Raw genomic sequence first — 57,671 nt, 5'->3', positions numbered from 1 at the left:
ATCAATTTATGTTAATAATTTTCTTCATGTACTTCAAAGTAACTCTGTGGGTGATTGCATACCGGACATACTTCCGGAGCCTTTGTTCCTACTACAATATGTCCACAGTTACGACATTCCCATACCTTAACTTCACTCTTTTCAAATACCTGCGCAGTTTCAATATTCTTAAGGAGTGCACGATACCTTTCTTCGTGATGCTTCTCAATCTCGCCTACTGCCCTGAATTTTGCTGCAAGCTCTGGGAAGCCTTCTTCCTCAGCTGTTTTAGCAAAATCTTCATACATATCTGTCCACTCATAATTCTCGCCTTCTGCAGCTGCCGCCAGGTTTTCTTTTGTATCACCAATTCCTGCTAACTCCCTGAACCACATCTTTGCATGTTCTTTCTCATTATCTGCAGTCTTTAAAAATAATGCTGACATCTGCTCATAGCCTTCCTTCTTTGCCACCGATGCAAAATAAGTGTATTTATTTCTTGCCTGTGATTCTCCCGCAAATGCCTCCTGTAAATTTTTCTCTGTTTGTGTTCCTGCATATTTGTTTTCTACCATTTCTTTTACCTCCGTTTTGTTTACTATTTTTTCAAAATCTGATGCCGGATGCTTACATAAAGGACATATAAAATCATCCGGTAATTCTTCTCCTACATATTCATATCCACAAATCCTACATCGCCATATTGTCTGATCATCATCTGTTTTTCCAACTGCCTGTGGCTTAGGCTTAATATTATTCTGATAGTACTCGTATGTTGCCGACGGAATATCACTTAACACTTCCATATCAGTTATCTCACCAATAAACATTGTATGCGAACCTAAATCTTCTGTTCTGTTAACTGTTACAGAAATGTATGCATTTGTGCCTTCTGTAATATAATAAATACCATTTTCACCTCTTGTACACTTTCTAAATGATTCAAACTTATTTGTATCCCTTCCTGATTGAAAGCCAAAATGTTTGAATAATTCGAACTGTGCATTCTGACTTAGAACTGATACTGTAAATTTTCCTGTTCTTTCAATCATATCATGAGTGTAATTTGCTTTGTTAACACAGATGCTTAACTGATTCGGTTCCGAAGCTGCCTGAATTGCAGTGTTAATTATACATCCGTTGTCCTTTTCTGATTCCCTTGCCGTCAGTACAAACAAACCATAACTTAGTTTATACATTGCTTTTTTATCCATGTTATTCCTCCTTTAGATTCTTTCTGCATTTTTGGCAAATACCTTTAAATGAAATATCATAATTTAGAAATTCAATTCCATGAGTGTCATGAATTCTTTCCAGCAAATTTGGTATTTCGTCCATATCCACATCTGACACATCACCACATTTTACACACCTGACGTGATAGTGATTTGTCAAAGTAAAATCAAATCTATTAGGTCCATCCGGCACTTCAACTTTTCTCAAAGTTCCTTCTTCTGCCAATATATCAAGGTTTCTATATACCGTTCCCTTTCCAATTGTAGGATATGTTTCTTTTAAAAAATCATACACTTCATTTGCTGTAACATGTCTTTTCATATCATATACAGCATTTCGTATTAACTCTTTTTGAATAGTATTTCTTCTGGTTATCATCGCTTCTCCTTATTAGGATTTATTCTTAATAGAGAGTATATCTTATTATTGAATTTAAGTCAAGCAAAAATAGTAATCATTCCTATTATTAAATAAAGATGCCTAAAAAGACATCTTTACACAATATAAATATTCTGTTTTTCCTAAAATGCCAAATCCTCCGGCTGAATTTTATCATCTTCTCTTACTTCACGAATCACTCTGCATGGATTTCCAGCAGCTACTACCATTGGTGGTATATCTTTTGTTACAACACTTCCTGCACCAATTACACTACCTTCTCCTATTGTAACACCACCACAAATCACTGCGTTGGCACCTATCCACACATCTTTTCCGATAGTAATTGGTTTTGATGTGCTGATTCCGTTTGCTCTTTGTTCAGGATTAATAGAATGTCCTGCACAGGCAATGCATACACCCGGTGCTATAAAAGCGTTAGCCCCAATATGTACAGGTGATGTGTCTAAAATTACACAGTTGTAATTAATAACTGCCAGTCCATCTACAAAAATATTGAATCCGTAATCACAGTGAAATGATGGTTCTATAAATGTTAAATCAGAACATTTTCCAAGTAAGTTTTTAAGAATATCTCTACGCTTTTCAGCCTCGTCCGGTCCTGTCTGATTGTATTCAAAACATAGTTTCTGTGCTGTAGCTTTTAATGACTTTGGCACGTTTAAGTTGTTGCTATTGTAGCCTTGATTTTTTTGAATTATATCTTTTATCTCCATGTTTTTCCTCCAAAATAAAATTTAGAAATTCATCCAAATTTCATTTTATAATTTAATAGCTTTTTTATTTCACAATATTCTAAAATCCTTTGATTTATCAAAAAAGTATTTACGATTTTAAATCTGTTCTATATTATAGCATATTCTCAATTTTCAGTAATACTTATAAAATAAAAAACACATTCATAACTACTATGATTGTTTGCAATGGGATTACTTTAATTTTAAAATCCATTGTTTTCAAATATCACAATATTATTTGAATGTGTTTTTTACTTTTAGCTTAAACTTTCAACGTCTTTATTTACAATTCTCTTCAAAAATACATATCCCACTAAACAGGCTACTGCCTCTGTTATTGGAAATGCCCACCATATTAGAGAGACACCTACCTGCCCATTTCTTACAATAACAGAAAAGATTCCTGCAAGTGGTAATATGAGAACCAACTGTCTAATCAGCGAAATTATAAGTGATTGGATTCCTCCATCTAATGCCTGATAAATTCCCTGATATGCCACGTTGATTCCTGCAAAAATAAAACTTATTGAAATAATTCTCATTGCACCGATAAAATATTCTCTTGATTGTCCTGCATTAAATAATGTTGCAAATGCTCCCGGGAATATTTCTGTAATGGCAATGCCTAAAATCATTAATACACCTGTGTATATTAGACCATATTTTATGCCGTCTTTTATTCGCTTCTTACTACCCATACCGTAAGCAAAAGCAATAATCGGTGTGATTGCATCTCTTAGTCCAAATGCAAGGAACAGTACAAACTGTTGCACTTTGTAGAACAAGCCATATGCCGTCTGGGCTGATGGGCTAAATTTCAAAATAAGATTCATAACATAAACCATTATTGACATAAGAGCCTGTGCAATAATGGCAGGAAGTCCGATTGAATATATTTCCTTAATAATCCTACCCTTTGGTTTCATATATTTTATGCCATGATCAAATTCTTTATTTAATTTTATATGGAAAATAAATAACAATACTGCTGATGCAATCTGACCGATTACAGTTGCATAGGCAGCCCCTTCTACTCCCATTTGTGGAACAGGTCCAAGACCATATATCATAATTGGGTCAAGGATAATATTTACTACTGCCCCAACTACCTGACCAATTGTTGAATAAAGGGATCGTCCTGTTGCCTGTAACAATTTTTCAAATAATGAAAAGAATACAATTCCAAAAGACAATACACAGCATATTCTTAAATAAGATGTCCCCATTGAAATAACCTGTGAATCAACTGTCTGTGATACAATGTAGACTCTTACTCCAAATATTCCAAAGAACAAACATACTACATAAATAATTACTCCTAAAAACAAACTGTTTCCTGCAACTTTTGCAGCCTTTTTGTTATTTCCCTGTCCCAGCGTTCTTGCAAGAAGGGCGTTTGTTCCTACACCTGTGCCAATTCCAATTGCCACCATTAGCATTTGTACAGGAAATACCAGTGTCAATGCGTTCAGTGCTGCCTCGCTTCCCTCTTTCATATTTCCAACAAAAGCACTATCTACAATATTGTAAACTGCCTGCAATGCCATAGATAAAATCATCGGTATTCCCATTTGAACCATCAGTTTATTAACCGGCATTTTTCTCATTTTGTTGTTTTCAGCCATTTTTATTTTCTCCTCCCTTTCTACGCAAAAAAAGTGTGCGCTTATTTATAAGTTGGACTTACGCATAAAGCAACACACTTTTTAATGGCATTATAAAATTGAAAAACGAGTAGCAAAAACTGGATTTACGCTATTGCTACTCGTTTCAATAAGTTATTATATTTTTAATTTTTAAAAATGTCAAAGGGGGTTCGTTGAATTTTCGTGTGCGAAATTTATTCTTCTGACAGTGCCAAATAAGACCATTCATCGCCTTCATCTAAGTTGTTCTCTATAAGCCACTGATCCTCTACAGATATAATCTTCTCTTCATTATCTTCATTTATTAATGTAACCGATACTTTGGGTGCTTCATTGGGATTTCGTTCCTCACAGCCATAGTCGCCATCAAATATATGTTTAATTTTCCACATTTGCAATTTCTCCTAACTTGATATTCATATACATTTCGCCTACACATATATTTTCAATATATTAATATTCATAATATTTTAAGCATCTATACTGCTTAACTTATGGGCGATAACCTGTTTTGTCGTCCTCAGTTATTTCACGTATGACCTTGCATGGCACACCTGCTGCAACTACATTTGCAGGAATGTCTTTTGTGATTACACTGCCTGAACCTATAATTGTGTTGTCTCCAATAGTTACGCCCTGGTTTATGTGGACTCCGGCTCCGATCCAAACGTTATTACCGATTTTTACTGGTTTGGCATAGCATGCACCATGAGTACGCTCCCAGGAATCTGCTGCGTGATTTGAAGTATATATTCCAACTCTTGGTCCAAACAGCACATTATCGCCAATCTCAATTCCACCACCGTCTAACATAATGCAGTCAAAGTTGGCATAAAAATTATTTCCAATAGAAATGTTGTAGCCAAACTCACATCTGAAATTTGGTTCAAAATGAACACCTTTACCTATTGATTTCAACAACTTCTTAAGAATTACTTCTCTCACTTCAGCCGGTTGTCCGAAACTTGCGTTGTACTCATTTGTCAAAAACACTGTGTTTTCACGTGCCTTAACCAATTCATCGGTTAAATCATTGTACATTTTTCCACTTAAAACATATTGCTTTTGTTCTCCTAAATTCATTTTGATTTTTCTCCTTAAACCTTTTTAACTTCTAATTTATCCAATAACTTAACACAATAATAAAACATATTATACTTGGAATAAAAAATAAAAATCCCCAATATTTTTCTTTAAACGTTATAAATATAAAACTTAAAATATTTATAGCTAACAATGGAATAAAACTTAATGTTAATATCATTCCTGCCCTGTCCCAGGCCTCAAAAGGTATCATGGCATTGGGGTTTAATATTGTAGTGTTGTATGTAATGTATGGAATTGCCAAATGAACCAACAACACAATTCCTATAATATTTAATACGATTAATAAAATTTCCAACGCTTTTCTTTTTGTCATAACGTTCACCCTGATTCATAAATTTATATTGTTATTTTGGTTTAAGTATACTGACAAATTATTATACATTCAATACATAATCAGCGATTTTTTACATTATGCTTTTTAAGCAATCTCACCTTTTAGATTATAAATACAAGTTATAAAAAAAGACAGATTTTTTAATCTGCCTTTTCAATATTATTCTATTTTACTAATAGTCCATAAAATAAAATGTCTCCTTGAGGGACATTTAGGGACATCTTGGGGGATAATTTATTCTTTAACTTTAATATCCCCTTTAACAATATCACTATCTATTGAATTACAAACAACATTGCCTTCAACCTTGTCACATTTTATCGAGTTACAAACAAGGTTGCCCTTTATTTTATCTGCCTTAACATTTCCATTTACCTGAACCGTTTCTCCACAATTGATGTCACCTGATAAATCACCACCAACTGTTATATTTTCACCTGCATTACACCCTCCTGAGAAATGTCCCCCAACCGTAACATTTCCATTTGAGTTACAACCACCACTTAAATGCCCGGTAATATTCACTTCTCCATTTGCATTGCATCCACCTGAAACACAACCTTCAACATATATATTGCACTGGCTTTGAACACTTTTTGCATCACCAATTATTTCAAAAGTAAACTTTTCAGTTATGTTGTCTGTTTTTTGTAAAATTTTTCTACCTTTGCAAACCACACCACGAATAACGCCATCGTCCTCCCATGGCAATTCTGTACAATATTCATTATTGACATTTGGTTCTGATTTCCTTGAGAAAAGTTCGTCTATGTTGCAGTTAAACAGGTCTGCTAAAACCGGCAAAAATAAAATATCCGGCAATGACTTTGCATTTTCCCACTTTGAAACTGCCTGAAAAGAAACTCCCAACTTATTTGCAAGTTCCTCCTGTGTCATTCCGGATTTTTTACGATATGTTTGTATATTAGTTGCCAAAATATTGCATGTATTTTCCATGTAATCACCTCCGATAATGAAATTATATATAATATGGAGATGGCTTTCAATCAATTAAAAGTCGATATTTTTCAACCGGGGGTTGAGTGACCGATTGTTAATTATAATTCATATACAAACAAAAAAGCCCTGAACATCAGAGCTTTTTACTACAACTATTTAGAATATCCTATTGCCTCAGCAAACTTTTCTGCCATTTTTCCAGGCCAGCACCCCAGAATATAATTAACTACATCCTGTTGTTTTTCCTTTATAAATTCTTGTGTATAAGCCTCCATATAACCAATTTGTCTATCGTTAAACTTGGCCTTTTCTGCCTCATCAGAAAGTATACTTTGATGATATTCATATTGCTTTTGCATCTGCTCTTTTAATTCTTCAAAATATTTCGCTGCATTTTCAAATCTGCCTAAAATAACCTCTGCATTAATTAGATATTTATAAATATCTCTTAAGAAACCTCTGCAATATGATTTCAAATATTTATTTTCACCGAATACCTCTATTAGTCTAATTGCCCACTGACCAAATTCCACTGCACGCAAAGGTTTCTGCCATGAAAAAGTCTCCATTGCGTACAAATTTTCCTTGTTAATTGCACGAACAAAATTTTGAAGATTTTTAGTTACTGCTTCATCCATTGCATCAATGCCATTCTCAAAAGCTTCCAACTGTGCCAAGATACTTTCCTGAAGTCTGTTAGAAGATACTGATGGCAGTTGTTCAATATGTTCTCTGGCATACGCATAATTTCTATCATGTATGTAAATCCACGCCAACGCAAAATGTGCACGTTCAATCCATTCCTTATTGTTTGCAAATCTTATGGCATTGGAACCGTACTTTATAGCCAATTCCCTGTACTCAGCCCACTTGTCCTCGGCATATTTTTCCAAATCTACAAATCTGCTTAAGTTTGCAACCTGCTCTACAAAAAAGACTGAATAAATATAATTATCTGGTGCTTCATAAACTTTCTTTAACATAAACTGACATGATAAAAGTGCTGCTTCTGCCTTTCTCCCTGATTCCGTTTCTATTTTTTCTATATGTCTTTTTAGTTCTACATAAACATTGTCATCAATTTCATTTTTCTCTAATCCAAAGAGATAATCCGTTGAAACATTAAGTGTTTTTGCCAATGGCACTACCATAGAAATATCAGGCATCCCTGTTCCGTTTTCCCATCTACTTACAGCCTGTGGTGTTACACCAATATGTAATGCCAATTCTTCCTGTGTCAAACCAATCTGCTTTCTAATTATTTTTATATTGTTTCCTATTAAATTCATATTTTATCACTACTGTCTGACAGCTTTCTCCTCATAATTTTTCGGTACCGTGACTAAAATATAACACTGAAAATTTATAATATCAAACAATACGATATTTATGGAAAACAATTGAGCATTGAGTTTAACATATGAAATGATTTGCTGTTATAAATTTTCCAAATAAAGATTTGCTTCTTCTCTTGATTTAAAAATCACAACTTCTTTGTCTTTGTATTTTTCAAGAAGCTGATATATTTCAGGAAGACTTTTATCTGAAAATTCCTGAATCCATTGTTTGAATTCTCCCTCAAATGTTTCCTCCGTTTCAACCCAAGGCATATCTTCTCTTTTTGTTCCTATTCTTGATTTTACTCCCTCTAAACATACCTGTGTCGGCAAATCGAATAGTATTATCAGGTCACATTCTTTCATTCTGGCTTCCAATGTTCTTTGATAGTTTCCATCAATTATCCATTGTTTTTTAACAAGTATTTCCTTTAATTTTTTGTCAAATTCTTCTGATGAAATTGTAGTTCTGTCCGGTTTATGTTTTATCATATCTAAGTAAAACAATGGCAAACCTGTTTTGTCTCGTAATTTTCTTGCAAAGGTGCTTTTCCCTGAACCGGGACTGCCAATTATCATTATTTTGGTGTGCATTTTGAATCTCCCTAAAATCTAATTTATTTTTTATATATTATTTTTCTCAGTGCCGGTCCACAATACTGATGTGGCACAAGTTTGAATCCCTGCTTTATGTAAAATTGTTCTTTACCTGCCTCTGCTAACAATTGTACGCTCACTCTACTTCCATCGTACATATTTCTTTCAATATACTTTAAAATAGAGTTTATTATTGCCGTTCCTATTTTCTTGCCCTGATATTCAGGTCTCACCACAATATCTACAATGGTGAAATATATGCCATCGCCCACAACTCTTCCCATACCAATTGCATTTTCATTATCATAAATCACAATTGAGTAATAAGATTTTTTGAGTGCTTTCTGTGCCTGTACCTTGCTCCAGTTATTCCATCCAACTGATTCTCTAAGGTTGTAATATGTTTCATAATCCAATTGATTTTCTTTTATTGTATATTTCATAAATGCTCCAATTTTTCTATTTACCAGCTAAAATATCTGCAAATTTATTTTCAAGGAAAAATCTATAATCCGGTGCCAACAAACTATTAGCAAACTCATCTCGAATAGTTTTCTGTAACCATTCTTTTCTCTTTTTTATAAATTCATCATATCGGCAAATTGTTATTAAGCCTTCCTGTTCAGCCTTTATTACTTCATAATATGCATCTGAAACATATTCGCAATGTTCCACTTTTGTTGGTCGATCTGAAATATATGCATTAGGAATGTGAATATTTAACTCTTTGTATGTTGATATATTGTCGCATGAATATATATATCCTTCCACTCCACTATACGTTTCTTTCAATGCATTTGGATAATATTCTTCCAGGCACAACTTACCATCTTTATCAAATCCATACGGTCCCCATTTATGCCAGAAGCCCTCAAACTTAAAATGCTTTTCCTTACAAAATTTTTCAATAGCATTGCTTAAATACACCAATACATTCTCTCTTTTGTCTGAAAAGTAAATTAAAGGAATATCGTGATTTGATATATTTGGTTTTAAAATTTTTATATTTTTCGTCTGTGATGCATGAAAAAAAGTCATTGTTCCTCCTCTAACTAAAGTCGTATTTTCTATTTTATTAAATTTTTTATCATATGCATCCCATAATTCGGTCATAATAATCTCCTTACACAATACATCTTATCTCTGCACATGTTTCCATATATTTGATGTTCTAACAAAATATAATCTATATATATTCAATTGGCAAAGCTATCAGATTTTCTCTTAAATATGTTTTTTTATCTATCAGACAAAGAATAATTCCCATACCTCTTTTTTTATCAGGTATCTTGTCAAGGACCTGATTTGTGGCTCCCATAATGGCCTTTGGATTACCTGACATTTTTATTTCAACAGGATATAATACTCCATTCTCTTCGATAATTAAATCTATTTCATTTTCTCCTGTTTTTCTTTTGTCCTTACCTCTATAGTAATAAATATTGAAACGATAATCTTTACCTTCATTAGAATACGTTTTTAAAATTTCAGAAATAACAAATGTTTCAAACATGTTTCCGGCTACTGCCGAATTCTTTAGTGCATCAGCTGTCAACCATCTTGTCAGGTAACAGGCAAGTCCTGTGTCCCTAAAATATATTTTTGGTGTTTTTATAGCTCTGTTTAATGCACTTGCACTATATGGCTGTAACAAATAAACTATCCCTGTTCTTTCTAAAATTGATATCCATTTTTTTACAGTCATTTCACTTATACCTATGTCACTTGCAATATTTGCATAATTAAGTAGCTCACCTGTTCTTGCTGCAACAGCCGTTAAAAATTTTGTAAATGTAATACTGTCAGTAGCAATCAACTCATTTATGTCTCTTTCTAAATATGTTGATACATAAGATGAATAAAACTCCTGCCAATCTCGATCTATATCGTATAATTCAGGATATGAACCCTTATGAATAATTTCCCATACGTTATCATATTTCTTTAATTCTTTTTCACGCTCTTTCAAATAATCCTCTGTAGGCACAAAATGTTTATTAAATTTTATCTTTTTAATTTCACGCATGGACAAACCTGAAAGTTCAAAAATTGATACTCTGCCAGCCAGTGATTCGCTAATTCCCTTCATAAGTTCTAATTTTTGAGCCCCCGACAATATGAATTGCCCTCTTTCATCAGATTCATCTACTATTTGTTTAATCTCTTCCAGAATTGCGCCCTCTTTCTGTACTTCATCAATAAAGAGAGGACATGGGTTATTCAAAAAGAATAATTTAGGTTCTTCTTTAGCTTGTATTCTAGTTAATCTATCGTCAAAATTAGTTCTATTGTATTCTGAAAATTCATGTTTAATTAATGTTGATTTTCCAACCTGTCTTGCACCAACGACTAAAGTACATTTACTTTTTTGTACTCTATCTTTAAGAATTGGTGAAATATTTCTTTCAATATATGACATTTTGCTCCTCCATATAGACAATATTTAAGATTATTATAAATATTCTTCAAATAATATTCAAGCGACTAATCCATAATTGGAATATGGATTAGTCGCTTTTGTAATAATAATGTATATTTTCGATTAATATAAATTAATTTTCTTTTACCCATTCCTTATATTCATCTTATATTTCAATTTATTTATAAGAACTGTCTTTCCTACACCTCTTAATCCACTAAATATAACTGATTGAATAGGTATATTCATATTTACATTATATCAAATTTTTATTATTTATTTTTCTTTTTTTCCGTCAACCCAAACAAAATTTGTATTTAAACACTACTACTATTCTTCCCATTGCACAAATGGTCCAATTTCCCTCAATAATCTGTTTTGACGAAATAAACAAAAAATCTCTTCCCTTGTTCTATTTTTAATTTAGGTAGGCATTTAAAAATTTTTAGAATTATCTGTAATTACATTTTCCCTATGTGTAAAATGTAAATCACTCGAGGAAATACTTTTTATGTACATAAAATTCATTATGGGAGGTACTGAATATGCCATTGCAAACTCACAGAAACAAGGAGGATAAAAAAATGTATAAAGTATTATTGGAAACAGGAGAATTAAAGGAATTTAGGACTTTGAAAGCAGCTATCAGAAAAAGTGTTGTAATTAACGGCAAAAAACAGATTTTGTATATCTCTGAAAATGTCGGGTTTGGACCGGATACTAACACACTTATTTTTGATAACGAGTATGAATACGGCAACCTTACTTCAGCTAGAATAAAGTATCTTATGAACAAATTAGCATTTGCACATTTCTACAAGCGATGCGCAGCTACACTGAATTGGCTGACGGGAGCTTGCTCACAGTCAGACACATTCAAGTGTTGATGCATAGCGCGACAGCGCGACATGAGCATGAAGCAAAGCGAAATGCGAATGCATCGCGTAGATAAACTGGAAGTTTCTGTTGCTTATCTTGATTTTTATATAAAGCCTCTTTTTTTTGCTTCTTCAATCAATATAGGTTGAATTAAAGGATATGTCCAATTATCAACTAACTTATCTGAAATCAATATTTTCTCAATCTCACAATGTAATTCCACGAATGAGCTAATGTCTGCAATAAATAACATTCCAAAAGTTTCATCATCAATATTTTCATTTACTCGTGTCTTTCCTTTAACAGAATACACACATATTGGTTCAATTTTAAAATCAATTGCCCCTGTTTCTTCTTGTAATTCTCTTTTGGCTGTTTCAAAAATACTTTCTCCAGGTTCTCTGTGACCGCCTGGCACTTCATAAGTCTCTCTTTCTTTGTGTTTACAGAATACCCACTTGTTGTCTGTTTTTGATATTATTACTGCAAACTTCAAAAGTTCATCTGCGACATTGTCATAAAATTTAACTTCTACCATTCTACCAATACCTCGTCAAATTCTAATTGTTATTCTAATCATTCAATCTTAACCTGCTTATCACGGCTCCATCATCATCTTTTCCTACCACTTCGAATCCATTACCAAGACAAAGCTTTTCTGATGCTTTATTATCTGGATGCCATGAAGCATAAATGTGATTAGCTTCTCCATATGGAAAAGTTTTAATATACTCAATTAACATTTTAATTACTTCTTTTCCATATCCGTTCTGCTGATATTTTTTATCAATCATCAATCTATAGATTTCATATCCTGGATTTTCATCATAATCACACTCTTTTTCATATGTAATCATTACAAATCCCATCATTTCATTATCTTTATAAATTGCCTTAGGAATACATCTATAATAATTATCAGCATCTTCTTTATTAGCATCTGAGTGAGCAAACGCTTCTGCCAAACTAAAAATATTAGGATTTACAAATGACTTCTGCCAATCATACACATCTAGTTCAATACATTGTTGCCAATTGTAATGCCTAACTTCCTTTAACTCTATCATTATTTTCTCTCCTTCTTATAAACTAACATTCCATTTCCATATGGATCATCCTCTGCGCCCATTTCCTTTTCAACAAAAGTATATCCGCCTTTTTCAAGTACTCGCGCTGATGCTACATTACCAAATACGACACGTCCCCAGACAACCGCTGAATCAAGGTTATCAAATGAGAACTGTGTCATCGCATTTAGCAATTCTGTAGCATATCCGTTTCCTTTGTACTTTTCAGTTATCTGGTATCCAATCTCTACTTCATTCTCTTTTACTTCAGTTTCACTTACTCCTGTATCACCTATAAGTTCTCCTGTCCTTTTTAATTCAACAGCCAAAACATATGGCATTCGATTATTGTTTGCGCAGTCCAGATAAAAATCTATTGCTCCTATAGCCTCATTTATGTCTATATAGCTTTCGTTTGGGAACCATTTTTTTACTGCTTCTTCCCGATGATTTAGATACAGTTGTTCTGCATCTTCTTTTTTAAACTTTCTAATTATCAAATGTTCTGTTTCAAAAATAATATCCATATAATCTCCTCGGTTTTCCACTCTCGTACTCTTTACTTTTCTCTAATCCACTCTAATATATGCTCTGCCACTTCTCTCGGACTTTTGTTTGTAATATCAAATGTATCAAACTTTGTACCATTAAACTCATTGTGAGTTCTAAAGTACTCGTTATAATTAATTGAACCATTAATCCAATCTTCATCTGTAATATGACGTCCTTCTGTCATATGTTGTCTTATTACATCTGGATCAGCTGTAAGTGCTAATACCTTTATTTCAGAAAAATATCTTGCACCATATCCTTTACCAAGTTTATCAACATTTCCTGCACTAGTCCAAATAGTCGGTTTGTTGGCCTGATTGTTATTTCTAGATATCTGATATATCTGTTCTAACATATAATAATTGTCATCATCCGTCTGTGGATGCATCAAATTATTAAACTGATCTACCTCTTGAACAATAATTTCATCTGTCATCTTTTGTAACTCCTGTGCTGCAGTGGTTTTCCCAATCCCACTACAACCAGTCAAAATATATAAAGGTAATTTTTTAAATTCCCATATATAGCCACACTTTGGACATTTTATTTTATTTCCAGTTACTTCTTTATCCCACTCATGATTTCCACAATTAGAACATATACTTATCATTTTATTATCTCCTTCAATTTTTCAAAATCTTCTGTACCTGTTGCCCAAATAATAGCTGGTATTTTAGTGCTACCTATTTGTCTATATAATTCAAGTCTATGTCTACCATCGCACACATAAAAAGTCCCATCACTTCTATACTCTATTATTAGTGGTGGGGGATTCCATCTTTCCATATCATTTTTCATAGAATCTACTCTATAGAAAAAATAATCTATATCATTACTTTGTGATAGATATTCAGGTGCACCAGATTTTATATTTTCCAACAGTTCAATATCAAAATCGATTATTTCTGTATACAACCTTGTTTCTTTTAATAATCCATCTGCTAGTGCAATGTTATTGCCATCATTTCGTAAAAACAACTGTATCCATTGTTCAATTTTTCCTTTTTTGCAATATTCTATTGCAACATCCATAACACCGTATTTCATAATCTCCTCATTTACATTTGGCTATCATCACTATAAACTGGAATTTGCGCATGTTCAACAAATTAGAGTGTCTTGGCCTATTTATCCAATTGAGCAAAGTTTCCCGCGAAGAATGTAACCAATCTTCTCATAGCAAGCATTCGATGCGGCGTAGTCCGCATCTGTGTAAAGCATCGGAAGGCATCCTTCCGCTTCAGCCATCTTGGAAACCTGATAAACAAGATTATCTGCATAATGTTTTCTTCGGTGTTCAGGTCGTGTAAAAACCAATCCAACACTTGCCAGTTCACCTTTCGGATTGTAAGAGCAAGACGCCACATGATTTCCTTGCGAATCCTTCCAAAAGAATGTTTTTCCTTCTTTTATTTTTATTTCCGCATACTCCAAACAGCCTTTTCGGTCCATCTTATCTACGCCTGTTTCTTCATGAAACATTTCAGCAAAATAGGCAAGTTCTTCCTTATCATTCATCTCGCACCTACAGATTTCGCCCTCTGCAATTTCATCCGGTTTTATTGGATTTGGACAGTCATAAGCAAACATATTTGTCTTTACCGATAAATTTATTCCATCCTTCAACGCTCTTTTAATAAAATAATCTGAAAGTTCATATTTAAGATTAAAAGTATGTTCCTTGTTCATCAGATTATTTTCAAACAAAAGCCTGTACGCTTTTTCCATTTCCTCTTCCGTTGCATCATCTGCCGTCCATATCCAAGCCGGAAACGGCTCTGTTGAAAAGCAAATGATTAATCGTTCATGGTCAGATAACAGTAACTTGCACGGTCCGTCAATAATACGTCTCAATACAAAAAATGTATATTTATCACCTTCTAATAATTTATAATCTCTTTCATCTACATAATTGTCCATATCTAATTTTTATTCTCCTACAAATTCAAATTTATCTCTCTAATTGTCTTACATTATATCACAAAAGCATCAACAAAAAATCCCTAGTTACACCTAAATGTAACTAGGAATATATTATTAGTTTTCGCGATTATTACTTTTTTGCAATAGCTGCCTGTATGATGGCACCGAAGGATATACACTATCAAAAGTATATAGACGTATTTCATCAATTATTTTTGTTTAAGATTATATCATTTTACAGATTATTTATATAAAATACTTCGAATTGTATCATTAGATAGTCCATATTCCTCCGCAAGTTTGCAAATTGTTTTTAATGTACTTCTTAACAACCAAAACTCTATCTACAATGTTTATATTTTACATCATTATATTTTCAATTTTTTTATTATTTCTGTATCTCGATACTTTCTATATATATTTTTTGCACTAGTAATTGTATTTACAGAATCGTGTAAATAATCAGGTAAAGCAATTTCTAACGCCCCAATTTTTTCTCCTATTTTCATAAGTTTTTCATAATTCATTGGCAAGCCTAGTTCAATCACTCCACTATCTAATATAATTCTCTTGTCCGACATGTTATAATACTCTTTGTATTCTGTACTTTTCTGTACAATATGAGGCAAGGCTAAAAGCATATCTCCCTCATCTGAAAATGTTGTTAAACAATTTACAGGAGACATGATACATAACTTAATTGACATATTATTCTCCACTATTTTCTAAACAATCATTTCTATTATTCGATAACTCTTGTACAAATATTTTTCATAACATAATAAACTATAACTACATTAATAGATATTTCTTTGCTTTTCTCGAATAAATAAGACCAATATTTGTTATTCTCCAAAATTTGTCGCTTTTTTTTCCCCTATATAATTCTAATGTTATGATTTCATCTTCTAACCCTATCTCTTTAATTTGATTAATTTCGTCTATATAATAAATATTGTTATTTTTTATATTTTTTAAAATGCATATATCTGAATTAATTTCTATAAATTGAAACCATGAACTAACAATTTCACACTCTTGTTGAATTTCTTCCTCCGGCTCCAACCATATGCTTCTCTTTCCCATCACTTTAGGTCTATCAATTTTTGTTTTTATTAATGCTACTTTTGATGATTTTTTTTGTATCTTTAATAATTCCGCTTCAAGAACATTAAAATTAATATTTTTGATATCATCATTATTAGTTTTATCCAAACACCACTCAATGTATATCCTAGTATTTCTAACAATTTCTTGAATCTCTTTAGTTGTATAATCCAAATAGACTCTTGGGAACCAATACACAATAAATTTTTCTATATGATCCTTTGTAATTTCTATCAATTGATAAATTTGCTCATGTAGAAACAAATATTTATACAATACATGAATATAATCTATATTTATCAAAGGCTTTGACTTATTATTTTGAGTTATTAACATATATTTCATAAACTCCTTCTAATATTATCGTTTATGTACTTATTTATATAATTACGATTCAATTCTTCCAATTGTCTACTCATACCTTTCACCAAATTGTAATCGTTCATTTCTTCATATGTAACCCATTCATAATCGCTATGTTCTTTTGAAAGCATCACATTATCTCCATTTGCTGTACATATATAAGTTAATCCTATTATCTCTGTGCATTCATCTTTAAAAGAATTCCATGCATTTAATAGTATTAACTTTTCAACTTCAAGACCTGTTTCCTCATTTATTTCTCTTTTTAAGGCTTGCATCGGAGATTCTCCAAATTCTAATCTACCTCCTGGGAATTCCCAATGATAATAATCTCCTCTTGCCTCTGTAGTACGTTTAATCAACAAAAACTTTCTTCCATAACATACTAATGCTTTAACAGCTACATAAATTTTTTTTTCCATCTATTTATCTTCCTTTCTTATATTAATATAAACTACCACTCGTTCTCTACCTTAATATTTTGCAATGCATATTTTATTGGTAAATATTTTTTCCTTGTATTTTTAACAACAGTATAATACATAATAGCCAAAAACATTCCCACTATGCCTATTATTAATAGACCTATGTAAAACTTGCTTGCAAATGCATCGGCATATACTATCATTTTAATGTTTTTTATTTTATTTTCAAAATTTTTTTCATTAGCTATTATATTTCCAATTTTTTTATTCCTGCATTATCATAAAATTCTTTAATTGCTGAAGACACACTAAAGAAACAAGATATAATTAAAGCTAAAGTTGAAACCCAAAAAGCTGAGAAATTTAAATCCAACTCTTTTTCTACTTCCATACTATAAACTAAAAAGGTATACTTATCACCTTTTATTTCTTGATTTAACTTTTCTTCATAACACTTGATTTCATTCTCTTGATTTTTTATATTTCTACATATTTCTACTTCTTTTCTTATCTTATCAATTTTCTTATTTGTTTTGTTTTCTAACATATTTTTCTCCTCCTTACCAACTAGATTTCTTTTTAAATTGCCATAATTTTCCTGTTTAAATCTTGCTACCTTTTTAATATATTTTATACTCATTCAATTTTCACAATCTTTATGGCATATTAAAGGCATATATGTCCAAATGTATGTCCTTGTCACTTCTTATCATATCAATTTTCCAATGCCTAGACTCAGTGTAATTTGTACTTTCTTCAATAAAGCTCTCTTTAACTTCATATGGGTACTCGTATTCACCTAAATATGTATTTAATCTCAACATTAAATTGGCATAATTAGAATTTCTAGCATAAATGATAATAATTGTATTGGGACAACCTGTAGGATTATAATTTGTTAATGCTTTATCTATGTGTTGCTTTAAATTTTGTTTATCAATTGTTGTTAAAACTAACGCTTCTACGATAGATATTGGCAAATCTTCCTCCTTAGTTGATATGAGTAAATCTAATTCACCTGACTCTTTACCACTTTCAGATTGCCCATGCCTTGTTTGATCATGTACTTGATATCTTCGTGTATTTTTTAATCCATCTCTAAGACCATCATTTAATAAATTTTCTTTCACACCTCTGTAAATACTGTTGCCTTGCATATTTTTAAGTATTGTATAAACATCTTTTTGTAGCTCTATTCTTATGGTAGGATCTTGAACAAATTCCATATTTATTAATGTGTCCTTTTCATTGTTTGCATCTTGCAATATATACGTATCTGATATCTGAATTTTAAAATTATCTTTTCTTAATCTTCTGTTTACCTCAGCAGCAAATTCTTTTTTCCTATCCTTTTTCACCCATAATTCATACATTATTTTCAAAAAATCCTTTATGTATTCCTCTTCCATACCTCTAGTGGCAATTTTTAAAAAAGGATATTCTTTTTCATAATACATTCTGTATTGTGTGTTATAAAATGAAATGTTCTGTTCAAACTTTTCCCCTGTCAACTTTACATATTCTTCCGTAAATAAATTTTCTCTAACATTCTTTTGAGATATCCATGTTGTAAAACCTATCCAGAATGAATTCATATCATCTTTATATGTGTCATTTACATTTCTAAATCTAATACAATTAACCATCCACAACATCCTCTCTAACCCAAATGAATTATTTCTCATTTTCAATTTCAATAACTATTTCTCTAATATTTTTGTTCAAGTTTCAAAAACACATTTTTTTATTATAACTCATAGTTTATTTTTTTCATATTTGTTTTACTCTGGATCATAACTTTTTTAATATTATTTTTTAATATTATATATTTCTGACATAAAACTCACCTTGACCTTCTAAATTTAATTCTTTTTCTATTTGCATTTTGTTTAAAATTGAAAGCACTCTTTCCAACCACCACAATTCTCCAATCATCGCCTTTTCCATTATCACAGGTAGACAACATCAACATCTGCTTCCCATACTTAGGCTTTTTCCCTGTGTTCCACAGGCTATGCTCCAACACTTTCTCCACAAATTTGTCATAGTCCTTCTCATCCCTTGCCATTACAAACTTCCAATACTCAAACTCTTTTATGTTCACACTTATGACAGCAAACACTTCATGTTTTCTTCTTCTGTTCGTTGTAAAATATATCTTTCTGTGTTTATCAAAAAAATCCTTATCCTTGTACTGTTCCAATGCTCCAAACATTTTTCCACCATTTATATTATGACCATAAATAATCAGGTTATCTGATTTGTTGATGTCACAGTAAGCACTTAAATACGGTGTTCCGTAAAAGCTATAGTTCTTATTAAAGTCATGGTTTAAGTAATAGTCCGGATTATCCTTCGTCTGCATTACAGGATAACTTATTGTTGTTCCAGAAACTTCCAAGTATCCAATGCAGTCCTTGTTTTCTCCCTTAAGTTTTTCCACATTTATTGTCTTGTCTTTTTTGTCTGTCACACTTTCCTGTATTTCCTTAAATCCATTATCACTTTTCTTCTCCGCTTCTTTTTCCTTTAAAAAAGGGACAGCTACAATTACAGCCATCCCTACCAATAGAAATATCAGAGATATTTTAATTATTCTCTTCATTTTCCTTCTTCTCCTGTTTTAAATTGTATTTTGACTTGTCCTTTGCTCTCACGCATGCAAAACATCCAAGTGCCATTAATAATGAGATAAGTGAAATCATCATTCCTAAAGTCTTTCCCTTTATTCCTGTCTGTGGTGTATCAGGTACTTCCGGTATTCTTTCATCAACCACTGTAAGCTTCTGTAGTTTTCCTGTGTCCCTTATCCTGATTTTCTTATCCTTTGCAACCTTGTAATGTTCAGGTGCTTGGGCTTCCTTAAAGGTATATGTTTCTCCAGCCTTAAGAATTCCTTCAATGAGTTCAGCATTCTTACCGGTTGTAAATTCATAAACCTTTCTGCCCTTGCTGTCATACACCTTGTACTTAGCACCGCTAAGCAGCTTTTTTGTGTCTGATGCAGTCTTGTTAAACTGAACCTTTATTGTGTCATCCATCATGCTTACCTTCTGGACCTTGCCATTATCTGCCACGGTAAACTCAACACTTGCTGCAGTTGCATAACCGTCTCTTGGTTGTTTTTCTGTTAAAACATATGTCTTACCAACGGCATACTTTCCTTCAATCACATGGCTTTCTTCCGTTGAAACCCATTCATCCATTACAACTCCTGTATCCTTATCAGTTACCTGCATTTGACATCCTGAAAGTTCCCTTCCGTTTGTAATGTCCTTCTTTGAAAATTCAACCTTTGTTGTGTCATCATACATTACCACCTGATTATCAATATTTTCCTTGAAGCTGTCTCCACTCTTAACATAAACCTTTGTCCTACAATTACTGCTACCACTTTCAACAAGCTTGAATGTAATGGCATCTGCAGTTACAAATCCATCTGCAGGTCTTATTTCAGTTAATGTGTATTCCCTGTTCTTTAAAAGTCCGTATATTCTTAATGCATAATCGTTGTCTTTTTCGACATGAACGTTGGAATATCCCATTTTCTTAAGATTTTCATTTAACTTAACTGATGAAATGTCACCTGAAATCCAGCTTATGATTTCATTACCATTTTCATCACTTATCTTTAAATGACAGTCCTTGATTTCCACTGATGATGCAATCATTCTCTTGCTGATTACTGTTTCAGTCTGGTCTTCCTTAACCATTACCCTTGCTGAAACCATGGCTGTTTCCTGATTCTTGTATTCAAGGTGAACCTCATGCATTTCCCTGTCAATGTAATAGCTGTCACTTACACTTTCCTCTAGAAAATAGTAATTACCTGAATTTAATGCCTCATTAATAAGTTTTCCCTGCTCATCAACCTTGCCGTATCCTTCATCCATTACCGGCACATTAAACGGTATCTTTGCCACACCATTTTCATCTGTTGTGACTGTGGCAATTTTTTCACCAGCCTTTACAATCACGTTTCCCTTTCGGTCATAAATGTTGTCTCTTGAATAGAATCCAAACACTGCATCCGCGATTGGTTCTCCTGTTCTTGAATCCTGCTTTTGAAGTGTGATGTCAGTCTTTACAAGGTCATTGTAAACATCAAGTTTTCCTTCCTTGGAATTTTCAGAAATATCAAGAACGTATTCATCATCCTTGTTATTCCATTTAAAGCTTAAGTCCCATGATGACTGTCTTGGAAGAACATAACCGCACTTTGTCTTTACTTCCTTTAATGTGTATTCACCAAGTGGAACATTTAATGTCATTGTGCCATCTTTGTTTAAGCTATATTTGCAAATGCCATTACAGTCATTTGTAAACTCAGCCTTTTCACCTGTTGTAATTGTTGCAACAACTGAATCCTTATTAAACAGCACTGTTCCCTGATTGTCCTGTGACATGATGTCTTCTTTTGCAGTAAGTTCAAACATAACACCGTTAAGCTTTATAGCATCATAATCAAATGGATTTACATTGACCTCCGTTGTTTTGTCAGCGTTGCTTTCATCATTTCTGCCACATAACTCCGGACCTGTTTTGTCTAATGTGAATTTTCCGTAAGTAACATCATTGTAATACTCGCACTCTGCATAAAGGTATTCATTTCCAAGTTCATCCTTCATTGTCCTGTATGAATTGCTGTTTATTTCAACTATTACAGGACTCTTGTTTACCTTGTATCCTTCCGGTCCCTCGATTTCATATACCTTGTATGTTCCTGCCTTAAGCTTTTCGTAAGTAATGATTTCTCCTGTTTCATCTGTTACAAATCTGTCAACGACCACCATTTTGTTGCCGTTGCTGTACTTCTGTGTTACAAGAGTTTCATTTCCTTTCTTGTCTACCTTGTAAATCTGATATGTTGTGCCTTTCTTTAAGACTGTCTGATGTGTCTTTGAATCCTTCTTCACGATTTTTAAGTATGCCGTAAATTCAGGATTGTTTAATAAGTACTGATAAGTCTTACCGTTTTCAGTTACATTCACATAAAAGTCAGGACATTTTTCAGTGTTGTCTGCTCCAACAGTCTGATGAACCACATATGTACCATATGGTAACTGCTTTGACTTGGCATAACCGTTTAAGTCTGTTGTTAAAATGTCTCTTTCAGTTGCCTTTGCCTTTTCATATGAACCTGCACCTGCAAGATAAATCTGAAACTGTGCACTCTTTTCAAATGGTACAATGCCTGCAGTTCCGTTACCCATGCCCTTAATGATTGCCACATCACCCTTGACTGGCTTTTCTGAAACCTGCTTTTCAACCGAATTGTATTCTGCTGTGAAGTTTGTACCGTCAGCTACAATGTCATACACTTTGTCATTCTTAAGATATCCCTTGGGCGGTGTGATTTCCTTTAGGTAATAAGTCTTTCCACATCTCATGTAATCTGTTTCAAACTGATAGTTATTATCTGTTTTATATGACTTAATTAACTTTGTGCAGGCTGCATCTGAATATACACCGTACACTGCTCCTTCAAGTGTTGCATCACCCTGAGCAACCTTGCCTGTTTCTTCATCAATCTTTACTGCAGTTAATTTCACTTTCTTATACTTGTCCTTAAGAACCGGCTTGTATGCAAGCTTATAATTACTATAAGATTCTTCTGCAGTTTCAGGCCACTTTCCGTCACTGTTTCTAATCCAAGAGTCGGACTTTTTAAGTGTGACTGTTACCTTGTTAGCAGACTGACTCGTCATCTTGTTTGAACCTGAATCAACTACAAATGAATTTAAGATGTTGCTGTTGCCTGATGAAATTTCTTCAATTATATAATTATTTGAAATGTCATCCATCTGCTCTTCTATGTCTTTATTAATTAACTTTTCAGCTCCACTCTTAGACAAATCTGATGCATACGAATATCCCTTATCATCCAATTCATCTTTTACTTTTTTCTTATCGTCATTTGTCATGTTTTTTAAGTCAGATTCTTTTACATAGTAATATTTCTTAGAATTTAACTGATATGTGAATCTAAATACTATCTTTCCATTTGAATCTGTCTTAACATCTTGTGTAAATGTTGTGGCATCATCATCAACATCTTCCTTTACTGAATCTCCCCAGCCATTGTACTGATACGAATATAATTCCTTAATGTTCTTTGCTGTAAATCTGAATGAAACCTGTTGTAATGGTTTATTATCTTCATCATTTTTCTGTAATGTTATCCTCTGACGATAATATTCACTGGATTTCAAAGGTAGAAAATCGTATTCTTCTTCTGTTGACTGTATTTGTAATAATCTCTGCACCTGATCCTTTTTAGTTGTTCCTGAATATTCCCATATTTCAACATCACAGGATACAGTTTTTCCTGGATTAAAAATGTCTGAATAAATGGTATCATTTGAATAATAACCTGTGTTCTTCTTAACCTGACTTATAATGTCCTTTAATCCTGTCTCACTTGTGATTCCTTCTTCAACCGCCCAAATAAGACACTGTGCATATACCCACGCCTTATTGCTCTTCTTTTTCACTGTTGAATACCAATATCCAATCTTTGCTTCCAATGAATCCTTCTTATTAGAACTATCACTGCTTATATTTTTTGTCTTTGATACGTAGGTATATCCTGTGTGACATGCCTTTCCCAAATCCATACAAAATACCGGGCGGTCATTCACAAGTGTCTGTAGCCATGTTCCACTTTCACTTTTCGAACCCACATTAACTGTTCCTAGTTTTCCTAATGAATCCAATGTTGCTGTTCCTGATGCTGCCTTTACATTGCTTGTTGGCAAAGTTGCCGTCAACAACATTACCATTGCCAATACTCTTGCTAAAATTCTCTTTACTTTCATTATTGTGTTCCCTCCTATTAAAATCTCCTATGTCGATGTTCTTACGCCCACCAAATTATATTTTGTGCAAGCACAATATCACTTGCCAGGCTTTTGCTAATCGAGTAGTCTACTCGATTAACGCATATTAACATCTCAAAGCATAGCTTTTCGATGTTCTTGCGCCCACTAAATGATATTCCGTGCAAGCACGACATCACTTAGTGGGCTTTTGCTACAAAAAAAGAACGCCTTAATTTAATAAGACGTTCTAAATGTTTTATTTACTTGTTTCTTTGAGTATTTTGTCCACATCCATATCTGAAAACAATGCTACCCAATATGTGCCAGTTTCTGATTTATAACATGCTATTGCTCCACTTTTATGGCTTGGATTTTTTAAGTTATTGTAATGTCCCTGGCTGTTCTTCCATTGCTTCATTGCATCCTTATAATTATCAGATCCTTCTGCAATGTTCTCGCCTATGGCATATGCTTCTCCATATTCCATACAATTATCATCTTCATACCAATAATATTTTTCTTCTATGCCATATTTCTTGTTTAAAACATTAAATACAGTATCTGTCCATCCATCGTGGGAAAAGTTTTTGCTTATCATCTTTGCTCTTTCAAGACAAACCTTGTACAAGGCCTTTGACCATTCAAGTTTCTCTGCTCCAACCTTTGCTCTATACCCATTCTGTACTATGAAAGCATTTTCCGCTGCCACTCTGTCATGAAATCTCTTTTTTATTTTTCCATTTGATTTCCTAACATATGTAAGACTTTTATTTTTAACTGTTATGGTCTTCGAAAAACTTCCCTGCTTATTTTCTCCATTTTTTATGGATTTGTAAGCAACTACTTTCAGTTTGACCTTTTCATTAGCCAAAAGATTTGTCAATGTGTATTTATTTTTCTTTGTTGTCTTGACACATTTCCACTGTTTCACTGCAGGATAATAAACATATACCTTATAACCTAAAATATTTTTAACTTTCTTCCACGTTATTTTGTAACCTGCCCTGTACTTCATCGATGTCTTTTTTAAGCTTGCATCCTTTATTGTCTTGTACTTTTTAGTAACAGCTGAAACCTTAATGTGTGTTACTTTTCCAATGACCCCTGCACTTACGGTTTTGGTGGTTAAACAAAACCCTAATGTGACAATCAGCATTGTCATAATCAAATATTTATTTTTTTTCTTAATCATTGTTCCAACCCTTCTGTCGAATCGTTTTACCATTTATAACAAATATTCATCGATTTCAATTCTGTGGTTATTTCATTGAGAATCGATAAACACATTTTACCATACTAATTTTTTATTTCAAATTCTAATATGGTTGAATTTCGACACTTTCAACCAAACTCCTTCTATTTTTACATTGGGACCCGGTGTCCCACTTTCTAGTTTGCAAGTTCCGGCATATCATGTTGCACTCTTGCCTTATAGTAACTGTCTATTGTTGTTGGTGCATTATAAAGTGCTGCCAACAAATATTTCTTAATGTTTTTAATTTTTGTTGTGTTATGATTCATACATTCCAACACATATTCAATATGACTTATATCCAGTTTTAAAAATCTTGACTTTACCGTCTCCTTTGGAAACTTTGTGCTGGATATGACAATGTAATCATTTTCGCTAATCATAGTTTCAACAATCAGATTAACCATTCCGTCTATTATTGATTTTTCTATGTAATGCCTGTCTATCAAAACATCATAATCTATGTTTTCTTTTACCAATTTTTTGTACTTATCAAAATCTGATTCATCTTCTCTTCCCATCTTATCAATTGCTTGTTTTACAACAGGATTAGATAAGATAGTATTACTCTCTTTAGTATTATTCGTTTTAGTATTACTTAAATCAGTATTATTCATATTAGTATTACTATTATTAGTCTTATTAATAAGTGGGGCCTTTTCGGTTACCTCTTGAAGTGTACTTTTTACACCTCTTGACGTAATCTGTCGTACACCTTTAGAAGTTTCCACATCTACACTTCCTGAAGTGTAAGTTCCTGCACCTCTTAAGGTTTCCTGTTCTACACCTTTAGAAGTTACCATATCTACACTTCTTGAAGTGTAAGTTTCTACACCTTTGGAAGTTTCCAGTTCTGTGTTTACAAAATTTTCCATATTTTCACTTAAATTATCTTCTTCTGACTTATCAATAAAATCTGTATCATCAGGTTCTGAATGGTCCTGTAATACAATAAAATTCTTTACATATAAGAGGCTTGGTAATCCCAACCCTCTTCTTTTCTTTTCAACCAATCCAAAATCCTCAAGCTCATTTAAATATCTTACAGCTGTTTTTTTACTGAAATTAAAATCTTCCATAATTTCAGAAATCTGATAAATTATGTACACTCTGTTCTCTGAATCAAACCATTTGTTCTTCATTGAAAGATTCATTCTGTCAAGCAAAACTCCATAAAGAAGCTTTGCATTGACTGATAAATCTGCAAACATTGGATCCACTATCATTGATTTTGGAATTCTTATGAAATTAAACTGCTCTGCCTGAGCTCCGTAATAATAATCAAATGTCATAACCATCACTCTTCCATTTCTCCAATAACTGGTAAATTATGTTCTCCATTTCCGCTTTTGTATAATTTTCAGGGAAATATTTATTAAGCTTGCTTCCTGAAATTGTAACCTTTGTACTTTCCCTGCTTTTTTCTTCTGTCTGCTCTATAACCTCTGTTGTCTTTTCCTTATTTTTAATTGATTTAATCTGTTCTATGCTAACCTTGTATCCTAGATTATAATAATCCAATATTTCCTGCTGTTCTTTTTCAGACAGCTCTGCGATTTCAACAGCAAGCTTTATGGCAATCTTTTTTTCATCAACCATTTCAAGCAACTCCGGTAACAATTGTGTCAGTTTAATGTATCGTGATACCTGTCTGCCCGACAAACCATTTGTCTCACCTACAACCTCTCTGCTTTCTGCTCCCTTTATGCCTTTATGGTGTATTGCTTCAAGCTTCATTTGAAATGCAAATGCTCTTTCACTTGGAAGTATTTCTTCTCTTTGAATGTTTGAATCCACCATTACTATTGTTGCATCATCATCGCTTAACTCTCTTATAATAACCGGAACGCTTTCAAGTCCTGCAAGTCTTGCCGCATGCTTTCGTCTATGTCCTGATATTATTTCGTACTCTTCATTATCTGTTTTTCTAACTAATATAGGAAGAAGCACTCCTCTTTCCTTTATGGACTCTGTTAATTCATCCATCTTTTCATCATCTGTTACCTTAAATGGATGTTTTCTAAAATCATGTATTTTGTCTATTTCAATTTCCTTTAATCCATCTGCCACATCTACCTTTAACAATTCATCATAACTTGTTAATTTTATCTTTTCTCTTACTTTACTCACGTCCAAGCACCTCCTCTGTTAGTTTTTCGTAGTTTCCTGCAACTTTTCCTCTAGGGTCATGAAGATAAATACTCTTTCCCTCAGCACTTGTTTCTGCTGCTCTTACTGACATTGGAATTCTGCTTTTAAATATCCCAATAGTTTCACCATAGGTATTTTCCAATGCCTCCAATATATCCTTTGTATAATTAGAACGCATATCAACCATTGTCATTACCATTCCTTCTATCCTGAGTTCCGGATTAATCTGTCTTCTTACCCTGGTTATTGTTTTTATTAACTGCTGTAAACCTTTTACCGGCAAATAAGATGCCTGTACAGGAATAAGCACTGAATTAGCACACACTAAAGCATTAATTGTTATCATTCCAAGACTTGGCATACAATCAATTAGAATGTAATCATAATTTTCCTTTATAGCTGATATAAACTCCTTCATTACCAATTCCCTGCTCATTATATTAACCATTGAAACCTCTAAACCTGCCAATTCAATATTTGCCGGAATGAAATCAATATTTTCCTGATGTTTTTTAATTACCTTTTTATTATCAATCTCTTCCTCATTTACAACATCCATTAACACATTCGCCAACGAATACTCAATTTTGTCAGGTTCATCAATTCCAAGACTTACTGTCATGCTTCCCTGTGGGTCCGCATCAATTAAAAGAACCCTTTTTCCCTTTCTTGCAAGTCCTATTCCTAAATTAACTGTTGTGGTTGTTTTTCCTACTCCACCCTTCTGATTTGCTATTGCAATTATTTTACACATTTGTTCCTTCCTCCTATTAATTAAAATTTTGATTTGAAAGATAAAATTAATTTTAATTTTGTGAAATTGTTTTACTCATATCGACTTATTTATTGTTACTTAAATGCCACTATATTGTTCAACTAAAGAAACAGGCAAACTTTGCATCAAATTTGGTTCAACCAAAAATTACCAAAGTCAAACCAAAATCAACCAAAATTTAACGATATAGTACGATAATTTGCGATAATTTATGCTTACCTGCCTTAGTATTGTTTGAAAGGTTTGTCAACGCAAAAAAGACCCTCAAACATACAAAATATAGTATGTTTGAGGGTCTTTATCCTCTATCTTGTGGGTTCACACCCTATGAATCATAGATTGTTTTGATAAAATATCAAGTTATGATAACTTATGATTTATTTCATCTGTGCTGCAACTTCTTCTGCGAAGTTTTCTTCTTTCTTTTCGATACCTTCACCAGTTTCGAAACGAACGAATTTCTTAATTGCTACAGTAGCGCCAACTTCTTTTGATACTTCATCAAGATACTTAGCAACTGTCTGCTTTCCGTCAGCAGCCATAACGTATGTCTGATCAAGAAGACATACTTCTTTTAACTGCTTAGATACACGACCTTCTACTAAACCGTTGAAGATCTTGTTTTCCATGATTTCAGCTTTCTTAGCCATAGCAATTGAGCTTAATGAAGCCTTTGCTTCGTTTGAAAGGAAGTTGAATAAATATTTATCATTCTGCTTTTCTTCGTAGATAGCTTTGTCTTCATCGTTGAATACGTTCTGGCTTAAAGCTTCTGCAAAGATATCCTTCTGGATTGGCTTTGGAAGTGAATCTGGTTCATTTAAAGCACTGTCAATTGTGATTTCTCTCATCTTAGCAAGTTCGTCTGCTGAAATGTCGTTTCTTGAAACATACTGTGGGTTCATAGCTGCAATCTGCATAGCAATTGTCTTAATTGCTGCTGTTACAGTGTCGTTTTCTGGAGCATCAGCTTCAACTAATACACCAATCTTTCCACCTGCATGAATGTATGATGCGATAACACCGTCTGATTCGATTCTTTCAAATCTTCTGATGTTCATGTTTTCTCCGATTACTGCAATCTGTGATACTAATTCGTCTTTTACAGTCTTTGTAGTATCAAGTTCCCATGGTTCAGCCATGAATGTATCCATATCAGTTGCTGATGAATCAACAATCTGGTTTGCAACGTTAGCAACGAATGTCTGGAACTTTTCGTTCTTAGCAACGAAGTCTGTTTCTGAGTTAACTTCAACGATTGCTGCCTTACCGTCTTTAACTGTTGTGTATACGATACCTTCAGCTGCAATTCTACCTGATTTCTTTACAGCTGTAGCTTCACCTTTTTTTCTTAAAACTTCGATAGCTGCTTCCTGATCACCATCAGTTTCAACTAAAGCTTTTTTACAAGCCATAACACCAGCGCCTGTTAATTCTCTTAATTCTTTTACCATTGCTGCTGTAATTGTCATATTTCTATTCCTCCTAAAATCAAAAATCTGTTAATTATTCAGCATCTGCTGCAGCTTCTTCAGCAACCATTTCTTCACCCTGGTTAGCTTCGATAACTGCGTCAGCCATCTTAGAAACAATAAGTTTTACTGCTCTGATAGCATCATCGTTACCTGGGATAACGTAATCTAATTCTTCTGGATCACAGTTTGTATCTGCAATACCGATTAACTTAATTCCAAGTGCATGTGCTTCCTGAACACAAATCTTTTCCTTCTTAGGATCTACAACGAAGATTGCATCTGGGATTCTCTTCATTTCCTTGATACCACCAAGGTTCTTTTCAAGCTTGTCCCATTCTTTCTTGATGTTTACAACTTCCTTCTTAGGAAGAACATCAAATGTACCATCTTCTGACATTCTTTCGATATCTTTTAATCTCTTAATTCTTGACTGGATAGTCTTGAAGTTTGTAAGCATACCACCTAACCATCTTTCGTTAACGTAGTACATACCACATCTCTGTGCTTCTTCCTTAACAGCTTCCTGTGCCTGCTTCTTTGTTCCTACGAAAAGGATTGAACCACCATCAGCTGCGATGTCTGATACTGCTTTGTAAGCTTCATCTACTTTACCTACTGACTTCTGTAAGTCGATGATGTAGATACCATTTCTTTCTGTGTAGATGTATGGAGCCATCTTAGGGTTCCATCTTCTTGTCTGATGTCCAAAATGAACACCTGCTTCTAATAACTGTTTCATTGAAATAACGCTCATTTTAATACCTCCTGGTTTTTAATAATTATTTTTGGTATCGTTCCGTAAACCTACGGCAAATACCATACCTTCCATCTGCTTCCCCGAATCAGACAACCCCGAGCAAGGGCACCCGCCTGTATCTCCACAGATGTGCTTAATGCAACTCAAATATCATAACACAAAAACAGGACCGGTGCAACAACTTTTTACGTTATGTATTAGTTGTTTTTACCAGTCCCATATTTTAATTTTATTTAATGCTGCTTACATTAATCCTACAATCTTATTTAATGCTGCTCCCATTAATACTTCAATTTCATTTTTTTGCTATTCAAATCAAACATGTAACTTTATCTTACTCAACTCCGCATATCCTATACCAGATACTGAAACCTGCCAGTTTAGCTCCATGTTTAGCTTAGCGCATCCGCACCGGGTACCAGAACATGTTAATCTGTTTCCTTTTTTGCCCCTGCATATCCAACACCGAGCATTGAATCTACTAATTTGTCTCCTTCTTTGGCTCTACATATCCACACTGGGCATCAGCACATGCCAACTTATTTCCTTTTTCTACCATGTAGCCACCGCACTGTGGACACTTCTTAGTTGATGGTTTCTGCCATGACATAAAATCACATTCAGGGCCGTCAATACATCCGTAGTAACGTCTGCCTTTTTTTGTCATGCGGTATACCACGTCTTTGCCACATTTTGGACAAGGAACACCAACCTTTTCAAGATAAGGTTTTGTATTTCTACATTCAGGGAATCCCGGACATGCAAGGAATTTTCCATGTGGTCCGTATTTAATAACCATTCTTCTGCCACATTCCTCACAAATTTCATCTGATTCTTCATCTGCTATCTGAATCTTTTCAAGTTTCTGTTCAGCGTCCTTTACCATTAATTCCAAATCAGGGTAAAAGTTTCTGATAATTGTCTTCCACTCAATCTTGCCTTCTTCAACAGAGTCCAAAAGTGATTCCATGTTCGCTGTAAATTCTGTATCTACGATAACGCTAAATGCTGTTTTCATTACGTTGTTTACTGCTTCCCCTAATTCTGTAACGTAAAGATTCTTCTTTTCCTTTGTTACATATCTTCTGCCAACAATAGTTCCGATTGTTGGTGCATAGGTACTTGGACGACCAATGCCCTGTTCTTCCATTGCCTTTACTAAAGCCGCTTCTGTAAAATGAGCAGGTGGCTGTGTAAAATGCTGATTTTCTTCAAACTTAACAAATTCTAACTCTGAGTCTTTGTCAAGTTTTGCAATTGTATTGTTTGTTACAACTTTTTCGTTGTCGCTGTCTGTGTATATTTTCATAAAACCGTCAAAACCGATTTTTGAAGTTGATGCGTTAAATACATATTCTCCTGCACCGATTTTTACATTAAATGTATCATAGACTGCATTTTTCATTCTGCTTGCAACAAATCTTTTCCAAATCAACTGATAAAGTCTGAACTGGTCTCTTGGAAGCTGTGCTTTTACCATGTCAGGTGTAAGTGATACGTCTGTAGGTCTAATGGCTTCGTGAGCGTCCTGAATTTTTTTAGATGACTTCTTAGAAACAATTTCTGTTGCCATGTAATCATCACCGTAGTTGCCTTCAATAAATTCCTTTACCTGTGCTTCTGCTGTTTCAGATACTCTTGTGGAATCTGTACGAAGATAAGTAATAAGACCTATGCTTCCACGCCCTTTTATCTCCACACCTTCATATAACTGCTGTGCTATACGCATTGTTTTCTGTGTCGAAAAATTAAGTGCTTTTGAAGCTTCCTGCTGCATTGTACTTGTTGTAAATGGAATAGGTGCTTTTCTTGTACGGTTTCCTTTTTTTATGTCATTTACAGAGAACTTACTGTCTTTTATCTGTTCGATAATTTTATCAAGTTGCTCTTTTCCTGTAATTTCTACTTTTCCTTTTTTGTCACCGTAAAAACTTACATTGAATTCTTTGTTTTTGTATTTTAAAACGGCATCCATGTCCCAATATTCTTTTGGTATAAATGCGTTTATTTCTTCTTCTCTGTCACATAACATTCTAAGTGCTACTGACTGAACACGACCTGCACTAAGTCCTCTTTTAATTTTCATCCATAAAAGTGGGCTGATGCTATAACCAACCATTCTGTCCATTACACGTCTTGCCTGCTGTGCGTCTACAAGATTCATGTTAATTTCTCTTGGATGTTTTAGTGACTCCTTAACTGCCGGTTTTGTAATTTCGTTAAATGTTATTCTTGCACTTTTTTTGTTTTCTAATTTCAAAGCCTTTGATAAATGCCATGAAATTGCTTCTCCCTCGCGGTCCGGGTCAGTTGCCAAATATACTTTGTCCGCTTTTTTTACACAACGACGAAGTTCTGCTAACTTCTCACCCTTTCCTCTGATTGTAATATATTTTGGTTCATAATCATTTTCAAAGTCAATTCCCATTGTGCTTTTTGGCATATCCCTTACATGTCCGTTTGAAGCTACAACTTCATAATTTGAACCTAAGAATTTTTTAATTGTTTTAACTTTTGCTGGTGATTCCACGATCACAAGATACTTTGCCATAAATACTCCTTTTTGAAAAAATATCAACTCAGCCTTGAATAATAATTGTATGATGGTTGTTCCACTAGCCCTTTCAATTGTAATTGTAACAACATCTCAACTAGCTTTTCATACTTTAATCCTGTGTTTTCCATTAATTCATATATATTTTTCGGCTGTAAACCTAACTCACTATACAACATCAAAAATTCTTTTTCAAGTATTTTTTCTTCGGTATTTTTCTCATCAGCCTTATTAAATACGAAGTATTTAAGCTCAGATATTATATCATTTGCCGATGTTACAATACCTGCACCATTCTTAATTAACCTGTTCGTGCCACCACTTAATCTGTCTCCAACTCTACCGGGAACCGCCATAACATCCCTGCCCTGCTCCAACGCCCATTCAACAGTTATAAGGGAACCGCTTTTTTCTTTTGCTTCAACTACAATAACCTTGTGGGACAAACCGCTTATTATTCGATTTCTTTGTGGAAAATGCCACGCTAAGGCTTTACTACCCGGCGGGTACTCAGATATAATTCCACCTTTTTTCAATATGTCATTATACAATTCTATGTTTTCTGTTGGGTAGCACACGTCCACACCTGTTCCAACTACCGAAAAAGTTGCCGTTTCTCCCACAATGGCTCCTAATTGACTATATGTATCAATTCCCCTAGCCATACCACTAATTATCTGCACACCTGCTTTTGACAAATCTTCTGCAAGCTTTTTTGCCATGTTTCTGCCGTAACCTGAACAGGCTCTCGCCCCTACCATTGCCACAATTGGTTTGTTACAGTCAGGCAACTTTCCCTTATAAAATAAATAATATGGTCTGTGGTCGTAAGGTTTCAAATTTTCCGGATAATCTTCATCTTCAACGGTCACAAATTTTATGTCTTTTTCCTTTAGCTTTTCATAAAAATCTTCCTTATTAAATTTATCCCTTGATTCAACAATATTTCTTATATCTTCCGGTGACATTCTATCATCTGACATTAACTTCTTTTCGCTAATATTATATAAATTTTCCGCTGTGCCATACACTTTCAAAATCTTCTGTATTTTATCAAAATAAAAGTATTCGTTTGAGGCAAGCCACGCCCAATAATCTCTCTTTTCCATTTACCCCACACTTTCTATTGTCTTAAAACTAATGGCCTCTGCCAAATCTTCTGTTGATATTTTATTTTTTCCTTTTAAATCCGCAATTGTTCTTGCTACTTTTAATATTTTTTCGTAAGCTCTCACGCTTAAATTCATTTTCTCATAAACGTCTTTTATGAGTTTCTCTTCTTTCCTGTCCAAGGCACAGTATTTCTCTATAAACTCCCCTTGTAATTGACTATTATAATTAAAGTTTTCGTATTTATACCTTTCCCTTTGAATAGCCGCTGCCAAATCCACACGTTTTCTGATTTCTTCTGAAGATTCCTGCTCTTTGTCACTTTTTATTTCCATAAAAGAAACCGGGTTCATGTGTACGCACAAATCCATTCGGTCCAGTATTGGCCCACTGACTTTTTCTAAATATTTTTTCACATCATTTTCAGTACAATTACATTTGTTTCTGTCCGGGTAATAGCCACACCTGCAAGGATTCATTGACGCCAGCAAAACAAAATCCGCCGGGAAACTGTAAGTGCCGTTTGCCCTTGAAACTACTATTTTTCTATCCTCTAGCGGCTGTCTTAAAGTCTCCATTACCGCTCTTGAAAATTCAGGGAACTCGTCCATGTACAAAACACCGCCATGTGCCAATGTCATTTCACCGGGTTTTGGATTAATGCCACCGCCTGTAAGTGCCGTAACTGTTGTTGTGTGATGTGGACTTCTAAAGGGTCTTTTGGTAACAAGTCCCTCTTCTAAAATGCCCGCTATACTTTGTATTTTTGATATTTCAATTATTTCCTCTTTCGACATTCTGGACAGAATCGTAGGCAGCGCTTTTGCGATGGCTGTTTTTCCTGTTCCAGGTGGTCCCACCAGTAAAAGATTATGCATTCCTGCTGCTGCAATCTCAGCGCCCTTTCTGCCCTGCACCTGACCTTTTATGTATTTAAAATCTTTGCCTGCATACTCGCTTTGGCTGTTTATTTTTACTTTATGAATTGGTTCGTATTTCCCTGTAGTCAGCATCATTACAAGCTCGTTAAGATTCTCCACTCCGATTACTTTTATCCCTTCTACAAAACTACATTCATTTACGTTTGCTTTCGGCACAAAACACTCTTTGATTCCGTTTTCCAAACCATGTAACACAATGGGTAAAATTCCGTTTACAGAAACAACTCTACCATCCAAGCTTAGTTCCCCAACAAACATTTTACCCTCCACGTCACATTGTAAAATCTCCAAAGCCTTCAATATAGAAACTGCTATTGGCAGGTCAAAATAAGTTCCTGTTTTTCGAATATTTCCCGGTGAAAAATTTATTGTTATTCTTTTCGGCGGTATCATAAAACCTGAATTCTTAATGGCGGTTCTAACTCTTTCTCTTGATTCTTTAATGTCTGATGATAAAAGACCTACCATATCAAATGATGGTAGGCCATTACATATATCAGTCTCCACAATAACCGGCAGTACGTCTACCCCTGTTATTGTGGCACAATTAATTCTGCATACCATAAGTCCCTCCTTGTTGTTTTCACGCAACATTTTGTTTTTATGATATTATCACATAGTATTTGTATTGTCAAAGGCTTTTTTTAATTTTTCTAAAGCTTTTTTCTCAATTCTACTTACATAGCTTCTGGATATCCCCATTTCTTCTCCTACTTTTCTCTGGGTTACAGGTGCTTCTCCATTTAAGCCGTATCTTTTATTAATTATTTCTCTCTCCCTTTGATTTAAATTTTTCTCCACATATTGTCTAACCCGTACTATATCCTCGGCTTTTTCTATTGCGTCTAACGCCCCTGGTTCATCCATTTCAACCACATCCAGCAAATTAATGGTATTGCCCTCTTTATCCATTCCTATTGGCTCATTTAAGGAAACTTCTCTGCTTTTCTTTTTCTCTCCACGAAGCATCATTAAAAGTTCGTTTTCAATGCATTTTGCAGCATAGGTTGCAAGACGGCTTCCTTTTCCTGTATTAAAAGTATTAACCGCCTTTATCAACCCGATTATGCCAATGGAAATTAAGTCGTCATTATCTCTATTTTCACTATTATATTTTTTTGCAATATGAGCAACCAGCCTTAGGTTCCGTTCAATTAGTATGTCTTTAGCTTCTTTATCTCCCTTTTCAAGTTTTTCTATCCACACTCTTTCTTCCGCAGGTGTCAAAGGCTCTAAAAAAGTCTTCACACATTTCACCTCGCGACATACTTAATTATATTTTATGATAGGCTACAGTTTCTCGTGCATGTCTAGAAATGTTTAGTTATTTTTTCAATATCGGCTACAAGGCATCCCTTTCGACTCATGCTACTTGCTTTTGGATGCCCTTTTCCTTTTTTGACTTCGTACAACTTTCCCTTAACACACAAAAAGGGCAACCAAACAACATATAAAAAATGCCATTTGGTTGCCCTTGCTATTCTTTCTACTGTTCCTTCACTCTCAAGATATCCCCTTTTTCCAATTCAATTCCAAGATTAATCTTAAGATTCTGTTTTGGATGTGGGCAGCTTTCCATTTCGTTGCCCTCTTCATCTTTAATTGAAACAACTTCAACTTCTATATCGTTTCCGTCAGCTTTCATCACTTCAATTTTCTGTCCCTGATAAAATTTGTTTTTCTGCTCAAGGCTGTATTCCATTTCGCCAACTTGGTCGCCTACAATTCCTAAGTACACGTAATCTCTTTCGTATACATTGCAATCGTATATCTGTGTAGTTTCATCAGGTTTTCCAAAGAAAAATCCTGTTGTGTACTGTCTGTATGTGCACTGTGAAATAAATGTTCTATACTTTGGCAAATTCATTTCGTACTTTTTAGGATCTTCTAAATAATCGTCAATTGCCATTCTGTATGTTCTTGCAACTGTGGCAACGTACAAGGCTGTTTTCATTCTACCTTCAATTTTGAAACTATCAATTCCTGCATCAATTAATTCAGGTATATGTTCTATCATGCACAAGTCTTTTGAATTGAAAATATAAGTTCCTCTTTCATTTTCTTCAATTGGCATGTACTGTCCCGGACGGTTCTCTTCCATTACCGCATATTTCCAACGGCATGGGTGAGTACAGGCACCTTTGTTGGCATCTCGTCCTGCCATAAAACTGCTAAGAAGGCATCTTCCTGAATATGAAATACACATTGCTCCATGAACAAAAGTTTCTATCTCCATATCATCAGGTATATGTTCTCTGATTTCTTTTATTTCTTTAATCGAAAGTTCTCTGGCTGACACAACTCTTTTTGCGCCAAGGTTCCACCAGAAATTGTAAGTACCGTAGTTAGTATTGTTTGCCTGTGTACTAATATGAAGTTCCATTTCAGGCAACATTTCTTTTGCAATTGTAAAAATTGCAGGATCAGCAATAATTAGTGCATCGGGATTTACTTTCTTTAAGTCATTGAAATATGCCTTAACAGGTTCTAAATCTGCATTATGGGCTAAAATATTAGCTGTAACATACACTTTCACTCCATGTTCGTGAGCGAAATTCACACCTTCTGCCATTTCTTCTAATGTAAAATTCTTTGCTTTAGCTCTTAGCCCAAATACTTCACCACCAATATACACAGCATCTGCACCATATCTTACTGCTGTTTTTAACACTTCCAGGCTACTTGCCGGAACTAATAATTCAGGTTTTCTCATTTTATTTTACCAAGCAATTACTTTTTAGCACTTTATTCTAGTACCAAATCGTGCAAGCCTTCCTTTCTATTTTTTTACTGACATTGTAATTCCATCGCCAATTGGCACAATTGATGTTTCAAGTTGTGGATGATTTTTTACCACTTCCAAATATTCTCTCATTCGTTTGTGAATTGTTCTGTCACGTCTTCTTACAACGTACTTTGACTGAATCAGGTCTCCTTCCTGTAAAACATTATCCGTAATTAAAACTCCATCTTTTTTCATCAAACGTAAAACTTCCGGAAGGAAATGAATATATTGCGCCTTTGCCGCATCCATGAAAACGAAGTCAAACTGGTCCCTTTCAAGAGTTGGCATAATTTCCATTGCATCGCCTTCAAGTAACTTTATTACATTTTCCCTGCCAGCTTTTTTTATATTTTCTTTTGCAATTGGAATTCTCTTCTCATAATTTTCAATTGTTATGATTTGTCCTTTTTCATTAATATATTCACTCATTAAAATGGCTGAGTACCCTACTGCGGTACCCAGCTCTAATATTCTCATCGGCTTTTTTATTGACAGCATAACTCTAAGAAAACTTTCCATTTCCTTTCTAATAATCGGCACGCCATCCTTCCTTGCCTCTTTTTCTATTTCCTCTAAAACAGGAGAATTTTCTTTTTCTAAAGAGTTAATATACGATACTATTCTTTCTTCTACTATCATACTAATTTCCTTTTTTAGAATTCTTTATTTATCAGACTTAGACTTTGCCTTAGTCTTTGTTGACTTTGTACTCTTTGTTTTCTCCGGTCCTTCTTTAATCTTGTTAAAAAGTTCCTCTGCATTCTGAGATGTGTTAAATGTATACTGACCGGCTTTTATGCTTTTGGTATTGTATACATACGCCTGCACTCTGAAAACCGTAGTGTCACTTATTATACCGTACTCTTCAAGAGTATTCGCCAACTCTTTTATAGTTGTTCCTTTTTTGATAGTAACAGTCATGTCTGTTCCCGGCTTTGCTTCAACTCCTGTTGAGTAAAATATTTTTGTTCCAAAATTGTAAGCTGTTGTTGCACAAACAATGATAATAACAGCCATTATTATATACTTGCAGACTTTTATTGAAACATTAGCAAATCCTTTTGATGTTTTACTATTGCTCATACAAACTCCTAACTATTCCACTTCCATAATTATTGGTAAAATCATTGGACTTCTCTTCATAGTCTTCCATAAATATTCGCCAAGACTATCTTTTACTACCATTTTGATTTTGCCCCAATCAACATTTTTGCTTTCCAAACAGTCCAGTAAAGCTTCTGTGACTACTTCTTTGGCATTTTCAATTAAATTCTCAGATTCTCTTACATATACAAAACCTCTTGTTACAATGTCAGGGCCTGCCAAAATCTGATTTGTGTATTTTTCTAAAGTTAATACAACTATGATAATTCCGTTTTCAGCTAAATTCTGTCTGTCTCTTAAAACAATGTTTCCAACATCACCAACGCCAAGTCCGTCTACTAAAACTGAACCTGCAGGAACTTTTCCTTCAACCTTAGCAGATTCCTTGTTTAACGCAAGAACGTCACCTGATTCCATAATGAAAATATTTTCTTTTGGAATGCCCATGTTCTCTGCTAATCTTCCATGTTCTTTTAAATGCTGATATTCACCATGAACAGGAATTGAATATTTTGGCTTAACTAAAGCATACATAAGCTTAATTTCTTCCTGACATGCATGTCCTGATACGTGAGTATCCTGGAATATTACTTCTGCCCCCTGCTGATACAATTCGTTTATTACCTTTGTAACCGCTTTTTCATTTCCCGGTATAGGTGTTGAACTAAATACGATTGTATCGCTAGGCTTAATGTGTACTTTTCTATGAAGAGATGCAGCCATACGTGACAAGGCTGCCATTGATTCACCCTGACTACCTGTAGTAATAAGAACTAACTGGTTGTCTGTATAACTATCCATTTCTTCTATGCTGATTAATGTATTTTCAGGAATTTTCAAGTAACCCATTTCTCTTGCAACAGAAATAATGTTTACCATACTTCTTCCTTCAACAATAACTTTTCTTTTATATTTACATGCAGTGTTGATAATCTGTTGAACTCTGTCAACGTTTGATGCAAATGTTGCGATGATAATTCTACCATCGGTATGCTCAGAAAATATATGATCGAATGTTTTTCCTACTGTTCTTTCAGAAGGTGTAAATCCCGGTCTTAACGCATTTGTACTATCGCACATAAGAGCAAGTACACCTTTTTTCCCAAGTTCACTAAATCTAGCCAAATTAATTGCATCACCGAAAACAGGTGTGTAATCAACCTTAAAATCTCCTGTATGCACAATAATGCCTTCAGGAGTGTGGATTGCAAGTGCTGCTGCATCTGCAATACTATGATTTGTTCTAATAAATTCTATTCTAAAATCACCTAAGTGAATACTCTGTCCGAACTTAACAACTTTACGCTTAACAGCCTTTAATAATTCATGCTCTTTAAGCTTTCCTTCAATAATACCCATTGTAAGCTTTGTTGCGTAAATAGGTACATTTATTTCTTTCAAAACGTATGGTAATGCACCAATATGATCTTCGTGACCATGTGTGATTACAAAACCTTTTACCTTCTTAATGTTTTCCTTTAAAAATGTAATATCAGGAATTACACAGTCAATTCCTAACATATCATCAGATGGGAATGATAGACCACAGTCAACTACAATGATGCCATCATTGTATTCGAATGCTGTCATGTTCATTCCGATTTCCTCTAAACCACCTAGAGGAATTATTTTAATCTTCGAATTGTCGCTCATTATTTAACAAAATCCTCCTCTTTTCACAATAAAAAGGTCTATAAAAGACCTTTCATACTAACGCCCGAAATTTCAGACAACTAATCTTCTGTAGTAATATCGATATCTTCAAGTAACTCTGAAAATACTCTGCCAATGTAGTCCACCTCTGACTCATCATCTACTATTTCATATACAGCTTCTTCATCTTCGTCATTAGATATATCTTTCAAAATGTATGCTTCTGCTTCTTCGCTGTCACCTTCATCATCTGTTACAAGAAGGTAATTAACATTGTTAATTCTTGTTTCTTCAATAACATACATTTCAATTTCATTTCCATCTTCGTCTACAAAAATAATCTTTTCTTCCATTAAAAAACCTCTTACTTTACATATTTTTCTAATTCTTACTTGTGCGTTACTTTTAGTTATTTGTCCTATCTATTAAGATAATCCTCAAGTATGACCTTTGCGGCAACCATATCCACGTAATCATATCTCTCTTCTTTTTTGATTCCCATTAAATCCATTATTTCGTATGCTTCAACAGTAGTTAATCTTTCATCCTGAAATATAATTTCCTTGCCTGTTCTTCTCTCAAGCATTGAAGCAAATTCTTTTGTTTTCTCAACTCTTTCCCCTTCACTGCCATCTAACATTACAGGATATCCCAAAATTATTTTCTCAATATTATATTCTTCAATTATTTTTTCTATCCTGGCTAATGTTTTTCTCAATTTGTTTGGGGATGTTCTTCTTACAATTTCTAAACCTGTAGCCGTAAGTCCTAATTCATCAGACACTGCTACCCCTACAGTTTTAGAGCCAAAATCCAAACCTAATAATCTCACTATTTTGCCTTTCCAATACTAATTGCCATTAATACTTCTATTTGCATTTAAGTCCTTTAATTATTCATTAAATTATTCACCTTCGGCAAAAATACATAATTATCCAATCCTTTGTCCAAAGGGCATAAACATCCTGTAGAATAAAGAATGTCCTTTGAAAATCTACGACATTCTGCGCTCCAATAACAAAGTCTAGCACTCACCTTCTCTACAGAGCATTTCAAATCCGATATTCTAATTATTTTAACTTGTTGTTAATGTAATACTTCACAGCTTCTTCAATTAACTCATCACGTTCAACCTTCATAATAAGACTTCTTGCATTCTTATGACTTGTAATGTAAGTTGGATCACCAGACATAATATATCCTACAATCTGGTTTACAGGATTGTATCCCTTTTCTGCAAGTGCTTCATATACCTGCTCGAAAATTTCCTCTACTCCTAATTTCTGTTCCTGTCCTACTTTAAAAAACTGTGTGTGTTCTAAATTGTTCATCTTCTCACGTCCTTTTTATGCCATTGTTGGCAGTATATTTATAAGTTTAATATAAAAACTATCTAGTGGCAAGCACTATTTCGTCATTTAGGAAGTCTTGCACAATAACTTTGCAAATTTTACCTGAAAAATCGTCATTAGTTTCTACAGCCACCTCTATATAGTTTTTAGTATGACCTAACATGTAATTTTTTCCGTTAATTTCTTTGCTTTCTTCAAACAAAACTTCAATCTTTTTATTAATAAAATTCTGTCTGTAAGCTTTCATTAACTCTTCACCTTGCTTAATTAAAACTTCACTTCTCTTTGTTTTAATCTGCTCGTCAACCTGATTTTCCATCACTGCTGCTCTTGTGCCGTTACGCTTTGAATATTTAAAAACATGTATCTGTGAAAATCCAATCTTCTTGGTAAATTCAACTGTTGTTTCGAAATCCTCTTCAGTTTCTCCTGGAAATCCAACAATAATATCTGTTGTAATGGCAGGATTTTCATATATACTTCTTAGCATCTCACATTTCTCAAAATACTCTTTTGTTGTGTAATGTCTATTCATTGCCTTAAGCACGTTGTCGCAACCGCTCTGCATTGACAAATGAAAATGTGGGCACATCTTCTTAACATGTTTTAATCTTGCCACAAATTCTTCTGTTATAATTTCAGGATCAACTGAGCCAAGTCTGATTCGCTCAATTCCTTCAATTGAATCTGCCATTTCTATAACATCAATTAATGTTTTATCTTCGTCTTTGTAGAAGCCAAGATTGATTCCTGTAAGAACAACCTCGTGAAATCCTTTTTCAGATAATCTGACAATTTCTTCTTTGATGTTTTCCAACTTACGGCTTCTGATTCTGCCTCTTGCATAAGGTATAATGCAATATGAGCAAAAATTGTTACATCCATCCTGAATCTTTATGTGTGCTCTGGTATGTTCTGTAACTGTAGCAACTTCAAAATCTTCGTATTCATCTGTATTATTTATATCAATAACAAATGATTTTTCTTTATCTTCAAAATATTCTTTTAAAATATTTACAATATCTTTTTTCTTGTTATTTCCAACAACAATATCAATTGCCAAATCTTCTTTTATTTTTTCTGTTGCTGTTTGGACGTAACAGCCTGTTGCCACAACAACCCCTTCCGGATTTTTCTTTTTCGCCTTGTGAAGCATTTGTCTTGATTTTCTGTCAGCCATGTTTGTTACGGAACATGTATTTACAATATATACATCCGCCTTATCTGTAAACGGAACTATTTCATATCCATTGTTTTCAAGCAATTGTTTCATTGCTTCTGTTTCGTAGGAATTAACCTTACAGCCTAAATTGTGTAGTGCAACTTTAAGCATTTATTTCTCCTTTATAGCAAATTTACTAATTTTTTAAATAATTTTTATTATTTGTTGTAATTGAACATTCACATAATACGTGGTATTATGTAGGCATAAGAAATTGAGAGAGTGAGGTGTTTGAAAAATGAAAACAGTAACAATCAATCTAGGTTCAATAGACAAAGTAAAATCTTTTGTAAATGATATTACAAAATTTGATAGTGACTTTGATTTAGTTTCAGGTCGTTATGTTATTGATGCCAAATCAATTATGGGAATCTTTAGTTTAGACCTTTCAAAACCAATAGATTTAAATATACATAGCGAAACAGATCTTGATGAAATTTTAAGTGTTTTAGAAAAATATAAATAAGTTTAATTTCTTATGTAAGCCGGCTTTTCAGCCGGCTATTTTTTATGTAATAGAAATTCCAGAAGAATTTCTTATTACATAAAAAACCTTCTTAGAAACTTCTATTAACATACTCTCTCGAAAAAACTGTTCTTATTAACATTTCTCCACTTTAAACTAACACTTTTATCATGTCACTTATCTGTTTATTTTAAATCGATTTCTTTTAACCTTACTGAATTTTAATTAATTCTGCTGTATTAACCGCTTCTTCAAACATTCTGTCGATTTCTTCAGCTAACTTCTTTTCTGAATTTCTGATAACGTTAATGTTAGGTTTAGTTACAGGATGTTTTGCAACGAAAGTTGTACAACAATCTTCGTATGGAAGAATTGATGTTTCATATGTGCCAATATTCAATGAAATATCAATAATTTCCTGCTTGTCAAAAGCGATAACCGGTCTGAATACAGGCATTGTACAAACATCATTTGTTGCAGCAAGACTTTGCATTGTCTGGCTTGCCACCTGACCAATTGATTCACCTGTAATAAGTCCCTGAGCATTTTCTTTGTTTGCGAAATATTCTGCAATTCGCATCATATATCTTCTCATAATAATAGTAAGCTCATCGTGGGGACATTTATCGTAAATATACATCTGAATATCTGTAAAATTAACAACGTATAAATTCATTGGGCCTGAATATTTTGAAACTAATTTTGCCAAATCCACAACCTTCTGCTTTGCTCTTTCTGATGTGTATGGTGGTGCATGGAAATATACTGCATCAACTACAACACCACGTTTTGCAGTCATCCAACCTGCAACAGGGCTGTCAATTCCACCTGATAAAAGAAGCATTGCCTTTCCTGCTGTTCCTACAGGCATACCACCTGGTCCTGGAATAATCATTGAATAAATGTTAATATGATTTCTGATTTCTACATTAATTTCAATGTCAGGATTATGAACATCTACTTTCAAGCCTTCAAAAGCCTCTAAGATTTTTCCACCTAATTCTGCGTTAAGTTCCATTGAGTTCATTGGATAATTTTTTCTTGCACGTCTGGCCATTACCTTAAAAGTAAAATTCTTTTCAGGATATGTTTCATCAATATATTTAATTACCTGCTGTGCTAAATCTTCAAATCCATTATCTTCAATCTGAACCATAGGACAAATTCCCACAATACCAAATACATGCTGAAGTGCATTTACTGCCTCATCAAAATCATATTCAGCATTTGCTATTGCATAAATTCTTCCGTTTTCTTTTGTTACACTAAAATCTCCATCAATTTTATCTAATGCTCTTTTGGCGTTGTCAACTAAAGCATTTTCAAAAATATATCTGTTTTTTCCTTTTACACCTATTTCGGCGTACTTAATTAAAAACGATTTAAACATCTTTTCTCCTCCAACTATAAAATGTGTACTTACGCTCATATATTTCTCCTATAAAAATACTGGTATATTTGTGTTTTTTCGATAATCAAACGTGCTCTTCTTGTATGGTTCTATATGGATATATGCACTCTTATGCCTATATTATTCTTCGGTAATTTTCTGTGCTTACGTTTATGTGCCATTCTATCTACGCACGTATTTTCTCAAAATTGGTAACATTTGTTTTAACTGCTCTACGGCGTAATCAATTTCTTCTTTTGTGTTGTCTTTGCAAAAACTAAACCTAACTGTAGAACCAAGTAAATCCTTGCCAATGCCCATTGCCTTTAAAGTTTCACTAATGGCTGGCTTGTTTGAAGAGCATGCACTACCTGCTGAAATATAAACGCCTTTATCTTCAAGAGCGTGCAATAAAACTTCGCTTCTTACTCCACTAAAGCTTGCGCTTACAACGTGTGGTGCACCCTCTGCCCCTTTTCGACTGTTAATTGTCACACCATCAATTGTCTGCAAACTGTCAATTAGGTAGTCTTTTAACTCTGTCATTTTAGAAACATTTTCCTGCAAATTATCATAACAGTCTTTTGCCGCCTGTCCGATACCTGCAATTCCCGGAACATTTTCTGTTCCTGAACGCATTCCTTCCTGCTGACCACCACCTAAAATAAATGGATTAACTTTCGCATTTTTCTTTAGGTACATAAAACCTGTTCCCTTTGGTCCATGAATCTTATGACCACTAACCGTCAATACATCAATGTTGCTTTTTCTTGGTTTTATTTCCAGCTTACCAAAAGCCTGAATTGCATCAACGTGATAAATAACATTTTTATTTACACTTTTTATATACTTACCTATTTCTTCAACAGGTTCAATAGCTCCAACCTCGTTGTTTACATACATTATTGAAACTAAAATTGTATCTTCGCTCATTGCTTCTTTTAAAGCATCAATGCTAACAACGCCATACTCATCAACGGGCAAATATGTTACTTCGTATCCCTGATTTTCAAGATACTTCATTGGACTTTTTACGGAAGCATGCTCAACCATTGTTGTTATAATTTTATTACCGTTTCGCTTATTAGCTTCCACTGCACCTCTAATAGCCCAGTTATTTGACTCAGTACCACCTGATGTAAAATAAATTTCCTTTGGGTCTACCTTCAATATTTTAGCTATATTTTCCTGAGCTGCTTTTAAATATTTTTCAGCATTAACGCCAACCATGTGCATTGACGATGGATTTCCATAGTCTTCCACCATTACTTTTACAACAATATCTTTTACAGCTTCAGATACCTTGGTTGTTGCTGAATTATCAAAATATGCTTCCATTTTATTCCTCCATTAAGTACATTAAAACAGCCATCACTGTCATGCCCGCCGTTTCTGTACGCAATATTCTTTTACCAAGAGTTATTTCTTCTGCTCCATTGTCTTTTGCTGTTTGAACTTCCTCTTTAGAAAAACCACCTTCTGAGCCAATAAAAATTCCCACAGACATACCTGGTTCAATTTTTGAAATAATCTCTCTTGTATATACCATGTTTTTTGCTTCTTCATAAGGTATGAGAATCATATCCAGTTCTTTTGCTTTTTCCACAGCCTCTTTAAAAGTATGAACCTCTGCTACTTCCGGTATAATACCGCGCTTTGACTGTTTTGCGGCACTTTCCGCAATGGCATTCCAGCGTTTCACTTTATTAGCTGCCTTCTTTGCATCTAATTTCACTACGCAACGTTTTGTTGACATTGGCACTATCTGATAAGCACCAAGTTCCACCATTTTCTGTATAATGGTTTCCATTTTGTCACCTTTAGGCAATGCCTGAAACAAAGTAACTTTAATTGGTAACTCTCTTGTTTTGCCATTAATATCTTCTATTTTTGCTGTGATTTCATCATCTGCAATTTTCTCCACACTACAAATGTATTCCTTGTCACTTCCATCACTTATTAAGATTGTCTCGCCAATTTTCATACGCAAAACATTTTTTATATGATTCACGTCTTTTCCAACTATTACTATTGATTCTTCCCCAATTTGATTTGGTTCAACAAAAAATCTGTACATTTTTTCTCCTAAATATTTTACTGTAATTTTGCCATAACTGCGCGCCAATCGCCCTGCTTTACCACATCTGTTAATTGTAAATTTTCATTCTTTTTTACGGCTTCTTTTACATCGTCTTCTTTCATATAAATAATTCCTGATGAAATAAATATGCCGTTTGGTTTTAAAAATCTGTCAACTATTCCTGCTATTGGAATAATTACGTCAGCCAAAATGTTTGCCACAACAATGTCATATTTCTCTGTTTCAAATTTTTTCTGCATTTTTGTATCTTCCAATACATTTCCAGCAAGCACTTCCACATCGTCCATTAACATCTTATTTACTGCAAAATTTTCTCCTACAGCTTCAATTGCCGCCGGGTCAATGTCAGTCATTGTAACTTCTGCTGCTCCTAGTTTTTTTGCAACAATTGAAAGTATGCCGCTTCCGCAACCTAAATCCAAAACTTTATCTCCCGGCTTTACATATTTTATAAGCTGCTTAATACAAAGCTGAGTTGTGTCATGTTTTCCTGTGCCAAATGCAGTTCCCGGATCAATTTCTATCATTTCCATGTTCTTGTGACTTTCATCAAGTTCTTCCCAAGTTGGCTTAATGAAGAAATTATCTACTGTAAATGACTTGAAATATTTCTTCCAATTGTTTACCCAGTCTACATCTTCTGTCATAGTTTTCTCGATTGTGCCTTCACCTACATCTAGAAATGACTTTGCTTCTTTTAACTTTTCTCTCAAAGTATCAAGTAACTTTTCATTGTCCGCATCCTGTGAATCTTCCTCTGTGTAAAAACTTACATAAGCTGTTCCATCATCTTCCGGCAAATCTGCTAAATAATCTATAAATTGTGCTTTTTTCTCTTCCTCTGTTAGTTGTATATTATCTTCAACTTCCATACCTGTTATTCCAAGATCAATTAAAATACTACACACGAAATCACTTGCCTGTGTTGTAGTTTTCAATCTATATTTATTCCACTTCATAGAAACTCCAATCTTCTTTTCAATTCATATTTATAAATTATTACTATAAAACTAAAATATCATAACACACATAGAGAATTTAAGCAAATTTATCAATTTTCTTGTCATTTGTTTTCTTATCATTTTTAGATATTTTCAATCTTTCCACCCCTTTAGATTGTTATAACTTCTTAGGGGTGGATTTCCTGACATTTCTTCGATTTTTTCTTCTCATATTTTTCTATATTTTCAGTTTTTTCCACCCCTTTAGATTGTTATGACTCCTTAGGGGTGGATTTCCAAGGACTTCTTCATTTTTCTCTTATCATATTTTTGTATACTTTCAGTTTTTTCCACCCCTTTAGATTGTTATGACTCCTTAGGGGTGGATTTCCAAGGACTTCTTCATTTTTCTCTTATCATATTTTTGTATACTTTCAGTTTTTTCCACCCCTTTAGATTGTTATAACTTCTAAAGGGTGGAAACACCATAATACCTGCCATAACTGTATCCCCCGAACAATAGCAAATTAAGCCAAAAGACAAAAGAATGAATAGAGCCACACAAATAAGATATAACCAAAAAGAGCCGTGCCTTAACAACTCTAAATTGTTAAAGCGACAGCTCTTTTCCATCCATATTTCCTAAACTAGAAAAATTTCTTTTTCTTCTTTTTTGTTTTCTCGTGTTCTGATTTGTTATCATCAAATTCCTTTAATGAATTTCCTGAAATCTCGTCAAGTTTCTTGATTAAGTCTTTTTGTTCATTGTTAAGTTTTGTTGGAACCTTAACAACTAATGTTGAATACTGATCACCTCTTGCATTCTGATTGTGTACATTGCATACACCTTTTCCTCTTAATCTAATGCGGGTACCTGTTTGTGTTCCAGGCTTAATGTTGAACTTAACATCGCCATCTACTGTCTTAACACGAATGTCGCCACCTAAAGCAGCCTGTGCAAAAGATATAGATGTTGTTGTATATAAATCCATTCCATTACGTTCAAATTCATTACTTGGAATTACTCTGATATCTACAAGTAAATCACCTCTTGGACCGCCATTTGTTCCAGGCTCGCCTTCTCCTGTTTTTCTGATTCTCTGCATATCGTCTATACCTGCAGGGATATCAATTGTGATTTTCTTTCTTGTAGACTTGTAGCCTGCTCCATGACAGTCCGGACATTTTTCTTTAATGACTTTACCTGTACCATTACAGTCCGGGCAAACCTGTGTGCTTTGCATCATGCCAAACATAGTCTGCTGACGTGATACATACTGTCCTTTACCACCACATTTGCTACATGTTTCAGGAGATGTGCCTGGCTTTGCTCCACTACCTTTACAAGTGCTACATTCTTCCTTAAAGTTAATTGTAACTTCTTTCTTACAGCCAAATACAGCCTCTTCAAAAGTAATACGGAGTCCTGTTCTAACGTCGGCTCCACGTCTTGGTCCATTGCTAGGGCCTCTACGTCCACCGCCACCGAATAGGTCGCCAAAAATGTCTCCAAATCCACTTCCGCCAAAAATATCACCGAAGTCAAAATTGTTAAAATCAAATCCGCCGGAGCCACCTGCACCACCATCAAAGGCAGCATGACCAAACTGGTCATACTGTCTTCTCTTGTCTGCATCACTAAGCACTGCGTATGCTTCAGATGCCTCTTTAAATTTTGTGGCAGCTTCCTCATCACCCGGATTTGCATCGGGATGATATTTCTTGGCTAATTTTCTATATGCTTTCTTTATTGTTGCTTCGTCAGCGTTCTTATCAACGCCTAGCACTTCATAATAATCTCTTTTATCTGCCATGATCTATTTTAAACCTCTGTAAAGTCTCCATCTACTACATCATCTTCCGGTTTTGAACCTGCTCCCATGTCAGGACCTGCACCCTGTGCTCCTGCAGCCTGTGCCTGTTCATACATCTTTGAGAATAACTGCTGTGCAGAATTCATTAATTTTTCTTTTCCAGCCTTTAATTCTTCAACCTGAGCTTCTGTTGGTTCATTTTCACCAATTGCTGCTACTGTTGCTTTTAATGCATCAATGTCAGCCTGAACAGCCTGCTTATCAGCATCTGCTAATTTATCACCAGCTTCATTCATTGCTGTTTCTGTCTGTGTGATAATTGAATCAGCTTCGTTCTTAGCATCAATTGCTTCCTTACGTTTCTTATCAGCTGCTTCAAATTCTGCAGCTTCTTTTACAGCCTTATCAATATCTTCATCTGACATATTTGAACCTGCTGTAATTGTGATGTGCTGTTCCTTACCTGTTCCAAGGTCCTTAGCTGATACATTTACGATACCGTTTGCATCAATATCGAATGTAACTTCAATCTGTGGAACACCTCTTCTTGCTGGTGGAATTCCATCAAGTCTGAACTGACCAAGTGATTTATTATCTCTGGCAAACTGTCTTTCACCCTGTACAACATTGATATCAACGGCTGTCTGGTTATCTGCTGCTGTTGAGAAAATCTGGCTCTTCTTTGTAGGAATTGTTGTGTTTCTTTCAATAAGTCTTGTAGCTACACCACCCATTGTTTCAATTGATAATGAAAGTGGAGTTACATCAAGAAGAAGGATATCGCCGGCACCTGCATCACCTGCTAATTTACCACCCTGAATTGAAGCACCAAGTGCAACACATTCATCAGGATTCATCTTCTTTGATGGTTCATGACCTGTTAACTGTTTTACCTTATCCTGTACAGCTGGGATTCTTGTAGAACCACCAACTAATAATACCTTGCTAAGTTCTGATGCTGAAATTCCTGCATCCTTTAAAGCATTCTGTACTGGGATTGCTGTTCTTTCAACTAAATCTCTTGTTAATTCATCAAATTTAGCCTTTGTAAGTGTCATATTTAAATGCTGTGGTCCCTGTTCATTTGCTGTAATGAATGGGATGCTAATTTCAACCTGAGTAGCTGATGAAAGTTTCTTCTTTGCATCTTCTGCTTCAGCTTTAATTCTTTCCATAGCCATCTTGTCACCTGAAAGGTCAATTCCTGTCTTTGACTTAAAGTCTGCTACCATGTAGTCCATAACTTTCTTATCAAAGTCATCACCACCAAGTTTGTTATCACCGTTTGTTGCTAAAACTTCGATTACACCATCACCGATTTCGATAATAGATACATCAAATGTACCACCACCTAAATCGTATACCATAATCTTCTGTTCCCCTTCGTTATCAAGACCATAAGCTAAAGCTGCTGCTGTTGGCTCGTTGATAATTCTCTTAACATCAAGTCCTGCAATCTTACCGGCATCTTTTGTAGCCTGTCTCTGAGCATCGTTAAAGTAAGCAGGTACTGTAATAACAGCTTCTGTAACTTTTTCACCAAGGTAAGCTTCTGCATCAGCTTTTAACTTCTGAAGAATCATAGCTGAAATAGCCTGTGGTGTATATTCTTTTCCTGCTACATTTGCCTTGTAATCTGTTCCCATATGTCTTTTAATTGATGAGATTGTTCCTTCTGCGTTTGTAACAGCCTGACGTTTAGCCTGCTCACCAACTAATCTTTCTCCATCTTTCTTAAATGCTACTACTGATGGAGTTGTTCTTGCTCCGTCTGCATTTGTGATAACTGTAGGTTCTCCACCTTCCATAACAGCTACACATGAGTTTGTTGTTCCTAAATCAATACCAATAATCTTTCCCATTTTATTTTCCTCCTAATAAATATATGATTATTTCAAATAAAACTAATTAGCTACTTTTACCATACTGTGTCTTACCACTGTATTTCTGTATTTATAACCTTTCTGTAATTCCTCTGACACAACGTTTTCACCAAGTTCGTCATTGTCTTCATGCATTACAGCGTTGTGAAGTTCAGGATCAAATTCCTTTCCCTTCGCCTCAATTGCTTCAACTCCAATATCTTCAAGAGTCTGAAGTAACTGTTTATATATAAGATTCATTCCCTGTCCTACAGGTGATTCTAAATCTTCTTCACTAAGTGCTGCAACTCCTCTTTCGAAGTTATCAACTACAGGTAAAATCTTTTCAATAATTGATTTTGCGCCTGTTTCAAACATTGCTGTTTTTTCTTTATCACTTCTGCTTCTAAAATTTTGAAATTCTGCAAATAGTCTTTGATATTTATCATTAAGTTCTTCTATTTGCTCATCTCTCTTATCTTTTCGCTTGAAGCCTTTTTTCTTTTTCTTTTCAGTTTTCTCTTCTGAAGCATCTTCTGTTTCCTGTGTTTCCTTGGATTCTTCAGTCTTCTCTTCTGAATTCTCAACTTCTTGGTTCTCTTCCACTGCAGATGCTTCTTCTACATCTACTTTCTGGTTTTCTTCCAAGTCCTTATTTTCCTTTTCCATTGGACTTTCCTTTCTAAATTTATTCTTTGTCGTTAAAGTTTTCATTTAACTGTTCTTTTACAACTCTTAAGGTTTCAACAACCTTTTCATAATCCATTCGCTTTGGACCAATGATACCGATTGTTCCTTTGAAACCATCTTCTAATTCGTAAGTAGCAGTTACAACACTGCAATCCTTCATGGACTGAACCGGACTCTCGTTTCCGATGTAAACCTGAATTCCGGTTTCTTCATCACTTTCGTTAATCAATTCTGTTAGCTGTGACTTTTCTTCCAGTGTGGTAAGAAGCTGACTTGCTCTCTCCTTGTCACTAAGTTCAGGATATTTAAAAATATTTGTTGCACCTGATGTGTAAATCTTCATTTGCTCCTCAGTGGAAATAGCTTCTGTTATTGCCTTAAGCACTTCATTAACCAAATCCTCATATTCACCTGCCTGTGAAGTCAATGCTGAAATAACACCTAAGTTAATTTCCTCTAAAGCCAAACCTGCAAGTGCTGTGTTAAGTGCCACGTTAAGTCTCACTATCATTTCCTGACTTACAACTCTGTCAACATTAACAATCTTATTCACTACGTGGTTCTTATCGGAAACCACTGTGCACAACAACTGTTTTTCTTCAAGTACAGATAACTGTATGAATTTGATTTTGTTTCCCTGAGACTTTGGAGAAGAAACCATTGTGGCATAGTTTGTATTGTTTGCTAAAACCTTTGCCATATTCTGGAGAAGTGTCTCAACCTTGTCAACTTTTTCAATTAAAAGGTCTTCCTTCTCGCTAACCTTCTTCTCACGCTCATCTAATTCTGACATCTTATCTTTGAGCATGTGGTCTACATAAAATCGATAACCTTTATCAGTAGGAATTCTACCTGCTGATGTATGAGGCTGAACTATATAACCCATTTCCTCAAGATCAGACATTTCATTTCTGATTGTTGCTGAACTAAGATTCAGATCTGTGTATTTAGAAATTGTTCTTGAGCCAACCGGTTCCCCTGTCTCTAAGTAATTTCTAATTACTGCATCCAGAATCTTTTCTTTTCTTTCATTCAGTTCCATAGATTACTCCTTTCTATGGTTTTAAGACTATTAGCACTCGTGTTGTTTGAGTGCTAACATCTTTTCTATGGTCTAATCTATCACTATCAATATTCTTTGTCAACACTTTATTTTAAAAAGAATTGTAAATTAAATGTAAAAAAAAGTTGTCATTATTTTAATACTCTTAAGTCCGTTAAACTATAGAATATTATCCTAACAACAACTTTCTTATTCTCTTTAACATAAACACTTTAATTGATTTTATGTTAATGCTTTATATTTTCTTATTTTCTTTGTTCTTATGTAAGACCATAAAGCAAGAATTACTCTGCTACATAAACAATTCCGTATGCTTCAGGTCCGATGTGTGTACCAATTGTTGGTCCAATCTGTAATCTGTCTGAAACTTCAATATTAGCTTCTTTCAATCTGTCTGTAAAAGTTTCATTATTTACAGTTCCAATTGAATATATACTGTAAACCGGGAAGTCTGTATTAATTGTGTCGTTTGAAATCAACTTCATAATATCATTTAAAGCTTTTTTCTTTCCAATGCTCTTTGCCTTAATACCTACTTTTCCATCTTCTGTAAAATAAATTAAAGGTTTTATTTTTGCAATTGTGCCAATTCCTGCTTCGATTTTTGACAAACGACCACCTTTATACAAATTATCCAATGTATCAAGCACTGCATACATTCTAACCTTTGGCTGAATTTCTTTAATAGCCGCAACTATTTCTTCTGCTGTCTTGCCACTGTCTCTTAACTGTATGCCATAGTCAACCAAAACCTTAATAACAAAAGTAGCTGATAATGAATCAACTATATGTATCTTATCATATTCAACCATGTTCTTAGCTAATGTGGCACTTTGAATCAAGCCACTTAAACCTGATGAAAGTAAAATACATATAAGCTCGTCTCCATCTGCCTTAATTTTTTCAAATATGTCAATAAAATCCTGTGGTGATGGCTGAGCTGTTTTAGGGAACTCATCTGATTCCTGTGTTAATTTATAAAATTCATCCTTAGAAATTTCACCGTCTCTAAAACTCTTATCTCCTACACTAATCGCTATCGGTATGTACTCTATCCCTTTTCCCTGTAACTGTTCTTTATCATAATCAGAACCTGAGTCAATTAAAAATTTTATCATTCTGCATCTCCTTTTAACCAAAACAAAAGCTGTTCACAATAGTTTACTTTATGAACAGCTTGTATTTTGTACTTTACTACACATTTGCAATTTAGTCAAATTTTTATTATTTTACAATCATCTCTTCAATATCTTCAAATGTATTAGCAACGCTATACACTCTTGATAAATCGCAGTGGAACATTCCCTGTTCCTTCATTTCATCCATAAATTTAAGTAATGTATCATAAAAACCATTGTGGTTAAAAATAATTACTTTTCCTTCAATCATATACTTTTCGATTAATACAATTGCTTCAAATAACTCATCCATTGTTCCAACGCCACCTGGTAAAACAATGAACACGTCAGCTTCCGATTCAAAATGTCCTTTGCGCTCAGCCATTGAATCACAAACAATTTCCTTATCACATCCTTTGAACACGTTCATATTCTTAAATGCCTTTGGATATACACCTGTTATGTAAGCACCTCCGTCGTGCATTCCTCTTGCCATATATCCAAGTGTACTATCTGCACCGCCTCCATAAATAAGGTCGTACTTTTCTCCTAACTTCTTTCCCATATCATAGTATGGTTTTAACTTTTCTTCTGAAACGTAAGGTGAGAATGATCCGTAAATGCATATTGTTTTTCTGTCCATAATAATCCCTCTTTTCCGTTTGTAATTTATAATATGTTTTATATTATACTATCTATTCCAAAAGAATCAAAGAATTTTCTGTATTGCAATCCAATCTTGTTAAACTTACACGAAACATAACAATCTTACACAAAGTCACAGTAATCTTACAACAAAAACTGAGACATTGCATAATTGCTTAGATCCACACCTCTTTTAGTTAAACGCACGTTGTCACCATTGACTTCTATAAGTCCCTGCTGCACTAATTTTTCTGTTACCTCTCCGTACACGCTGTCGTATTTTCTGTCAAATGCCTGATGAAATTCTTCTTTTGAAATTCCGTCAATCATTCTAAGTCCCAAAAACATAAATTCTTCTTTTTTATCTTTTTCTGTTAAACGCTGGATTTTTCCTTCTATTACAGAAATGGCATCCTCTGTTATATCCCAGATGTCATCCTGATAAATAAAACTGTCGCCGTAAAAATCACTATCTGTATCTTTGCCATCCAAAAGCAAACTAATGTATTTATCAATATCTTCGGTATTACTGTATCTGCTGTTGTTATATAAAGAAGCCGCGCCAAGACCAAAGCCCAAATAATCCACTCTCTTCCAATAACCTATATTATGCCTGCACTGAAATCCCGGCTTGCCATAGTTTGATATTTCATAATGTACATATCCGTTTTCTTCCAGCATTTTTTCAGTTAAATAATACATTTCTCTTTCAGCATCTTCGTCCGGCAAAATATTAATGTTTTTGCTTTCCGCCTCCTGGACTCTTTCCTGAAGTGGCGTCCCATCTTCAACAATAAGGCTATAAGCGGAAATATGCTCCGGCTCCAATGCCAGCACTCTTTCCAACGTATATTTGTAACTTTCAACTGTCTGTCCTGGTAAAGCACTCATTACGTCCACATTGATGTTTTCAAAGCCTGCTTTTCTTGCCAACTCATAACTTTCTTTAAACTTTGTAAAATCGTGAATACGACCTATGCTTCTAAGTTCCTGATTATTTGCAGACTGAAGTCCAAAACTGATTCTGTTAATTCCTGCTTCTTTGTAACTACTTAATTTTGATTCTGTTACAGTTCCGGGGTTACACTCAATAGTAATCTCGGCATCATCAGATAACTGACAGTTATTTTTTACCGCCTCCATAATTTTTGTAATAAAATTTTCCTGCAAAATTGACGGCGTTCCACCGCCTATGAAAACACTTGTAACAACTCTGCCTTCCATCTTTTCTTTGCTTAATTCTATCTCTCTAACCAAAGCATTTACATATTCTCTTTTTGTACCTTCGTCCATGCTCATTGATAAAAAATCACAATAATCACACTTTCTCACGCAAAAAGGAATATGAATATATATTTCCAACTGCTTACTGTTCATTTCTTATCCTTCCTTACAATATAACTAATGCCAAAGAAAACTAACATCTAGTATTCTTTGGCACTGTAAAAATTCTTATAATCACAAATACATATTTCTATATATTCTATTCTTCGTCTAATTTTAAAACTGCCATAAATGCACTCTGTGGAATTTCTACGTTTCCAACCTGACGCATTCTCTTCTTTCCTTCCTTCTGTTTTTCAAGAAGTTTTCTCTTACGGGAAATATCACCACCATAACATTTTGCCAATACGTCTTTTCTCATTGCCTTAACAGTTTCTCTTGCAATTACCTTGCTACCAACTGCTGCCTGAATTGGAACTTCAAACAACTGTCTTGGTATTTCCTTCTTTAATTTCTCGCACATCTTTCTTCCACGCTCGTAAGCTGATGCTTCAGGAACAATAAATGATAAGGCATCCACTTCTTCTTTATTAATAAGAATATCAAGCTTAACTAACTTAGCCTGTTCATAGCCTTTCAATTCATAGTCAAAAGAAGCATAACCTCTTGAACGTGACTTTAATGCATCAAAAAAATCATAAATAATTTCATTTAATGGAATATCGTATTTAAGGAGTGCTCTTTGTCCTTCTACATATTCCATGCTAATATATGTTCCTCTTCGTTGCTGGCAAAGTTCCATAATGGCACCGATAAATTCTGTTGTAACCATTATCTCTGCACTAACAATAGGTTCTTCCATATAAGCTATTTCACTTGGATCAGGAAGGTTTGTTGGGTTAGTAAGTTCAATTATCTCACCGTTTTCCTTGTATACCTTGTAAATAACAGATGGTGCTGTAGTAACCAGGTCAAGTCCATATTCTCTCTCTAGTCTTTCCTGAATAATTTCCAAATGGAGCAAGCCTAGGAATCCGCATCTGAAACCAAAACCTAAAGCGATTGATGTTTCAGGTTCAAATTTCAAAGCTGCATCATTTAACTGTAATTTTTCTAAAGCATCTCTTAAATCAGGATACTTTGCTCCATCAGCCGGATACAAGCCACAATAAACCATTGGCTGAACTTCCTTGTAACCCGGAAGTGGCTTATCACATGGGGCATCCGCATTTGTAACTGTATCACCTACTTTTGTATCTGACACATTTTTAATGCTGGCTGTTATGTAGCCTACCATTCCTGCCGGTAATTCATCACAAGGAATAAACTGACCTGCGC

58 protein-coding genes and 1 pseudogene (1 of these 59 cut by a window edge) are annotated in these 57,671 nt (G+C 34.2%); 2 read left to right on the top strand and 57 right to left on the bottom strand.

Features of this window, described 5'->3' with window-relative positions:
• Positions 1-11: 11 nt before the first annotated feature.
• From rbr to ACQY63_RS00660, 14 genes and pseudogenes are all read right to left on the bottom strand, one after another.
• Complete coding sequence (rbr, locus tag ACQY63_RS00725) at positions 12-554, bottom strand: rubrerythrin (protein WP_428245268.1); 543 nt, start codon at positions 552-554, stop codon at positions 12-14.
• Between the two features lie 42 nt (positions 555-596).
• A pseudogene (locus ACQY63_RS00720) lies at positions 597-1,178 on the bottom strand (flavin reductase); the annotation flags it as partial.
• A gap of 16 nt (positions 1,179-1,194) precedes the next feature.
• Positions 1,195-1,593: a Fur family transcriptional regulator gene (locus ACQY63_RS00715; protein ID WP_290987702.1), complete on the bottom strand. Its 399-nt coding sequence runs from the start codon at positions 1,591-1,593 to the stop codon at positions 1,195-1,197.
• 143 nt (positions 1,594-1,736) lie between these two features.
• Entirely contained in the window at positions 1,737-2,330 is a 594-nt protein-coding gene (locus tag ACQY63_RS00710) for a sugar O-acetyltransferase (RefSeq protein ID WP_428244574.1), read from the bottom strand.
• A 278-nt stretch (positions 2,331-2,608) separates the two neighbouring features.
• Positions 2,609-3,976, bottom strand: coding sequence for an MATE family efflux transporter (locus ACQY63_RS00705; RefSeq protein WP_428244573.1), 1,368 nt, complete (start codon positions 3,974-3,976; stop codon positions 2,609-2,611).
• A gap of 215 nt (positions 3,977-4,191) precedes the next feature.
• Positions 4,192-4,389, bottom strand: coding sequence for a hypothetical protein (locus ACQY63_RS00700; RefSeq protein ID WP_428244572.1), 198 nt, complete (start codon positions 4,387-4,389; stop codon positions 4,192-4,194).
• Positions 4,390-4,489: 100 nt separating this feature from the next.
• Complete coding sequence (locus tag ACQY63_RS00695) at positions 4,490-5,080, bottom strand: sugar O-acetyltransferase (RefSeq protein ID WP_428244571.1); 591 nt, start codon at positions 5,078-5,080, stop codon at positions 4,490-4,492.
• Positions 5,081-5,111: 31 nt separating this feature from the next.
• On the bottom strand, positions 5,112-5,417 hold the full coding sequence (locus ACQY63_RS00690) for a hypothetical protein (protein WP_428244570.1): 306 nt from the start codon (positions 5,415-5,417) through the stop codon (positions 5,112-5,114).
• Positions 5,418-5,672: 255 nt separating this feature from the next.
• On the bottom strand, positions 5,673-6,395 hold the full coding sequence (locus ACQY63_RS00685; protein ID WP_412623176.1) for a helix-turn-helix domain-containing protein: 723 nt from the start codon (positions 6,393-6,395) through the stop codon (positions 5,673-5,675).
• 155 nt (positions 6,396-6,550) lie between these two features.
• Positions 6,551-7,687 (bottom strand): helix-turn-helix domain-containing protein, encoded by a 1,137-nt coding sequence (locus ACQY63_RS00680; RefSeq protein ID WP_117999194.1) that lies wholly within the window; start codon positions 7,685-7,687, stop codon positions 6,551-6,553.
• Positions 7,688-7,834: 147 nt separating this feature from the next.
• A complete protein-coding gene (locus ACQY63_RS00675; protein WP_428244569.1) occupies positions 7,835-8,329 on the bottom strand; it encodes an adenylate kinase in 495 nt (164 codons plus the stop codon).
• A gap of 23 nt (positions 8,330-8,352) precedes the next feature.
• A complete protein-coding gene (locus ACQY63_RS00670) occupies positions 8,353-8,775 on the bottom strand; it encodes a GNAT family N-acetyltransferase (protein WP_118437114.1) in 423 nt (140 codons plus the stop codon).
• Between the two features lie 16 nt (positions 8,776-8,791).
• Positions 8,792-9,445 carry a hypothetical protein gene (locus tag ACQY63_RS00665; RefSeq protein WP_428244568.1) on the bottom strand — a complete coding sequence of 218 codons (654 nt, stop codon included), beginning with the start codon at positions 9,443-9,445 and terminating at the stop codon, positions 8,792-8,794.
• Between the two features lie 73 nt (positions 9,446-9,518).
• Complete coding sequence (locus ACQY63_RS00660) at positions 9,519-10,751, bottom strand: ATP-binding protein (RefSeq protein WP_428244567.1); 1,233 nt, start codon at positions 10,749-10,751, stop codon at positions 9,519-9,521.
• Between the two features lie 584 nt (positions 10,752-11,335).
• Here ACQY63_RS00660 and ACQY63_RS00655 point away from each other — a divergent pair.
• The gene (locus tag ACQY63_RS00655; protein ID WP_147364292.1) at positions 11,336-11,638 is read left to right on the top strand and encodes a hypothetical protein; all 303 of its coding nucleotides are present in this window, start codon (positions 11,336-11,338) and stop codon (positions 11,636-11,638) included.
• Positions 11,639-11,733: 95 nt separating this feature from the next.
• Here ACQY63_RS00655 and ACQY63_RS00650 read toward each other — a convergent pair whose 3' ends face one another.
• The 31 genes from ACQY63_RS00650 to mtaB all read right to left on the bottom strand — a co-directional run bounded on the left by ACQY63_RS00650 (position 11,734) and on the right by mtaB (position 43,130).
• Positions 11,734-12,168 carry an NUDIX hydrolase gene (locus ACQY63_RS00650; protein ID WP_008402203.1) on the bottom strand — a complete coding sequence of 145 codons (435 nt, stop codon included), beginning with the start codon at positions 12,166-12,168 and terminating at the stop codon, positions 11,734-11,736.
• 34 nt (positions 12,169-12,202) lie between these two features.
• Positions 12,203-12,697 carry a GNAT family N-acetyltransferase gene (locus ACQY63_RS00645; RefSeq protein WP_178062563.1) on the bottom strand — a complete coding sequence of 165 codons (495 nt, stop codon included), beginning with the start codon at positions 12,695-12,697 and terminating at the stop codon, positions 12,203-12,205.
• Positions 12,697-13,224 (bottom strand): GNAT family N-acetyltransferase, encoded by a 528-nt coding sequence (locus tag ACQY63_RS00640; protein WP_178062562.1) that lies wholly within the window; start codon positions 13,222-13,224, stop codon positions 12,697-12,699. The genes ACQY63_RS00645 and ACQY63_RS00640 overlap by 1 nt, the downstream gene beginning before the upstream one ends.
• A 32-nt stretch (positions 13,225-13,256) precedes the next feature.
• Entirely contained in the window at positions 13,257-13,859 is a 603-nt protein-coding gene (locus ACQY63_RS00635) for an AAA family ATPase (RefSeq protein WP_178062561.1), read from the bottom strand.
• Complete coding sequence (locus tag ACQY63_RS00630) at positions 13,856-14,296, bottom strand: hypothetical protein (RefSeq protein ID WP_428244566.1); 441 nt, start codon at positions 14,294-14,296, stop codon at positions 13,856-13,858. The genes ACQY63_RS00635 and ACQY63_RS00630 overlap by 4 nt, the downstream gene beginning before the upstream one ends.
• An 81-nt stretch (positions 14,297-14,377) precedes the next feature.
• Positions 14,378-15,169 (bottom strand): GNAT family N-acetyltransferase, encoded by a 792-nt coding sequence (locus tag ACQY63_RS00625; protein WP_428244565.1) that lies wholly within the window; start codon positions 15,167-15,169, stop codon positions 14,378-14,380.
• Between the two features lie 371 nt (positions 15,170-15,540).
• The gene (locus ACQY63_RS00620; RefSeq protein WP_428244564.1) at positions 15,541-15,879 is read right to left on the bottom strand and encodes a hypothetical protein; all 339 of its coding nucleotides are present in this window, start codon (positions 15,877-15,879) and stop codon (positions 15,541-15,543) included.
• Between the two features lie 85 nt (positions 15,880-15,964).
• The gene (locus tag ACQY63_RS00615; RefSeq protein ID WP_428244563.1) at positions 15,965-16,624 is read right to left on the bottom strand and encodes a hypothetical protein; all 660 of its coding nucleotides are present in this window, start codon (positions 16,622-16,624) and stop codon (positions 15,965-15,967) included.
• Positions 16,621-17,064: an NUDIX hydrolase gene (locus tag ACQY63_RS00610; protein WP_428244562.1), complete on the bottom strand. Its 444-nt coding sequence runs from the start codon at positions 17,062-17,064 to the stop codon at positions 16,621-16,623. The genes ACQY63_RS00615 and ACQY63_RS00610 overlap by 4 nt, the downstream gene beginning before the upstream one ends.
• A gap of 250 nt (positions 17,065-17,314) precedes the next feature.
• Positions 17,315-17,614, bottom strand: a complete 300-nt coding sequence (locus tag ACQY63_RS00605; protein WP_428244561.1) for a hypothetical protein — start codon at positions 17,612-17,614, stop codon at positions 17,315-17,317.
• 109 nt (positions 17,615-17,723) lie between these two features.
• Positions 17,724-18,752 (bottom strand): hypothetical protein, encoded by a 1,029-nt coding sequence (locus ACQY63_RS00600; RefSeq protein ID WP_428244560.1) that lies wholly within the window; start codon positions 18,750-18,752, stop codon positions 17,724-17,726.
• A gap of 158 nt (positions 18,753-18,910) precedes the next feature.
• Entirely contained in the window at positions 18,911-19,672 is a 762-nt protein-coding gene (locus ACQY63_RS00595) for a class B sortase (protein ID WP_428244559.1), read from the bottom strand.
• The gene (locus ACQY63_RS00590; protein ID WP_428244558.1) at positions 19,656-23,885 is read right to left on the bottom strand and encodes a SpaA isopeptide-forming pilin-related protein; all 4,230 of its coding nucleotides are present in this window, start codon (positions 23,883-23,885) and stop codon (positions 19,656-19,658) included. Before ACQY63_RS00590 ends, ACQY63_RS00595 begins: the two co-directional genes overlap by 17 nt.
• 259 nt (positions 23,886-24,144) lie before the next feature.
• A complete protein-coding gene (locus ACQY63_RS00585; RefSeq protein WP_428244557.1) occupies positions 24,145-25,080 on the bottom strand; it encodes a CAP domain-containing protein in 936 nt (311 codons plus the stop codon).
• Positions 25,081-25,277: 197 nt separating this feature from the next.
• Positions 25,278-26,438 carry a DUF6017 domain-containing protein gene (locus ACQY63_RS00580; RefSeq protein ID WP_428245267.1) on the bottom strand — a complete coding sequence of 387 codons (1,161 nt, stop codon included), beginning with the start codon at positions 26,436-26,438 and terminating at the stop codon, positions 25,278-25,280.
• The gene (locus ACQY63_RS00575; RefSeq protein ID WP_428244556.1) at positions 26,422-27,270 is read right to left on the bottom strand and encodes a ParB/RepB/Spo0J family partition protein; all 849 of its coding nucleotides are present in this window, start codon (positions 27,268-27,270) and stop codon (positions 26,422-26,424) included. The genes ACQY63_RS00580 and ACQY63_RS00575 overlap by 17 nt, the downstream gene beginning before the upstream one ends.
• Entirely contained in the window at positions 27,263-28,045 is a 783-nt protein-coding gene (locus tag ACQY63_RS00570; RefSeq protein ID WP_428244555.1) for a ParA family protein, read from the bottom strand. Before ACQY63_RS00570 ends, ACQY63_RS00575 begins: the two co-directional genes overlap by 8 nt.
• Positions 28,046-28,443: 398 nt before the next feature.
• Positions 28,444-29,538 (bottom strand): translation elongation factor Ts, encoded by a 1,095-nt coding sequence (gene tsf, locus ACQY63_RS00565; protein ID WP_118436973.1) that lies wholly within the window; start codon positions 29,536-29,538, stop codon positions 28,444-28,446.
• Positions 29,539-29,572: 34 nt separating this feature from the next.
• Entirely contained in the window at positions 29,573-30,295 is a 723-nt protein-coding gene (rpsB, locus tag ACQY63_RS00560) for a 30S ribosomal protein S2 (protein ID WP_118000251.1), read from the bottom strand.
• A gap of 484 nt (positions 30,296-30,779) precedes the next feature.
• Complete coding sequence (topA, locus tag ACQY63_RS00555) at positions 30,780-32,849, bottom strand: type I DNA topoisomerase (RefSeq protein ID WP_302690256.1); 2,070 nt, start codon at positions 32,847-32,849, stop codon at positions 30,780-30,782.
• Between the two features lie 23 nt (positions 32,850-32,872).
• Positions 32,873-33,961 carry a DNA-processing protein DprA gene (gene dprA, locus ACQY63_RS00550; protein WP_302690255.1) on the bottom strand — a complete coding sequence of 363 codons (1,089 nt, stop codon included), beginning with the start codon at positions 33,959-33,961 and terminating at the stop codon, positions 32,873-32,875.
• Complete coding sequence (locus tag ACQY63_RS00545) at positions 33,962-35,467, bottom strand: YifB family Mg chelatase-like AAA ATPase (RefSeq protein ID WP_428244554.1); 1,506 nt, start codon at positions 35,465-35,467, stop codon at positions 33,962-33,964.
• Between the two features lie 48 nt (positions 35,468-35,515).
• Positions 35,516-36,151 carry an RNA polymerase sporulation sigma factor SigK gene (gene sigK / locus ACQY63_RS00540; protein ID WP_302690253.1) on the bottom strand — a complete coding sequence of 212 codons (636 nt, stop codon included), beginning with the start codon at positions 36,149-36,151 and terminating at the stop codon, positions 35,516-35,518.
• Between the two features lie 238 nt (positions 36,152-36,389).
• Complete coding sequence (locus ACQY63_RS00535; protein ID WP_428244553.1) at positions 36,390-37,616, bottom strand: peptidase U32 family protein; 1,227 nt, start codon at positions 37,614-37,616, stop codon at positions 36,390-36,392.
• A gap of 66 nt (positions 37,617-37,682) precedes the next feature.
• Positions 37,683-38,327 (bottom strand): O-methyltransferase, encoded by a 645-nt coding sequence (locus ACQY63_RS00530; protein ID WP_428244552.1) that lies wholly within the window; start codon positions 38,325-38,327, stop codon positions 37,683-37,685.
• A gap of 24 nt (positions 38,328-38,351) precedes the next feature.
• Positions 38,352-38,771, bottom strand: a complete 420-nt coding sequence (locus ACQY63_RS00525) for an endolytic transglycosylase MltG (protein ID WP_302690250.1) — start codon at positions 38,769-38,771, stop codon at positions 38,352-38,354.
• Between the two features lie 12 nt (positions 38,772-38,783).
• A complete protein-coding gene (locus ACQY63_RS00520) occupies positions 38,784-40,445 on the bottom strand; it encodes a ribonuclease J (RefSeq protein WP_302690249.1) in 1,662 nt (553 codons plus the stop codon).
• Between the two features lie 80 nt (positions 40,446-40,525).
• On the bottom strand, positions 40,526-40,798 hold the full coding sequence (locus ACQY63_RS00515) for a DUF1292 domain-containing protein (protein ID WP_022165738.1): 273 nt from the start codon (positions 40,796-40,798) through the stop codon (positions 40,526-40,528).
• Between the two features lie 65 nt (positions 40,799-40,863).
• On the bottom strand, positions 40,864-41,277 hold the full coding sequence (gene ruvX, locus ACQY63_RS00510; protein WP_302690248.1) for a Holliday junction resolvase RuvX: 414 nt from the start codon (positions 41,275-41,277) through the stop codon (positions 40,864-40,866).
• 238 nt (positions 41,278-41,515) lie between these two features.
• The gene (locus tag ACQY63_RS00505; RefSeq protein ID WP_022165740.1) at positions 41,516-41,776 is read right to left on the bottom strand and encodes an IreB family regulatory phosphoprotein; all 261 of its coding nucleotides are present in this window, start codon (positions 41,774-41,776) and stop codon (positions 41,516-41,518) included.
• Positions 41,777-41,834: 58 nt separating this feature from the next.
• Positions 41,835-43,130 (bottom strand): tRNA (N(6)-L-threonylcarbamoyladenosine(37)-C(2))-methylthiotransferase MtaB, encoded by a 1,296-nt coding sequence (gene mtaB / locus ACQY63_RS00500; RefSeq protein WP_412622309.1) that lies wholly within the window; start codon positions 43,128-43,130, stop codon positions 41,835-41,837.
• A gap of 127 nt (positions 43,131-43,257) precedes the next feature.
• Between mtaB and ACQY63_RS00495 the strand changes: the two genes are divergently transcribed.
• The gene (locus ACQY63_RS00495) at positions 43,258-43,485 is read left to right on the top strand and encodes an HPr family phosphocarrier protein (protein ID WP_118000269.1); all 228 of its coding nucleotides are present in this window, start codon (positions 43,258-43,260) and stop codon (positions 43,483-43,485) included.
• A 211-nt stretch (positions 43,486-43,696) separates the two neighbouring features.
• Here the strand turns inward: ACQY63_RS00495 and thiI are convergent, their stop codons facing one another.
• The 12 genes from thiI to lepA form a co-directional block, all read right to left on the bottom strand.
• Positions 43,697-44,875 (bottom strand): tRNA uracil 4-sulfurtransferase ThiI, encoded by a 1,179-nt coding sequence (thiI, locus tag ACQY63_RS00490; protein ID WP_118437023.1) that lies wholly within the window; start codon positions 44,873-44,875, stop codon positions 43,697-43,699.
• Positions 44,876-45,058: 183 nt separating this feature from the next.
• A complete protein-coding gene (locus tag ACQY63_RS00485) occupies positions 45,059-46,213 on the bottom strand; it encodes a cysteine desulfurase family protein (RefSeq protein ID WP_412622308.1) in 1,155 nt (384 codons plus the stop codon).
• Between the two features lies 1 nt (position 46,214).
• A complete protein-coding gene (locus ACQY63_RS00480) occupies positions 46,215-46,952 on the bottom strand; it encodes a 16S rRNA (uracil(1498)-N(3))-methyltransferase (RefSeq protein ID WP_412622306.1) in 738 nt (245 codons plus the stop codon).
• A gap of 17 nt (positions 46,953-46,969) precedes the next feature.
• Positions 46,970-47,935, bottom strand: a complete 966-nt coding sequence (prmA, locus tag ACQY63_RS00475) for a 50S ribosomal protein L11 methyltransferase (RefSeq protein ID WP_301956176.1) — start codon at positions 47,933-47,935, stop codon at positions 46,970-46,972.
• A gap of 629 nt (positions 47,936-48,564) precedes the next feature.
• Positions 48,565-49,731, bottom strand: a complete 1,167-nt coding sequence (dnaJ, locus tag ACQY63_RS00470; protein WP_412622304.1) for a molecular chaperone DnaJ — start codon at positions 49,729-49,731, stop codon at positions 48,565-48,567.
• A gap of 8 nt (positions 49,732-49,739) precedes the next feature.
• The gene (gene dnaK / locus ACQY63_RS00465; protein ID WP_022165086.1) at positions 49,740-51,593 is read right to left on the bottom strand and encodes a molecular chaperone DnaK; all 1,854 of its coding nucleotides are present in this window, start codon (positions 51,591-51,593) and stop codon (positions 49,740-49,742) included.
• Positions 51,594-51,635: 42 nt separating this feature from the next.
• Positions 51,636-52,262: a nucleotide exchange factor GrpE gene (grpE, locus tag ACQY63_RS00460; protein WP_022165085.1), complete on the bottom strand. Its 627-nt coding sequence runs from the start codon at positions 52,260-52,262 to the stop codon at positions 51,636-51,638.
• 19 nt (positions 52,263-52,281) lie between these two features.
• Positions 52,282-53,325 (bottom strand): heat-inducible transcriptional repressor HrcA, encoded by a 1,044-nt coding sequence (gene hrcA / locus ACQY63_RS00455; RefSeq protein ID WP_022165084.1) that lies wholly within the window; start codon positions 53,323-53,325, stop codon positions 52,282-52,284.
• 305 nt (positions 53,326-53,630) lie between these two features.
• Positions 53,631-54,464 carry a DegV family protein gene (locus tag ACQY63_RS00450; protein WP_428244551.1) on the bottom strand — a complete coding sequence of 278 codons (834 nt, stop codon included), beginning with the start codon at positions 54,462-54,464 and terminating at the stop codon, positions 53,631-53,633.
• Between the two features lie 106 nt (positions 54,465-54,570).
• Entirely contained in the window at positions 54,571-55,107 is a 537-nt protein-coding gene (locus ACQY63_RS00445; protein WP_022165082.1) for a TIGR00730 family Rossman fold protein, read from the bottom strand.
• Between the two features lie 146 nt (positions 55,108-55,253).
• Positions 55,254-56,486 carry a radical SAM family heme chaperone HemW gene (gene hemW, locus ACQY63_RS00440; protein ID WP_022165081.1) on the bottom strand — a complete coding sequence of 411 codons (1,233 nt, stop codon included), beginning with the start codon at positions 56,484-56,486 and terminating at the stop codon, positions 55,254-55,256.
• Positions 56,487-56,592: 106 nt separating this feature from the next.
• A protein-coding gene (lepA, locus tag ACQY63_RS00435) for a translation elongation factor 4 (RefSeq protein ID WP_428244550.1) crosses the window boundary here: on the bottom strand, positions 56,593-57,671 show its 3' portion. It continues 736 nt past the right edge of the window; only the last 1,079 of its 1,815 coding nucleotides appear in the window; its start codon lies beyond the right edge, outside the window; it ends in the stop codon at positions 56,593-56,595.

Origin of the sequence: Eubacterium sp. Marseille-QA0814 (assembly GCF_965119675.1) — a bacterium.
Lineage (GTDB): Bacteria > Bacillota > Clostridia > Lachnospirales > Lachnospiraceae > Eubacterium_G.
This window is presented reverse-complemented; position numbering and strand designations above follow the sequence as displayed.

Excerpts from the sequence above, each read along its gene's own strand:
- ACQY63_RS00445 (WP_022165082.1), bottom strand. The coding sequence starts at position 55,107 with ATGGACAGAAAAACAATATGCATTTACGGATCATTCTCACCTTACGTT.
- ACQY63_RS00630 (WP_428244566.1), bottom strand. The coding sequence starts at position 14,296 with ATGAAATACGGTGTTATGGATGTTGCAATAGAATATTGCAAAAAAGGA.
- ACQY63_RS00650 (WP_008402203.1), bottom strand. The coding sequence starts at position 12,168 with ATGGTAGAAGTTAAATTTTATGACAATGTCGCAGATGAACTTTTGAAG.
- mtaB (WP_412622309.1), bottom strand. The coding sequence starts at position 43,130 with ATGCTTAAAGTTGCACTACACAATTTAGGCTGTAAGGTTAATTCCTAC.
- ACQY63_RS00635 (WP_178062561.1), bottom strand. The coding sequence starts at position 13,859 with ATGATAAGTATATGTTCTAATTGTGGAAATCATGAGTGGGATAAAGAA.
- ACQY63_RS00620 (WP_428244564.1), bottom strand. The coding sequence starts at position 15,879 with ATGTCAATTAAGTTATGTATCATGTCTCCTGTAAATTGTTTAACAACA.
- ACQY63_RS00450 (WP_428244551.1), bottom strand. The coding sequence starts at position 54,464 with ATGATAAAATTTTTAATTGACTCAGGTTCTGATTATGATAAAGAACAG.
- dprA (WP_302690255.1), bottom strand. The coding sequence starts at position 33,961 with ATGGAAAAGAGAGATTATTGGGCGTGGCTTGCCTCAAACGAATACTTT.
- dnaK (WP_022165086.1), bottom strand. The coding sequence starts at position 51,593 with ATGGGAAAGATTATTGGTATTGATTTAGGAACAACAAACTCATGTGTA.
- ACQY63_RS00680 (WP_117999194.1), bottom strand. The coding sequence starts at position 7,687 with ATGAATTTAATAGGAAACAATATAAAAATAATTAGAAAGCAGATTGGT.
- ACQY63_RS00605 (WP_428244561.1), bottom strand. The coding sequence starts at position 17,614 with ATGTTAGAAAACAAAACAAATAAGAAAATTGATAAGATAAGAAAAGAA.
- prmA (WP_301956176.1), bottom strand. The coding sequence starts at position 47,935 with ATGAAGTGGAATAAATATAGATTGAAAACTACAACACAGGCAAGTGAT.
- ACQY63_RS00585 (WP_428244557.1), bottom strand. The coding sequence starts at position 25,080 with ATGATTAAGAAAAAAAATAAATATTTGATTATGACAATGCTGATTGTC.
- ACQY63_RS00670 (WP_118437114.1), bottom strand. The coding sequence starts at position 8,775 with ATGAAATATACAATAAAAGAAAATCAATTGGATTATGAAACATATTAC.
- hemW (WP_022165081.1), bottom strand. The coding sequence starts at position 56,486 with ATGAACAGTAAGCAGTTGGAAATATATATTCATATTCCTTTTTGCGTG.
- dnaJ (WP_412622304.1), bottom strand. The coding sequence starts at position 49,731 with ATGGCAGATAAAAGAGATTATTATGAAGTGCTAGGCGTTGATAAGAAC.
- ACQY63_RS00600 (WP_428244560.1), bottom strand. The coding sequence starts at position 18,752 with ATGAGAAATAATTCATTTGGGTTAGAGAGGATGTTGTGGATGGTTAAT.
- ACQY63_RS00685 (WP_412623176.1), bottom strand. The coding sequence starts at position 6,395 with ATGGAAAATACATGCAATATTTTGGCAACTAATATACAAACATATCGT.
- ACQY63_RS00520 (WP_302690249.1), bottom strand. The coding sequence starts at position 40,445 with ATGAGCGACAATTCGAAGATTAAAATAATTCCTCTAGGTGGTTTAGAG.
- ACQY63_RS00700 (WP_428244572.1), bottom strand. The coding sequence starts at position 4,389 with ATGTGGAAAATTAAACATATATTTGATGGCGACTATGGCTGTGAGGAA.
- ACQY63_RS00645 (WP_178062563.1), bottom strand. The coding sequence starts at position 12,697 with ATGATAGAGTTAAAGGAAGTTAGGCATTACAATTGGCAACAATGTATT.
- ACQY63_RS00485 (WP_412622308.1), bottom strand. The coding sequence starts at position 46,213 with ATGGAAGCATATTTTGATAATTCAGCAACAACCAAGGTATCTGAAGCT.
- ACQY63_RS00535 (WP_428244553.1), bottom strand. The coding sequence starts at position 37,616 with ATGAGAAAACCTGAATTATTAGTTCCGGCAAGTAGCCTGGAAGTGTTA.
- ACQY63_RS00515 (WP_022165738.1), bottom strand. The coding sequence starts at position 40,798 with ATGGAAGAAAAGATTATTTTTGTAGACGAAGATGGAAATGAAATTGAA.
- rpsB (WP_118000251.1), bottom strand. The coding sequence starts at position 30,295 with ATGAGCGTTATTTCAATGAAACAGTTATTAGAAGCAGGTGTTCATTTT.
- ACQY63_RS00480 (WP_412622306.1), bottom strand. The coding sequence starts at position 46,952 with ATGTACAGATTTTTTGTTGAACCAAATCAAATTGGGGAAGAATCAATA.
- ACQY63_RS00495 (WP_118000269.1), top strand. The coding sequence starts at position 43,258 with ATGAAAACAGTAACAATCAATCTAGGTTCAATAGACAAAGTAAAATCT.
- ACQY63_RS00570 (WP_428244555.1), bottom strand. The coding sequence starts at position 28,045 with ATGTGTAAAATAATTGCAATAGCAAATCAGAAGGGTGGAGTAGGAAAA.
- ACQY63_RS00690 (WP_428244570.1), bottom strand. The coding sequence starts at position 5,417 with ATGACAAAAAGAAAAGCGTTGGAAATTTTATTAATCGTATTAAATATT.
- ACQY63_RS00655 (WP_147364292.1), top strand. The coding sequence starts at position 11,336 with ATGTATAAAGTATTATTGGAAACAGGAGAATTAAAGGAATTTAGGACT.
- ACQY63_RS00675 (WP_428244569.1), bottom strand. The coding sequence starts at position 8,329 with ATGCACACCAAAATAATGATAATTGGCAGTCCCGGTTCAGGGAAAAGC.
- tsf (WP_118436973.1), bottom strand. The coding sequence starts at position 29,538 with ATGACAATTACAGCAGCAATGGTAAAAGAATTAAGAGAATTAACAGGC.
- ACQY63_RS00545 (WP_428244554.1), bottom strand. The coding sequence starts at position 35,467 with ATGGTATGCAGAATTAATTGTGCCACAATAACAGGGGTAGACGTACTG.
- ACQY63_RS00615 (WP_428244563.1), bottom strand. The coding sequence starts at position 16,624 with ATGAAATATATGTTAATAACTCAAAATAATAAGTCAAAGCCTTTGATA.
- ACQY63_RS00505 (WP_022165740.1), bottom strand. The coding sequence starts at position 41,776 with ATGAACAATTTAGAACACACACAGTTTTTTAAAGTAGGACAGGAACAG.
- ACQY63_RS00625 (WP_428244565.1), bottom strand. The coding sequence starts at position 15,169 with ATGGACAATTATGTAGATGAAAGAGATTATAAATTATTAGAAGGTGAT.
- ACQY63_RS00530 (WP_428244552.1), bottom strand. The coding sequence starts at position 38,327 with ATGATAGTAGAAGAAAGAATAGTATCGTATATTAACTCTTTAGAAAAA.
- ACQY63_RS00710 (WP_428244574.1), bottom strand. The coding sequence starts at position 2,330 with ATGGAGATAAAAGATATAATTCAAAAAAATCAAGGCTACAATAGCAAC.
- thiI (WP_118437023.1), bottom strand. The coding sequence starts at position 44,875 with ATGTTTAAATCGTTTTTAATTAAGTACGCCGAAATAGGTGTAAAAGGA.
- ACQY63_RS00695 (WP_428244571.1), bottom strand. The coding sequence starts at position 5,080 with ATGAATTTAGGAGAACAAAAGCAATATGTTTTAAGTGGAAAAATGTAC.
- ACQY63_RS00665 (WP_428244568.1), bottom strand. The coding sequence starts at position 9,445 with ATGACCGAATTATGGGATGCATATGATAAAAAATTTAATAAAATAGAA.
- ACQY63_RS00610 (WP_428244562.1), bottom strand. The coding sequence starts at position 17,064 with ATGGAAAAAAAAATTTATGTAGCTGTTAAAGCATTAGTATGTTATGGA.
- ACQY63_RS00705 (WP_428244573.1), bottom strand. The coding sequence starts at position 3,976 with ATGGCTGAAAACAACAAAATGAGAAAAATGCCGGTTAATAAACTGATG.
- ACQY63_RS00640 (WP_178062562.1), bottom strand. The coding sequence starts at position 13,224 with ATGGATATTATTTTTGAAACAGAACATTTGATAATTAGAAAGTTTAAA.
- ACQY63_RS00580 (WP_428245267.1), bottom strand. The coding sequence starts at position 26,438 with ATGGTTATGACATTTGATTATTATTACGGAGCTCAGGCAGAGCAGTTT.
- hrcA (WP_022165084.1), bottom strand. The coding sequence starts at position 53,325 with ATGGAACTGAATGAAAGAAAAGAAAAGATTCTGGATGCAGTAATTAGA.
- ACQY63_RS00715 (WP_290987702.1), bottom strand. The coding sequence starts at position 1,593 with ATGATAACCAGAAGAAATACTATTCAAAAAGAGTTAATACGAAATGCT.
- ACQY63_RS00590 (WP_428244558.1), bottom strand. The coding sequence starts at position 23,885 with ATGAAAGTAAAGAGAATTTTAGCAAGAGTATTGGCAATGGTAATGTTG.
- grpE (WP_022165085.1), bottom strand. The coding sequence starts at position 52,262 with ATGGAAAAGGAAAATAAGGACTTGGAAGAAAACCAGAAAGTAGATGTA.
- ACQY63_RS00660 (WP_428244567.1), bottom strand. The coding sequence starts at position 10,751 with ATGTCATATATTGAAAGAAATATTTCACCAATTCTTAAAGATAGAGTA.
- topA (WP_302690256.1), bottom strand. The coding sequence starts at position 32,849 with ATGGCAAAGTATCTTGTGATCGTGGAATCACCAGCAAAAGTTAAAACA.
- ACQY63_RS00595 (WP_428244559.1), bottom strand. The coding sequence starts at position 19,672 with ATGAAGAGAATAATTAAAATATCTCTGATATTTCTATTGGTAGGGATG.
- rbr (WP_428245268.1), bottom strand. The coding sequence starts at position 554 with ATGGTAGAAAACAAATATGCAGGAACACAAACAGAGAAAAATTTACAG.
- ACQY63_RS00525 (WP_302690250.1), bottom strand. The coding sequence starts at position 38,771 with ATGAGCAATAGTAAAACATCAAAAGGATTTGCTAATGTTTCAATAAAA.